This window comes from Peribacillus sp. S4 (genome assembly GCF_046715815.1).
GTDB classification, from domain to species: Bacteria; Bacillota; Bacilli; order Bacillales; family DSM-1321; genus Peribacillus; species Peribacillus frigoritolerans.
On the sequence record NZ_CP175708.1, the window covers coordinates 3817960 to 3875630 of the forward strand.

43 protein-coding genes and 1 riboswitch (1 of these 44 running past the window's edge) are annotated in these 57671 nt (G+C 34.1%); of the genes, 5 read left to right on the plus strand and 38 right to left on the minus strand.

Annotated elements, in window-relative coordinates; all coding sequences use genetic code 11:
* A protein-coding gene (locus ACJ9PY_RS18155) for an acyltransferase family protein (RefSeq protein WP_411738673.1) crosses the window boundary here: on the minus strand, positions 1 to 852 show its 5' portion. The gene continues 312 nt to the left of window position 1, outside the view; 852 of the gene's 1164 nt are visible here — the first part of the coding sequence; it begins with the start codon at positions 850 to 852; its stop codon lies off the left edge, out of view.
* A 1412-nt stretch (positions 853 to 2264) separates the two neighbouring features.
* On the opposite strand from ACJ9PY_RS18155, the gene ACJ9PY_RS18160 reads away from it, so the two are divergent.
* Positions 2265 to 3194: a LytR family transcriptional regulator gene (locus ACJ9PY_RS18160; protein WP_034308672.1), complete on the plus strand. Its 930-nt coding sequence runs from the start codon at positions 2265 to 2267 to the stop codon at positions 3192 to 3194.
* Here ACJ9PY_RS18160 and ACJ9PY_RS18165 read toward each other — a convergent pair.
* The 28 genes from ACJ9PY_RS18165 to ACJ9PY_RS18300 all read right to left on the minus strand — a co-directional run bounded on the left by ACJ9PY_RS18165 (position 3180) and on the right by ACJ9PY_RS18300 (position 35251).
* Positions 3180 to 3359 carry a hypothetical protein gene (locus tag ACJ9PY_RS18165; RefSeq protein WP_411738674.1) on the minus strand — a complete coding sequence of 60 codons (180 nt, stop codon included), beginning with the start codon at positions 3357 to 3359 and terminating at the stop codon, positions 3180 to 3182. The genes ACJ9PY_RS18160 and ACJ9PY_RS18165 overlap by 15 nt on opposite strands.
* Positions 3360 to 4064: 705 nt before the next feature.
* Entirely contained in the window at positions 4065 to 4199 is a 135-nt protein-coding gene (locus ACJ9PY_RS18170) for a hypothetical protein (RefSeq protein ID WP_411738675.1), read from the minus strand.
* A 68-nt stretch (positions 4200 to 4267) separates the two neighbouring features.
* Positions 4268 to 4399: a hypothetical protein gene (locus tag ACJ9PY_RS18175; RefSeq protein ID WP_255294649.1), complete on the minus strand. Its 132-nt coding sequence runs from the start codon at positions 4397 to 4399 to the stop codon at positions 4268 to 4270.
* 897 nt (positions 4400 to 5296) lie between these two features.
* On the minus strand, positions 5297 to 5422 hold the full coding sequence (locus ACJ9PY_RS18180; RefSeq protein WP_145504642.1) for an anti-repressor SinI family protein: 126 nt from the start codon (positions 5420 to 5422) through the stop codon (positions 5297 to 5299).
* Positions 5423 to 5440: 18 nt separating this feature from the next.
* A riboswitch (cyclic di-GMP riboswitch) is annotated at positions 5441 to 5524 on the minus strand.
* A 391-nt stretch (positions 5525 to 5915) separates the two neighbouring features.
* A complete protein-coding gene (locus ACJ9PY_RS18185; RefSeq protein ID WP_411738676.1) occupies positions 5916 to 7715 on the minus strand; it encodes an ABC transporter ATP-binding protein in 1800 nt (599 codons plus the stop codon).
* A gap of 204 nt (positions 7716 to 7919) precedes the next feature.
* Positions 7920 to 8402, minus strand: a complete 483-nt coding sequence (locus tag ACJ9PY_RS18190) for a lasso peptide biosynthesis B2 protein (protein ID WP_411738677.1) — start codon at positions 8400 to 8402, stop codon at positions 7920 to 7922.
* A 31-nt stretch (positions 8403 to 8433) separates the two neighbouring features.
* Positions 8434 to 8718, minus strand: a complete 285-nt coding sequence (locus ACJ9PY_RS18195) for a lasso peptide biosynthesis PqqD family chaperone (RefSeq protein WP_127778422.1) — start codon at positions 8716 to 8718, stop codon at positions 8434 to 8436.
* On the minus strand, positions 8708 to 9649 hold the full coding sequence (locus tag ACJ9PY_RS18200; RefSeq protein ID WP_411738678.1) for an HPr kinase/phosphorylase: 942 nt from the start codon (positions 9647 to 9649) through the stop codon (positions 8708 to 8710). The genes ACJ9PY_RS18195 and ACJ9PY_RS18200 overlap by 11 nt, the downstream gene beginning before the upstream one ends.
* Positions 9650 to 9774: 125 nt before the next feature.
* Complete coding sequence (locus ACJ9PY_RS18205) at positions 9775 to 9906, minus strand: paeninodin family lasso peptide (RefSeq protein ID WP_141489635.1); 132 nt, start codon at positions 9904 to 9906, stop codon at positions 9775 to 9777.
* Positions 9907 to 9921: 15 nt separating this feature from the next.
* Positions 9922 to 11862 carry a lasso peptide isopeptide bond-forming cyclase gene (locus ACJ9PY_RS18210; RefSeq protein ID WP_411738679.1) on the minus strand — a complete coding sequence of 647 codons (1941 nt, stop codon included), beginning with the start codon at positions 11860 to 11862 and terminating at the stop codon, positions 9922 to 9924.
* Between the two features lie 812 nt (positions 11863 to 12674).
* Positions 12675 to 13904 (minus strand): nucleotidyltransferase family protein, encoded by a 1230-nt coding sequence (locus ACJ9PY_RS18215; protein WP_411738680.1) that lies wholly within the window; start codon positions 13902 to 13904, stop codon positions 12675 to 12677.
* Between the two features lie 983 nt (positions 13905 to 14887).
* Positions 14888 to 15916, minus strand: coding sequence for a GDP-mannose 4,6-dehydratase (locus ACJ9PY_RS18220; RefSeq protein WP_411738682.1), 1029 nt, complete (start codon positions 15914 to 15916; stop codon positions 14888 to 14890).
* The gene (locus ACJ9PY_RS18225) at positions 15891 to 17267 is read right to left on the minus strand and encodes a UDP-glucose dehydrogenase family protein (RefSeq protein ID WP_411738683.1); all 1377 of its coding nucleotides are present in this window, start codon (positions 17265 to 17267) and stop codon (positions 15891 to 15893) included. Before ACJ9PY_RS18225 ends, ACJ9PY_RS18220 begins: the two co-directional genes overlap by 26 nt.
* 245 nt (positions 17268 to 17512) lie before the next feature.
* Complete coding sequence (locus ACJ9PY_RS18230) at positions 17513 to 18973, minus strand: lipopolysaccharide biosynthesis protein (protein ID WP_411738684.1); 1461 nt, start codon at positions 18971 to 18973, stop codon at positions 17513 to 17515.
* Between the two features lie 424 nt (positions 18974 to 19397).
* Positions 19398 to 20735 carry a hypothetical protein gene (locus ACJ9PY_RS18235; protein WP_411738685.1) on the minus strand — a complete coding sequence of 446 codons (1338 nt, stop codon included), beginning with the start codon at positions 20733 to 20735 and terminating at the stop codon, positions 19398 to 19400.
* Positions 20736 to 20821: 86 nt separating this feature from the next.
* On the minus strand, positions 20822 to 21982 hold the full coding sequence (locus tag ACJ9PY_RS18240) for a glycosyltransferase (RefSeq protein ID WP_411738686.1): 1161 nt from the start codon (positions 21980 to 21982) through the stop codon (positions 20822 to 20824).
* Positions 21983 to 22609: 627 nt separating this feature from the next.
* Entirely contained in the window at positions 22610 to 23740 is a 1131-nt protein-coding gene (locus ACJ9PY_RS18245; protein WP_411738687.1) for a glycosyltransferase family 4 protein, read from the minus strand.
* Between the two features lie 30 nt (positions 23741 to 23770).
* On the minus strand, positions 23771 to 25084 hold the full coding sequence (locus ACJ9PY_RS18250; RefSeq protein WP_411738688.1) for a nucleotide sugar dehydrogenase: 1314 nt from the start codon (positions 25082 to 25084) through the stop codon (positions 23771 to 23773).
* Positions 25085 to 25105: 21 nt separating this feature from the next.
* Positions 25106 to 26353: a glycosyltransferase family 4 protein gene (locus ACJ9PY_RS18255; RefSeq protein ID WP_411738689.1), complete on the minus strand. Its 1248-nt coding sequence runs from the start codon at positions 26351 to 26353 to the stop codon at positions 25106 to 25108.
* Positions 26354 to 26453: 100 nt separating this feature from the next.
* Complete coding sequence (locus ACJ9PY_RS18260; protein WP_411738690.1) at positions 26454 to 27512, minus strand: lipid II:glycine glycyltransferase FemX; 1059 nt, start codon at positions 27510 to 27512, stop codon at positions 26454 to 26456.
* 8 nt (positions 27513 to 27520) lie between these two features.
* Complete coding sequence (locus tag ACJ9PY_RS18265) at positions 27521 to 27979, minus strand: GNAT family N-acetyltransferase (RefSeq protein ID WP_411738691.1); 459 nt, start codon at positions 27977 to 27979, stop codon at positions 27521 to 27523.
* Complete coding sequence (locus ACJ9PY_RS18270; RefSeq protein WP_411738692.1) at positions 27969 to 28613, minus strand: sugar transferase; 645 nt, start codon at positions 28611 to 28613, stop codon at positions 27969 to 27971. Before ACJ9PY_RS18270 ends, ACJ9PY_RS18265 begins: the two co-directional genes overlap by 11 nt.
* A complete protein-coding gene (locus tag ACJ9PY_RS18275) occupies positions 28613 to 29728 on the minus strand; it encodes a DegT/DnrJ/EryC1/StrS family aminotransferase (RefSeq protein ID WP_411738693.1) in 1116 nt (371 codons plus the stop codon). The genes ACJ9PY_RS18270 and ACJ9PY_RS18275 overlap by 1 nt, the downstream gene beginning before the upstream one ends.
* A 200-nt stretch (positions 29729 to 29928) precedes the next feature.
* Positions 29929 to 30822 (minus strand): UTP--glucose-1-phosphate uridylyltransferase GalU, encoded by an 894-nt coding sequence (gene galU / locus ACJ9PY_RS18280; RefSeq protein WP_411738694.1) that lies wholly within the window; start codon positions 30820 to 30822, stop codon positions 29929 to 29931.
* 19 nt (positions 30823 to 30841) lie between these two features.
* Positions 30842 to 32662 carry a polysaccharide biosynthesis protein gene (locus ACJ9PY_RS18285; protein WP_411738695.1) on the minus strand — a complete coding sequence of 607 codons (1821 nt, stop codon included), beginning with the start codon at positions 32660 to 32662 and terminating at the stop codon, positions 30842 to 30844.
* A 288-nt stretch (positions 32663 to 32950) separates the two neighbouring features.
* Positions 32951 to 33715 carry a tyrosine-protein phosphatase gene (locus ACJ9PY_RS18290; protein ID WP_411738696.1) on the minus strand — a complete coding sequence of 255 codons (765 nt, stop codon included), beginning with the start codon at positions 33713 to 33715 and terminating at the stop codon, positions 32951 to 32953.
* Between the two features lie 139 nt (positions 33716 to 33854).
* Complete coding sequence (locus tag ACJ9PY_RS18295) at positions 33855 to 34532, minus strand: CpsD/CapB family tyrosine-protein kinase (protein ID WP_411738697.1); 678 nt, start codon at positions 34530 to 34532, stop codon at positions 33855 to 33857.
* Positions 34533 to 34570: 38 nt separating this feature from the next.
* Positions 34571 to 35251 carry a YveK family protein gene (locus ACJ9PY_RS18300; protein WP_411738698.1) on the minus strand — a complete coding sequence of 227 codons (681 nt, stop codon included), beginning with the start codon at positions 35249 to 35251 and terminating at the stop codon, positions 34571 to 34573.
* Positions 35252 to 35726: 475 nt separating this feature from the next.
* On the opposite strand from ACJ9PY_RS18300, the gene ACJ9PY_RS18305 reads away from it, so the two are divergent.
* A complete protein-coding gene (locus tag ACJ9PY_RS18305; RefSeq protein ID WP_411738699.1) occupies positions 35727 to 36047 on the plus strand; it encodes a helix-turn-helix domain-containing protein in 321 nt (106 codons plus the stop codon).
* Positions 36048 to 36263: 216 nt separating this feature from the next.
* Here the strand turns inward: ACJ9PY_RS18305 and ACJ9PY_RS18310 are convergent, their stop codons facing one another.
* Positions 36264 to 37103, minus strand: coding sequence for an SGNH/GDSL hydrolase family protein (locus ACJ9PY_RS18310; protein WP_411738700.1), 840 nt, complete (start codon positions 37101 to 37103; stop codon positions 36264 to 36266).
* 1867 nt (positions 37104 to 38970) lie between these two features.
* The gene (locus ACJ9PY_RS18315) at positions 38971 to 40815 is read right to left on the minus strand and encodes a hypothetical protein (protein ID WP_411738701.1); all 1845 of its coding nucleotides are present in this window, start codon (positions 40813 to 40815) and stop codon (positions 38971 to 38973) included.
* Positions 40816 to 41952: 1137 nt separating this feature from the next.
* On the opposite strand from ACJ9PY_RS18315, the gene ACJ9PY_RS18320 reads away from it, so the two are divergent.
* On the plus strand, positions 41953 to 42144 hold the full coding sequence (locus tag ACJ9PY_RS18320) for a hypothetical protein (protein ID WP_048681418.1): 192 nt from the start codon (positions 41953 to 41955) through the stop codon (positions 42142 to 42144).
* Positions 42145 to 42613: 469 nt separating this feature from the next.
* On the opposite strand, the gene ACJ9PY_RS18325 is transcribed toward ACJ9PY_RS18320, so the two are convergent.
* Genes ACJ9PY_RS18325 through ACJ9PY_RS18335 form a run of 3 tightly spaced genes read right to left on the minus strand, consistent with a single transcriptional unit; the run spans position 42614 to position 47318 of the window.
* Positions 42614 to 44542, minus strand: coding sequence for a fructose-specific PTS transporter subunit EIIC (locus ACJ9PY_RS18325; protein WP_411738702.1), 1929 nt, complete (start codon positions 44540 to 44542; stop codon positions 42614 to 42616).
* 14 nt (positions 44543 to 44556) lie between these two features.
* Entirely contained in the window at positions 44557 to 45435 is an 879-nt protein-coding gene (locus ACJ9PY_RS18330) for a ketose-bisphosphate aldolase (RefSeq protein WP_411738703.1), read from the minus strand.
* Positions 45436 to 45452: 17 nt separating this feature from the next.
* Positions 45453 to 47318 carry a BglG family transcription antiterminator gene (locus tag ACJ9PY_RS18335; protein ID WP_411738704.1) on the minus strand — a complete coding sequence of 622 codons (1866 nt, stop codon included), beginning with the start codon at positions 47316 to 47318 and terminating at the stop codon, positions 45453 to 45455.
* Positions 47319 to 47921: 603 nt separating this feature from the next.
* Here ACJ9PY_RS18335 and ACJ9PY_RS18340 point away from each other — a divergent pair.
* Positions 47922 to 49124 (plus strand): hypothetical protein, encoded by a 1203-nt coding sequence (locus ACJ9PY_RS18340; protein WP_411738705.1) that lies wholly within the window; start codon positions 47922 to 47924, stop codon positions 49122 to 49124.
* Positions 49125 to 49218: 94 nt separating this feature from the next.
* Here the strand turns inward: ACJ9PY_RS18340 and ACJ9PY_RS18345 are convergent, their stop codons facing one another.
* The 3 genes from ACJ9PY_RS18345 to galU (ACJ9PY_RS18355) all read right to left on the minus strand — a co-directional run bounded on the left by ACJ9PY_RS18345 (position 49219) and on the right by galU (ACJ9PY_RS18355) (position 53958).
* Complete coding sequence (locus ACJ9PY_RS18345; protein ID WP_411738706.1) at positions 49219 to 52185, minus strand: CDP-glycerol glycerophosphotransferase family protein; 2967 nt, start codon at positions 52183 to 52185, stop codon at positions 49219 to 49221.
* 149 nt (positions 52186 to 52334) lie between these two features.
* On the minus strand, positions 52335 to 52931 hold the full coding sequence (locus tag ACJ9PY_RS18350; protein ID WP_034308732.1) for a serine O-acetyltransferase: 597 nt from the start codon (positions 52929 to 52931) through the stop codon (positions 52335 to 52337).
* A 142-nt stretch (positions 52932 to 53073) separates the two neighbouring features.
* On the minus strand, positions 53074 to 53958 hold the full coding sequence (gene galU / locus ACJ9PY_RS18355; RefSeq protein ID WP_411738708.1) for a UTP--glucose-1-phosphate uridylyltransferase GalU: 885 nt from the start codon (positions 53956 to 53958) through the stop codon (positions 53074 to 53076).
* An 832-nt stretch (positions 53959 to 54790) separates the two neighbouring features.
* Here galU (ACJ9PY_RS18355) and ACJ9PY_RS18360 point away from each other — a divergent pair.
* Positions 54791 to 55171 carry a helix-turn-helix domain-containing protein gene (locus ACJ9PY_RS18360; protein WP_411740296.1) on the plus strand — a complete coding sequence of 127 codons (381 nt, stop codon included), beginning with the start codon at positions 54791 to 54793 and terminating at the stop codon, positions 55169 to 55171.
* Between the two features lie 289 nt (positions 55172 to 55460).
* Here the strand turns inward: ACJ9PY_RS18360 and ACJ9PY_RS18365 are convergent, their stop codons facing one another.
* On the minus strand, positions 55461 to 57344 hold the full coding sequence (locus ACJ9PY_RS18365) for a S8 family serine peptidase (RefSeq protein WP_411738709.1): 1884 nt from the start codon (positions 57342 to 57344) through the stop codon (positions 55461 to 55463).
* Between the last annotated feature and the right edge of the window lie 327 nt (positions 57345 to 57671).

A 57671-nucleotide genomic window follows, 5' to 3' on the forward strand; every position in this document is an offset into this window, starting at 1 on the left:
TAATAATGAGTAGTATTTTGCTATTGTTGTAAAAACCAGTCCTACAACAGTAACAAGTAAATTTTCACTATTTTGAGTTAAATACGTGGGTATAAAGGCTAATATTGCAACGATTATACTTGCAACTACTCTCTTTTTAGTGAAATTGAAGAACAGGTTACTGTATTTGTCCCAAAAGATATAAGTTAACGTCCCCATAATAAAATAAGGTAAAAACGTTCCGAAGTTACTAAATGGCAATAAATCATGACTTACAGGGGATACTTTTGTAATAACCATAAAAAATAAACTTGAACTAAACGAAAAAAGTATGAACAAAATGTCATTAGAGAGATATTTAAGGTTCGCCAGTCTTTCTTTCATACTTCTAAAACAGTCACTATTTTTTGTTATAAATTTATCGATAAAATACAACAGGAAACTATAAATCATAACTAAATATAAGAACCACAAATGAGCTAAGGAGAATGTATCGCTCCAAGGGGTTATTTTATGTACAACATCTACGAAGGTGGATGATCCTTTGAATAAGACATCTGTGTATAGGAACTGTATAAAAACAAAGGTGTATAATGTGGCCAGAAGTGGTACACCGAGCCTAAGTAGTTTATTTTTTGAAAAAGAATGAATGCTATATTTCTTAACTGAATAAATTGCAAAATATCCAGCAATAAACATAAACAAAGGCATTCTAAACAAACTTAAAATTTGGGTTAATAAATGAATACCGTCATTAAAATCCTCTGGATCTGAATTAATGTTCCAAGGTATTGAAAACACTAACCCAACATGATAGAAAAAACCAAGTATACTTGCTAACGCTTTGCCGTTATCAAAATAATGTAATCTCAAAAAAAGCCCTCCTGAATATTATCCTAAATGTTGCATTCCAATTATAACTTAGTAATGGGAGTTTTGTCGTTGAAAAATGGATAATAATTCTAATACAAATTATTTTATTTAGATATTACTACAACGTACTCCAACAGTGGCGGATTAATAAATAAATTCGAGGAAAAAGAAGATTAATTCATCGGAACATACTGCGAGGTACACACTCACGGACGGCCCCAGGCCGTCTATTTTTCTTATGCTGACAATGGTATAGTGGACAAATACTATAACTTACTTGCACAAAGGATGCTTGACTCATTAAAACGATCTGCAGATGTATTTTTTCTTTTTCATTATTATTTATTATCACCATGACTTTGTTATAACCATGCCTCCCTCTATAAGTTAAGTACCACTAGTAATACAGAAAGTAATTACAATCCTTTTGTAGTTATAATTAAATTATTAACAACACGTTCCTTTATTGAAAATATATACAATATTATTGGAACTAACGGAAAAGGCAGCTTTTCGCCGCCTTTTATCTCACTCCGTACAATTGAATAATAAATTCGATCAACAACCTGTAAAAAAATCGGTTTTGAAGCCTGAAAATCCTCTGGCATCCTTTACACCTTAATCTTTCGGTCCAGCAGCCAATATGAAGCGAGGAACAATATTATTAATCCAATAACATCCAACCCGCCTGTCAAAAAGTAAATATTCCCCACACCTTCTATCCTACTTGAGACAAGCTAAACGACGTATTGCTAAAAGTCGGTACAGCCCAAATTTTATCCAGTTTCTGATATACCATTGTATGTTCAACCCAATTTTTAAACAAAACCATTCCTATAAACAGTAGAGACACTAATAGCCATCGAATATTTTTGATAAGTTGATTCTCTGCAAGTGTATGGTAAACACCTCATAAAAACAACATCCCACCGTCATACCCCCGCTTATCTGTAACAAGCCTACTAATTCCAAAATAATTTCCACCTGAGAGTCTGGCTGAAAATAACTAGTCGGAACCTTAAGAGCCACAAAAACAAAAGAGAAGGCCAATAAAATGGAAATCACCTGAAACAGCACACTTGACAATAATTTCACTTCCAAAGCTACGTCGCTGCAGACTGGGATTGTGAATCCACAATTGCACCTTCCCGCCGTAAATCATAAAATCAAAGTGAACATAATAAATGGCGAAGTGACTGATCGGGAAATCTATACTTCTCTGGTTGTCGGTTGTGCAATTTGACCTATTAGTATGCGGATTTTTAGAGGTTACAAGTCTTGTAGATGGGTAATCACGATTTAAACACCAAAATATGTCAAAGGTATTATAAAATAGTAAAATATACTATTCTTTTACTATGAAATTAAATATAATAGATGAAGTGGTTACAAAAAGAGGAAGGAAGTAAACTATGAGACATGAAAAAAAGAAGAAAAAGAAACGGACATGGCTGAAGGTAGTCGGGATAATTGTCCTACTTTTTATACTAGCCGGGGGAGCCTTTGCCTACTCCGTATGGAATTCACTGACTAAAACCGTTGACACGATGCATACACCAATAGACCGTACCACGGATAAACGAACGAAAGACCTTGCACTGTCAGATCAGGAGCCATTCTCGATGCTCATGCTTGGTGTCGATGAACGTGATGGCGACAAAGGCCGTTCAGATACAATGATCGTCTTGACAGTCAATCCACAAAAGAAATCAGTCAAGATGCTAAGCATTCCGCGTGATACACGGACCGAGATCGTCGGTCATGGGACACAGGATAAAATCAACCATGCATTTGCCTTCGGCGGCGCGAAAATGTCCATGGATACCGTTGAAAACTTCCTGGATATCCCAATTGACTATTATATGAAGATCAATATGGAAGGCTTTAAGGATATCGTTGACGCAGTCGGCGGCGTGACCGTTCAAAACGATTTGGACTTCACATCCGATGGCATTCATTTTGCAAAAGGTACGCATACCCTTAACGGGAAAGAAGCCCTTGCCTATTCAAGAATGAGACATGATGATCCGAGTGGAGATTTCGGCCGTCAATCCAGACAACGTGCCATCATCGAGGCTGTCATCAAGGAAGGCGCTAGCCTTTCATCATTGACGAAATACGATGAAGTCTTCGCTGCACTCGGTAATAATATCCAGACTAATTTGACGTTTGATGACATGATGGACATCCAAAAGAACTACAGGGACGCTAGCAAAAGCATTACCCAATCCTCCATAAATGGAAACGGAACGAAAATCGACGGAATCTACTATTATATTGTGTCGGATGAAGAAAAAGAAAAGGTTCAATCCGAATTAAAAGAACAATTATCCATCAAATAAGAAAAAATGAGAAGAGCTGTCCGGACCGCATCCTGACAGCTTTTTCATTTTCCCCGTCCAATATTCTGACAAAAAACGAACACCAAATGTAGAGATTTGTTGGAATTTTTGTTGTTTATTAGGCATGAAAAGACGGTATAATCTAATATGAGCTGATAATTCCATCTTCCCCTTGCCCCTTTCATCACTTGACACAATTATTCTTTGGACCCGGAATTCCATCAATCATCATTCATCATTCATCAACTATAATAAATGACCCTAAACAAAAGGAGTGGATTTAAATGAAAATCAAAGCAGGCAGCTGGGCTATGCTAAGCAAACAGGACAAAATGTTTATTCTGAAAGCCATCAGTGACCGTTCAAGAATGAAATATGTTTCATGAGAAGTGGATCTTTTCGCCATTACATGAGAGCAGCGCCTCTCCCTTTTCAATAAAACGAACTTGAGCCTGAAAAAGGAGAGGAATCTATTTAAACTGGTAACCCATACAAACACCATTCGCCTTTTTCCTTTACAACATACCAATTTTGTTCCAAAATAAACACCCTATAGCGAGATTTGAAGACCAGTGTAGCTCTGGTATTTCATAGGCCAATTTATGCTGCCTCCCAACCTAATCCAGACACTAGTTTTTCACTTTCTTAAATATCGACCTACATTATCATACTGAAACATCTGCACAGCCATATTTGTAAAAATACATGCTCCCGCTATTGCACATAATCTGCACGATTAAATCGCAGCTTTGAAACGCTTTTTCAACCACTCGGCCAATGAAAAATGATACAAGCTCCTAACCAGAAGAATACTCATTAAAAAAGCCTATTAGAATCTTACATTTACTCCTCGCCTTCATAGGTTTACTTTCATAAACGACAAAAAAGAAGCATGTTATGGACATGCTCCTTCATAATATGTAGCCCTATGAGTTCTTCAGATTTATTAGCGGCTTCTTCATCTAGTAAACCGCCAATCGTGACCAGGATGACCATCCCTGCCATAAAGGGAACGACCACCGGTTAGTTTTCAATACCCAACACCAATAAGCCCAAGACCAATTATCTACAAATCATATACTATCAGGTTGTTCAATGATCCCGCTTAATTTCTCCTTAATCTCCTCCACAAGTTCATTCACAGTAACATCTTGTCCAGACTCGCCCTTGGCAAAAGTGTCTTTTAAAATATCAAAAAAATCCATTAGAAATTTCCACTCCAATATATAATTGAGCCACGATTCCATACTGTTGTCCTAATATTTTTTTCAAAAATAAGGAATCTAGCTCATTTATTTGATAATCACATATATAGTAGGAATTGGCAAGCGGAAACTAGTTTATCAATATATAATTCACAGAAAATTAACAATTACTAAACATTAGTAGAAAGGATTACTAGTAAAATTAAATTATTTATGTGTTAAAGGAAAACAAAAAAGGACCGATTGCTCAGCCCCTTCGACACCCCGCACTATACTTGTCCCATAAAATAAGTCATTAATGAAATCAAAACTAAAATAATTGTAATATAAGTCCCAATAAAAATTTTCTTGCTTCTTTGTTTCTTTTCATAAACTTCCTCGAACGTAATGAATTTGTTTTTTGTCATCAAATAGTCTCCTTATATCTTGATGGCAGCTATCTGACATCGCCTTTTGCGAAGTCCCTTTGCTTAATCTCTATAATCTAGTATCGGCACATAACCAAAAATCCTTAAGTATTATTGACTATTTTTTATAGGCTATATTTCTCAAAATTACAGCACGATAAGACTAAAGCATTATGTACACTAACTAATTTCTATGATCATCCTGTTAAATCCTGCCTAGATTTCATTTTAATAATCTAAATTTTAAGCGCTTACTTTACAAAATTCATGATTATTTTTATCCAACCGCAAAATGCCAACCATAAAGGAACACTGAATAAAGTTCCCCACATTAATCCCTTCAAAAAGGCAATAGGTACATTCATAATAAAAATCCCCCTCAATAAGGTTTCATTTTATTATTATCGCCATTTTCTTTATTCTGGATACCTTTTTCGTTAATGAAAACAAAAAAAGAAGACTGATTAACAGCCTTCCCTAAGTATTTTTATTATCCCCTGATGTCTGCTTTGTTCTTTCCTTTTATGAACTCTCGCACTTCTTCAATAGATAATCCTAGACTTTTGGCCTCCAAAATTAGATAAATCCATTCTTCCCGTTCATTGTTAACTTCCATGATAAATCCCACCCAACTTGTGGTAACACAGCCATCTTAGCATTAAGCCTTAGACCTGTAATTTTGCGTCCCTACTTTTCAATAGGTTTGCCTTTCTCAAGAATATTTCACATTAATTATTAACCAAGATTAATAAATCTCTTGAATCCCTGTTTCCATGGTGCTGATTAAAACTATATTAATGTTAATTATACTTAAAAACGTAATAATAGCTCTTAATACTATTCGTTTTTTTATGTCATTTTTCAACATCTTTCATCAAAAAATGACATCATAACCAGAAAACACTGCTATAATACGCTTTCTTTACAACTCTTTTATTAATAATAGAATTATAATAGCATAAATAAGCTCGAATTTACTATTCTACAAAAATATTTTTTTAAAAATACGAGGACTAAGTGATTTAGTTTTAATTTATTTTTCCCACGAAAAAAGCCAGCATTACAAACCTTAATATGGCTGTAACCTGACTTTAACTCCAGTAAAATATTTACACACTTGATTCCATTTGGATACCTAATAAATTGCTAAACATCCCTCTTTTTTCATTCGCTAACTGGTTATATTCACCGACCTGAATGATTTCCCCCTGATCCATGACCAGCACTTGATCGGCATTGCGAATCGTCGTTAATCGGTGAGCTATGACGATGATGGTCATTTTTCCTTTTAATCTTTCAATAGCGGATTGAATCTTTGCTTCGTTCTCCGTATCCAAAGCACTCGTCGCTTCATCCAATACCAGGATGGCCGGTTTGCGTAAAATCGCTCTGGCTAACACTAGACGCTGCCTTTCTCCTCCTGATAGTCGGACACCCCGATCGCCGATGAGTGTATCCAAACCTTGTGGAAGCTTACTGACAAAATCAGCAGCTGCCGCGAACTCCAAAGACTCCCATATGGATTCATCACTTGCCTCAGGATCAATGATCAGCAAATTTTCCCTTATTGTTGCATTAAAGAGAAATGGATCTTGCGGGATATAACTTATGGACCTCCGCAGCGATAATAGTCGGTCATTAGTAAGGGGAATATCATCTATTCTGACTTCCCCCCTATTTGGGTGATTCAATCCCATTAATATATCTATTAAGGTGCTTTTTCCGGCACCCGATCGGCCGACAATAGCCGTCATACGGTTAGAGGGGATGTGTATGCTTATATTTTTAAGGGCATAAGTGCTCTCATTTTGATCATAACTAAAATAAACATCACGGCAATCCAATCCTCTTTTAATTTCAATAGGCATGATATTTTTATAATCAGATTCATATAACTCTCTTGCTTCTCTACATTCGTTTTGTAAATCCGACAATGCTTTAAAAGATGGAAGCGTAGATCCTATTTGCTCTAAATTTGATTGAATGCTAGTAAACCTTGGCCACAACCTTGAAAAAATAACCATGATCAGCATTAGTTGGGCTGGCTGGGCCATGAACATCTTTATCGAAAAAAACACAAAAATGGCAATTAAGACTGAGGATACAATTTTGAAGATCATCTGTGACGTCGTATTTAAGGTCGTTAACTTGATTCTGTTTCTTTCCATTCTCTCACTCAAAGATAGAAACCAACTCAAATGAGAGTCCTCTAGTGAATTACTTTTGATATCTTTCATTCCGTTAAGATGATCAGTCATACCTGCTAAATATGTTTGTGTTAACTGGAAGGTTTCCTTTCCAATAGACTGAGACTTTTTCACAAATTTCCGTGACGAAAAAATAAGGATGCCCCCAAAGGCTATGATAAAACTCGTCATTGGAACAGATAAATAGAAAGCTATTCCGATTTGAATCAAAGTAAAAATAAGAGAAGATATAAACTGTAAAAATAAATTAATTCCTGCACTTACATTGAAGGTTTCGTTTGTCATGATGTTGATAATATCGGATTTCCTCTTTTTTAAGTAAAATCCCCAATTGACCTGCAGCAGACTGCCATACGCATCATCCCTTAACTTTCTAACAAAACCTTGTTGGATTTTGACTCCCAAGATTGTTTGATTCCGCTTAAATACACTTTGTCCAACCATTAATATCACATAAACACCAAGTATTAATAAAAGACTGACCGTTTCCGGAATTCCTGTGAATAATCCATTAACCCAGCTTAAGAAAGGAACGTCATCCGTTTTTATATTCATTACACCGGTCAACCCAATCAATGGGATCAATAAGAAAATTCCTACCCCTTCTAAAAAGCTTACTAAAATCATACAAATAAGATTGATATATAATATTTTCCCCGAATAATCATGTATTTGTTTCGTAAAAAGTAAAAGATGCTTCATAACCATATCCTCCATTTGCAGGCCATATTTGACCGTTTCCTCCATGATACTGATAATAAAGCGCGAAAATGGAAGGAAAGGTATTAGGTATCCACTTTTCTAAGACTATTATTCACATTGAAGATAGTATGGGTGGGGTGGTGACACGTGGACTCCTGGATAAACCTTGGAGGGTTTATTTGGTTGAAATAGAATGTTATCAGATTAACCAGACTCTTGTTCTTTCAGGACTCCATTTTCGTTCTTTTTAGAGAACTTAGAAACAACAGTGAACCTATCCATCACTTCAGCTCCCGTTATATAAAAAGGTCCACTGCGAAGCCAAGCATGTGCAATGAGCCCTCCATTCTCATCTTTGGCTGTACCTAAATAAAGAGTGCTATCAATCTTTCGTTTTTCCAGCATCTTCATAGCCGCCATTGCCTTTACAAGACACTGGCTTTCCCATATGGTGTAGCGGCTCATAATATTTATAGCCCGTGAAACATTTGCTAAAATCTCTTTATCCGCTGCAATCAATTCATATGATGACTCTTTCATCTGTTCACCAAGTGTTGGGGCAACTTTTGAAAAGGAAATGCTTTTAAGATAACGGGCCCTGCCTAAATGTAAAAAGGCCTCGATATACAGCAGCTTTGTCTTGAAATTTAATCGAAGAAAAGTCTGAGCTTTCTTTGCGATATTCATTGTTTAGCCTCCTAGACTAAGATTCATGATACTAGGAATGGATGCTAACTAAGCCTTGTTCTAACAATTGACTTAAAAAGTCAGTGACATGTGACTGACAATCGGTTTGGTCGACATTGTATTGTGACTGTAATGTTGTAACTAACTCTTGAATCGTGATAGGCTCCTTCATTAACTCCCATATTTCCCCGCCCAGTTCACCTAAATTATAATATTTACCGTTAGCAACGCTTAACATCACTTTTTCCCCATCCATGTCACTTACTATGTTTCCTGGACTTTGGCTATATTTCGTATCAAGTTGATTAGTAATCATGAACTCTTTCCTCCCTTTTTAATACCTTTAAAATAATTTCCGATAAGTCTGGCGCCGTGAAGCGATTCGTTGGTCTACGTAATTGAAAAAACTCAATTTTCTTAATCATTTTGGCTGAAGTATTAAAATGCCAGTCCATCAATCCAGATCTTTGGATAAAAAAATTACGGTATGTATGATGATACAATTTATAAAATCTTTGAAGAGATGGTATAGGATTAATATCTATCTCGTCATTCTCTCCCTTGATCAATTCAAATACACCAGCAAGCGGGAGTTGTTCGGTAATAAACTGATCTTGAACAGGAACAGCGAATTTATCTTCTCTAACAATGAGTGGCTGATAGTGATTTGAATCCATTTCAAAATGATTTAAGCTTTCCAGCCATAATTTTTGTTGTGGGTATGAGGGTGTTACAATTGGTATATTTTCATTATTTAGCGTTACTGGTATAACATCATCACTCATGAGCTTATAGCCCCTTTTTAAAAAAGCTGAAGCAAGAGTGGATTTCCCAGCGCCAGAATCACCAACGATTGCATATGCCTTTCCATCTATGGCTACCGCACTCCCGTGTATAGGAAGGATTTTTCTTTGCATCAAAATGGCTCCCATGCATGTTCCGAGGATATAAAGACGAATCTCATCCTCTTGTGCTGAATCAATTGGACAAAATTCTATTCTATTTCCGCTTTGAATCAAAAAAATGGCCGTCTTGGAAATATAAAACATGATCCAGTCTTTCTTAATGACAAAATCATCATCAGGAACTGAATGCTCAGACCATAAAGCATGGAGATCAGCTTTTTTGATAAAAATATCTGCTTTATCATCCTCTATATTTATAGGAAGCAATTCAGGTAAAGCTATATCACTTGTAACAGTTAAACCATACGCTTCATATACAGTTCTTGTTTTGATACCGATCATATAAATACCCCCGCACATAAATAACGTCTCTTAATTAGACTAGTTCTAATGTATAAGTCATACCCCTATTATCTGGATAAATAGGGGCTTAGGGGAATCCTAACAGACTTGGTAGCGTAAAAAGCTTAACTAAAAGTTATATCACCTTTAGGTGTGCCTGCTGGAAATGCAGCATCTGTGTAATCACCATCTGTTCCAAGCATTGTTTGATTAACATCAAGAACTTCCAATTCTGGTTTTTTCCATTCCTTTTTCATAGTATTCACCTCCTTTTAATTGAATCGTCTTAAAAATCGATACACGATTAAACTCCGCATTAGGAATTTATGGTCAGGATTTGTAGCAAGTTCGGGACTCGTTCCTTTTCTAATCGTTCCTAAAGCATTCTTGATTGCTTGACCATCCAGGAATTCCAGAGCATTATCATCTGTGCTCAGCTGCTCAATCTCCTCTATGAATTCACCCCATTTAGGCAGCATTCTGTGAACCCAATCAGCACCTTGGACACCTCTGTACCGTTGGTTTAGCCGTACCTTATCGGGTAAGACATTCACTGTTGCATTTCTAATCAGGGCACGATCCATCCCATTCTGTACATATTGATCTTCCGGGAGTGATAAACAAAAGCGAATGACACGGATATCATTGGTCGGATCTCGCTTCCACATCTTGTATCTTAAGGAGAGCTTTGTGGAAAGCGTATTCCCTGCATTCCACTGAAAGATATCCTCAAAGTGCTTTTTTCTTTCATTAAAAATATCAGAATTTGAATACCAGCCTGTTTCATCCATGCCGAATTCTTTAAATTTGTCATATACGCCTATTTCTTCTGCAAATCCTGGATTGATTAAGGAAGGGATTTTATATGGAGCACCTTCCGGAAAGAGCCGATCAATGATTGGAAAGCCGATTCTTGCAATAGTTTTCGCCCTTCTCAATCTAGATCCGCCAACATTTCTCCTATATTGTTCCAACTCTTGATAAAGGCGAACCCACTTTAATCTTTTTAATAGGAGGGAGTAATACTCTAAGGGGAATCCCCAGGAAATTGAAAAGTTCCCTCTATCTCCATTCAGCAAAACACCAATGTCATCCTCATGAGCTTCTTCAAACATTCCTTTCAACCAGAAAGAATTTTCAAAAAACTTATATGGCATTTCCATGATGTCAAGGAAGTCTTCCATTTCAGAATAGGAGTCTTTGCCCTTAAAGTCACAATAATTATCAATAATGCCGCCAACATGTCCCACCGTCGATTTGATGAAAGGGCGTTCGTCAGCCAATAAGTATTTAGGAGTAAAATCTTTAAAATCTTCGGGAGGAATATAACTATATGTATGTAATGCAGTGCTTTCCCGCTGCAATTGATTCACAGCAAAGCCAACAACAGCTCCGGAATCCAACCCACCACTCAACTGGGCGCCAACCTTCCGATGTGCCCTTAATCTAGATGTAACTGCTTCCTGGAAGACACTTTGGAATGCTTCGATGTAATCTTCATTAGATTTAAGTTTTAACTTATCACTCTGAGTTAAATAGGAATATCGTTTTAAAGTAACCCTATTATTCTCTATTGTTAAGCTATGGGATGGTGGTATTTGATTTATCGTTGTATACGGCGTTAATGATGAATCTACTGCATCAATCATTCCTGATACAGCCAAATACTCAGCAAGCCACTGCTCATTCAACTTTTTTTCAATAAAAGGTAATGATAAAAGCGGATCCATAGTCGTGCAAAAGGCAAATTTCTGAGAGTTTTGATGATAATAAAGGGTTCTGCTTCCTGAAAAATCCCTTGCACCAAACAGCTTATGTTTCTTTTCATCCCAAATGACAAAAGCAAAGTCCCCTACCAAGAACTTTGGGGCATCTTCACCCCACTTATAATAGGAAAGAAGAATCAGTTCACTATCTGTCATGCCCTTTTGATTGGATAGTTTAACTTGTAACCTCTGGAATAACTCATCACGATTATCAATAATGGCATCAGCATTAATGGTACATCGCCTTTCAAAATCATAAAGCGGAAGCTGCTCTCCAACAGATTCAGGCGTGATCCATTGAGCATGACAACCGAGAAAAACCTTTTCCGAATGCCACATTTGGATTGAATCAGCAGGGTACTTTTGTAAAGCCGTCATCATAATATGGCATTGTTGAAGATTTATAGGTTCTTCATTAAAATGATAAATACCGGCTATAGCACTCATCTTTTCCCCCTGTTGTTTTGTTATGTAATGAAAATTACATTAGCTTCCTTCGATGATGGTTAAAAACTTTGATGAAAACACTTCTATCATCTGATTTATAAAATTTCACCCCAACTAATTTTAAGGGTGTCCATATTTCTTTCATATGTAAAAGTGGCATTTATTTTCATCCTTTCTTAATAAACCATGTATTATCTGTATCTTCCTTTAATAAATTCCATTTTTAAATCCACGATTTAAAAAACTAAAGAATCAAATATTAATACTAGTTACTTTTATACTTATTAATTGTTTTTGTATTCATATTTCCCCTGGTTTGTCCTTTTTAAGAAATACACCTGTCATTTTAACCTTTTTTACGAACAATTTGTTCTTTATAACGAATTACATAAGCTAAAATTACCATCTATTTAAGCCTATGTCAATAATATTTTTCCATATTTAAATCTATAATAGTACGTAATAAGTAGGACGAAAACTTTCTAACTTAGCAAGGATTTTCCGGTCCTATACCAAATCATATCCTCATAATAATTGATGAGTCTACCTATAAACCAAAAGTAAACCAGTGTTGATAGCATTAATCTACTATTCCAACTATCAAACACTACAACATCATATTTTTGAAATCCCTCTTTTTCTCAAACACTTTTTATGATCATGCATTAATCAGGAAAAAATTTTATAATAACCTTATCTTTCCAAACCTCAGCCAACAACAGCCCGTATACATGTCTAGAAAAAATAACCCCATAATGCTAGAAAGCAGAATTCTTACCTTTTTGCAATCTAACACTATAGAGTTATCTTAATCAGGACTTCCTTGTCTTTCTCCAGAATATTAAAAAGGGGCGCAACGGAAAATATAAAAAATAAAGGGATTTAGGTAACCTCAATGTTTTTACATCCCCAGAAGTTGGATTTAATAATTTCATAACAAAAATAAGTTTGTGAATATTAGTCTTTACAGAATATTGATAAAAGTTAACAATGAACAACTTCTTGAGACTCGACTTTAGTGAAAATGGGTGATGCTTATTGTAATTAGCTAAAGCTTCCTTTGACGACTGGTTAATATACATATGACCCATTTCAACAATATAAAATCCAGCCAATTTTGCTAGTTTTCTTGAACGTTTTTCTTTTATTAATGGTAGGATTCCTTCATGAATTGGAGTTTCAAATAGTTGAGAAGATAATATAAGTGCTTGTCCTATTAAGTAAGAATGTTGGTATTTTTTTAGTAATGAGTAATCTCCTTTTGTAAAATTTCTTTTTCTAATGATTTGATCAACATCAGCTAGCCATCGAAGACGAAACCACCCATGTTTGGCACCATGAGTAACAAGATATAAAAACAAATCATCCTCACCAAAAAAATAAACGGGATAACTTGTTAGAAAACTAACCCTTTTCCTTTTCCACAATTCATCAAAGCTTGGCTCTTTTGCAGGGGGACGATAGAGTCTCCAATGAATTTCAATCTGGATTTTCTTTTGAGAATGATAATATGATACGTGGTGACTCCCCCATTTCCTTATTGTTGAAGTGGATGAAACTCCCTCTTTTTCATATCCACAATTAAATAAAAGCAATTCAGCCTTTTTTAAATCAGTTATAGGAATAAGAATATCTAAGTCTTTAGAAGTTCTCAAGGAAATATCCCCATAAATGTCAGCGGCAATTGCCGGACCTTTTAAAAAAAGGAGACGAATATTATTTTCAGTAAATAATTTACTTAATCGTTCCATTTCCCCACTTAAATGAAGCATTTGAAACGTATTTTCTTTGTACTCTTGAGACAAGGCTTGAATAACATATAAGGGAATTAATTCTACATCTATCTTATTTAACTTTGAATAAACTAGTGGATAAATTCGATGGTGCATTGCCAACTGCAAGAATAACTCCCAATCAATATCTATAAAATTTTTATTATTTATTGGATCTGTACCTTCTTTATTTTTCATATTAATAATTTGAAGTAATAACCTTAATTCCTTTGGTATATAAGACAAGTCAATATTCTGAATTTCCCCCATAACCCCATCCTCCTTACTTAGTTGTACCATCTTAAACATAATATATAAAAAGACTGCCACATAGCCTATATAAAGAACAACTCATCCTTTGTTTTTAAGATTGTCAAGAAATCCCTTGGCACAAAAAATAATCTGTCCTATATGATAGAGAATAATAAAAAAAATGAATTATCAAAAAATTAAATTGGCATTAAAGTTAGTGGTTTCCCAGTAAAGGGTAGGATTTGAAGCGTAAGAGTTTCAATATGTTGAATAATTTGCTAATAGTGTATAAAGCAATTTTGAATGGACGATATATATAACTTTTTTAAAAGATATAGATATAATAAACTAATTGGTCAATGGATAAAGTAAACTGATTTTAGGTATGACTAGAGATTTACAACAAATTATTAAGCTTAAGGATTCTGTACAAAAATAAAAAAAGAAATTACTAAATGAATTATAACTTCACTCTGCAATGTTTTTTGACCCTTTTTCAAAACCCATTTAGGCGTATTCAATGAGAGAAGTATTTAATATAAACAGCTTTAATGATTTTCTATACTGCTTTTTTCCATATTAAAACATATTATACACTTTTAGAATTATTATTGCACTAATAAATTAGGTAAATAGTAATGTTTTTGATAATCTAATTTTGCATCACTTTTAAGTGGTTTTATCATAGAGCTCTCCTGTCTGGCTTCAGATTCTCTTAAAACAAGAGTGTTTTAAAAATATCCCCCTTTCTACAGTAAGAATTTCCTTACTTTTAAATTAACAATCTACACTCTTACAATATAATATCCAGTTAAACACGGCTTCATATTATGAAAGCAAAATACAAAAAAGACAAAGAGCATTTTTTCAATGACTCTCTGTCTCTATTAATCTTTCGAGAAATTTCTAGTAGTGACAGGCAACAAAATTCAAAGATATTTTTCATTCAGTCCATACGCCACCTCACTCTAACAATACTAAGCTTCTTATAGTCGTTTTACTTATAACCTATAATACTCCACATACCAATTTGCGAAATTCTGTAAGCCTTCTGCTATCGAAGTCTCTGGTTTAAAACCCACAGCCTTCTGCAATAATTCAGTTGAGGCATAAGTGGCAGGTACATCTCCTGGCTTGATCGACTCGAAAACCTTTTCAAATTGTACTTCTCTACCTAGAGCATTACTCAAACATTTCTCCAAAGTTTCAATGAATACCATCAATTTTTCAGGATTGTTGTTTCCAATGTTAAATACTTTGTGAGGAACCTTATTATCTCCAACTGAAGGATTGGAAAGAAGACGCTCAATCCCTTCCACAATGTCATCAATGTAGGTGAAATCCCTATATAAGTCATTTTCAAAATCACCATTATTAAAAATCTTAATTGGCTCACTAGCAAAATACTTATCAGTAAATCCAAAATAGGCCATATCCGGTCGTCCCATAGGGCCATAAACAGTAAAGAAACGAAGACCTGTAGTAGGAATATTATATAAATGACTGTATGTATGAGCCATCAATTCATTGGATTTCTTAGTAGATGCATAAAGCGATACAGGGTTGTCTACAAAATCTGTTTCTTCAAATGGAACCTTTTTATTGGCTCCATAAACAGAGCTTGATGATGCATATACAAGGTGATCTACTGGATTGTGTCTGCATGCTTCGAGGATATTGTAAAAACCTATGATATTGCTTTGAATATATACATCTGGATTCTCTATTGAGTATCGCACTCCGGCTTGAGCAGCTAGATTTATCACAATATTAGGCTTGTGCTCTTCAAAGATACTTGTGATCATGTTCTTATCTGAAATATCCCCTTTAATAAAGGTAAATTTATCATAAGGTTCCAGTTGCCCCAAACGAGTATATTTAAGATTCACGTCATAATAATCATTTATATTATCAACACCGATTACTCTACAGCCCTGTTCCAGTAGTTTCCTAGATAAGAAAAATCCAATGAAACCTGCTGCCCCTGTGATAAGATATGTTTTATTAAGATCTTGGGATTTGTAATCCACGGTTTTCCGCCTCCTTTTTACCTTCTCTAGTTGTAGGTTTTCTTCCGATAGAATGATATTCTACCCCTGCTTCTTGCATCTCTTCAACACGATATATATTCCTTCCATCATATACCAAAGGTGTTCTCATTAACTTCTTATACATCTCAGGCGTTACTGCTTTCACTTCTCCCCATTCAGTAAAGATAAAGCAGACATTTGCCCCTTCTAAAGCATGTTTAATATTTGAAACATAAGTAATACTGCCTTTATCAGTCTTCCCTTCTGGATGCACTCTAGCAAAGTTCTCTGCACCAACAGGATCATACGCATAAATATCAGCACCTTGCTCTAATAATAAAGGAACATTCTCAAGAGATGCTGCTTCTCTTAAATCGTCAGTACCAGGTTTAAAAGTCAACCCTAGTACCGCTACTTTAAGACCGTTAAAAGTAATGAGTCTTTTACTAGCTTTTTTATATAGCATCGTCTTTTGGTTTTTGTTCACATCAATGGCAGCTTTAACTGTTTTAAGCTCATAACCGTTTTGTCTTGCCAGATACTCCAATGCTTTAGTATCCTTTGGAAAACATGAACCGCCATAACCAATTCCTGCATTTAAAAACTTGCTTCCAATACGATTATCGAAGCTCATTCCTCTAGCAACATCTTGAACATCCGCACCGACAAGTTCACAAAGATTGGCAATATCATTCATATAAGAGATTTTAAGGGCAAGAAAATCATTGGAGGCATACTTAATCATTTCTGCTGATCTTCTGTTAACTGAAACTACAGGTAAATGAAATGGCTCATAAATATTCTGCATCCGTTCTTCAGCCCATTTACTTTCTGTTCCGATAATAATCCGTTCGGCATGTAGCGTATCATGGACAGCAGAACCTTGTGCCAAGAATTCTGGGTTCGATACAACTTCTACTTTTACATCATTAACTAAAAAGTCTTGAATAAACTGCTCCACTTTATCATTCGTTCCAATTGGAACTGTTGATTTTACAACAACAAGACAGTCTTTTTCTACCGATTCAGCAATTTGCTTTGCAACAGTTGCGATATATGAAAGATTCGCAGAACCGTCCGGTTGCTCTGGAGTCCCCACACCTATAAAGATCGCATCAGCATCCTTGTAGGCAGATTTATAATCAGTTGTATAATCAATTCTTCCGGCAGCATAATTCTTCTGCATCAATTCTTCCAAATCGGCTTCATAGATAGGAGAAACACCAGACTTCATGATGTTCACTTTTTTTTCATCAATATCAACACAGGTCACTTGATGCCCAACTTCAGCAAAACCTACACCTGCTACTAAGCCAACATACCCTGTTCCTGCTACTGCTATTTTGTACATAGTTACGACTTCCTTTGCTTCTTGTATTTGTATAAATTAAACCAAAGTTATAAATTTAAAACTATCATTTAAAAACCGAACATTCCGACTTATATTATATGAAATAATATAGTTTAGCACTGAATGCAAGTAAAGGGCAGTTAAAATATAAATTTCTATTTCAATAAAACTCGACAATTCTTTAGAGTATAAACACCAAATGCGTATACTAGGATACGTAACACATCTATTTAATTACCTAATTTTCAAATATTACTTGATCTAATCCTATTCTTTAAATCTTTCATATCCCTCCGTATAATTGGGAAAAGACATAGAACGATAAAGTAAAAAAAGGCACATAAAATAATTGTAATAATACTCCAAATTATTCCATCATTTAATCTTTGAATTGTCACACCAAAAATACCCATTATCATAACTGAAATTGCTGTAGGAATTAGGTTCTTTAATGTTTTTACTATAGGAAATCCCATGGCAAATTTCATTAGTATAAAATGAATTAATACAAAATAAAACTGAATTAATGACCTAGCATATATTAATGTCAAAAATCCTATTTTAGCACTAACAATTATAGTTGGAACCAAGACAACTAAATATAAAATTTGAGCTAAAAATGATAATTTAGGTCTCCCCTTTGCTCTATATACTTCACTCGAAAAATTACAAAAAACTATCTTTACTGCACTTGTTAATGCCCAAATACCAATTAACACACTAGCTTCTTCCCACTGATTACCTAATAATATAGTTGTAACTAAATCACTATAGAGAAATATTCCAATCCCAAAAGGAAATATAAAAATCGAAGCTGTTCTCTGAAATTTATAAAACATCTGTTTAAAACTAATATTGTCATTTTGCAAGCGAGACAGTGTTACAAAAAAAACAGGTATAATAGATGCAGTTATAAGGCCCATAATTGAATTTACCATTGTTGTGGATGTCTTAAATAGTCCTAGAAAATATTGATTTAGATAAAATCCAATAATAAATGCATCAATCCAAACTGTAAACCAAATTGATATTGCCTCTATTAAAGACCAAATACTAAAATCTAGCATTTTTTTTAAAACACCAATATCAAAATAAAATTCGGGTTTCCATGTAGACTTAATTGTCAAGATAATTGCATTAGAAAGATACGTAAATATTGAACCAATTATTAGGGCCCAATAACTAAGACCTAATAAAGCTAAAGGGATTGTTAATACTAATGGAATTAAAATTGATATCATTCGAACAAAAAAAAGAGTTGCAAAGTCAAATTCTCTCTTATATAATGCCATTTGAATACTAGAAAATGCTGTAATTGGCAACTGAACACATGCTATCGTAATCAGATTTCCTAAACCTGGACTTCCAACTAATACTGAAATTGATTCAGAAAAGTAAGCTATAATTCCAAATAAAAAAATTGATATACTAAAGTTGGTCCAAAATGCTACATTAGCACTTTTATACTTTTCATCTTCATCCTTAAATTCATGCTGTACAAGATATTTCTGGAATCCTGCATCAGTAAACATCTCAACAAAACTAATAATCATTGTAACAGTTGCTACTACACCAAAAGCTTCAGGTGCAAGTATCCTAGCTAAAATCATATTAGAAACAGGAGCAACTAATTTAGCAGATATTTCTGTTATAGTTGACCATTTAGTTGCCTTTGCTACTTTTAGTTTAAATTCCTTTTCTTTCATACAATTTTCTCCCTTAAGAAATTTATACTAATAGTACTCAATTATGAGGTTGAAGTATCTTTTACTCTTGGAAATTATTAAGATAAACTTCCTTTTTAATTAATCATATATTAAAGAAAATCGTTCATATCTATCTTAAACTTCGTATTCCCTAATATATGTTATTTATAAAATCAATCAAATATGGTCACAAGATAAAATCCAGTTATGTCCTGCTTAGGATTATTAATCGTCTCTGATAGGCCATAGTCGCCGCTTAATTCTCCGAATTACCTGAATGATATAGATCTACAATAGTCTTCTTGAAATTACTATTAGATTTTTCACATGAATTCTTACGTTCCACGACGTACATATCTCTCAATAATTATTGTAAGGACTTTTGACCATTAAACTATACTAACTCCACTTTATCGATATTAATTCAAGAATTGTTTTTTTTTGAAACAAATTTTAATCTATCTTTAATATTTAAATTTGTATTTAAAATTACTGCTATAATAATAAAATAAAAAAACAGATTTTCTCTAAATATTAAATTTATAGCTGTTCCTCTTACCATTAGCATTATAACTGGTAAATAATTTACTAAACTTCGTTTAACTGATAAATTACGTTTAGGAAAAACATTAATAATACATATAAGATATATAATTGACCCTATAGCACCAAGATAATAAATAGTTTCAATAAAATAATTATGAGATGCTTTAGACGCATAGTACTCTGCGCCGATTCCCTCTCCAAACAAAAGAACCTTAATATCAGAAAATATATAACCTATATAGCTCATCCATATATCATAACGTCCAGTAGTAACACTAGATAGGGACGCATTAGAACTATTATCTTCTAACAATCTGCTTAAGAATGCGTTAATATATTCCTTATCCACAAAAATATATATCCCGACAATAACTATTGCGACAATAAATACTCCCTTAATTAAACCTCTAATGCTTTGCTTTGCAAATATTATTAACACCAATAACAACAATACTAAATAAATCACCAAGAACGACTTACTGAGAGACATTATTCCAAAGACAGATAACATAATAATTAATATATAATCAAATGGTTTTGCACGTCCGCTCACAACCAACCCAAACCACCCAGCTAAAGCTATACTTATGTCCATGGTGAAAAAATTGGGGTTTGATTGAATTCCACTGAATCTTATAACATATTCTCCTGGTTCGAGTTTTAATTTCGTTTGATTCATAAAAGATGAAAGCCCGGGAATATAATCGCTGAACAGACCGGTTACTGATGCCAGGATAATACCTACTGAAAAAAACAACAATATACTTCGCAATTCTATTATTTTATTTTGTTTGAAAACAAGTAGCATTAATACAAAATACATAACCAAATTTATCGCTCTCACCATTGCATCCATACCGCCAAAAGTAAGGGCATAACATGTAAATACAATTATTATTATTAATTCTTTGTATGAGAATTTTAGACTTCGGTTATTAAACAATAATTTAAGTATTGCTGCTAAAATTAAAAAATTAAAAAAAGTAATTCCTCCAGGTTGTAGTTTAAATATAGGAGAAAAAGACAATGTAAATAACAATATACCAAGGATTTCAGTTACTGATCCAAAAAAAATAAACAAACATGCTAATAGCAAGGCAACAACATTTAAATAAGGAATATTTATCCCCAAAAGGATTAATACTGCAATTGCTGAACACTTTATAATAATTGATCTATTTATTTTTTTTTCATTTGAGTGTTTAGCCTTTACCATGATAATACTCCTCTGCTGGTAATAAGAAACAATAGTAATAATTTATAAGAATTTTGAATACTTAATTTCATTACAAGTACTAACATTTATTTTGTAGATTCCATATATTCAATAATATTTTTTGCTCTTTGCTTAATATTTAAATCTGATGCTTTGACAAGAGAGGCCTCAGACATCTTTTTGCGTAATTCTTGATTATCTTTTAATGAAATAATTGCTTTTTTTATTGCTTCCTCATCTTTAACATCTAATCTAATTGAGTTTTCATTATTAAGGATATCATCATTAAATGGTTGGTCAGAAGAAATAATTGGCAACCCGCATGCCATAGCTTCAATTATCGCATTACAGCAACCTTCGGCCTGTGTAGGTAATACAAAAACATCTGCAGCATTCAAATAAAGATATAGATTTTCATTAGGGACTTTTCCTTTAAATAAAATATTTTTACAATTAGGTTCATTATGTCCATTACCAATAAATATAGAGTATATATCATCTAAATCATTTAAAGCTTTCGAAAGTAAATTAACTCCTTTTCTTTCTATAAAACTACCAACAAAAGCTATAATAAAAGCATCTTTGGGCATATTTAGCTTTTCCCTCGCGGCATTTCTATCTATTTGGTAAAACTTTTTATTATCAATTCCATTAGGAAAGACTGCTATGTCATCTGATTTTTTAATTAGATTTAAATCAAGCAATTCTCTCTTATTCTCACTAGATACGGAAATAACACCATTCAGCTTTGATAAATTTTTTTTAATAGTATTTTTTTTAACATACTTAAAATTCTCAGGAGAACTCTCACCATAAGCTAAAAATGAAGGAACACATAATTTTTCACCTATTTCGGCAGCACACATTCCTGATGGTAAAATAAAATGTCCATATATACCATCAGGTGTTATTTTTTGTTTTCTTATTTCTTTCATCACACATCTTTTAAAGTTTATATAAGTGAATAGTGCTGTATTTAGGTTAAGGAATTTATGTGAGAAAGACAAAAACCTAGGTCGATATACTCTTATTTTATTACCTTTTTTGGTTTCTCTTATACTTACTCTAGAGGTTTTGTTAAGGTTTCTCACTATACGTTTAGAAATACTTGAGGGAGAAATAACGACACAATCAATTTCATTATCTGCAAATTCACATACAAGTTGATCAACAAAGGTATACACAGGATTATCCTCTGAAGGATATCCAGCAGTTATTATACACAAACTCTTAATTTTTTTTTCCATAGCTCAATCTCCAAAAGTTTTTAATAAATTCTTGTATATTCTTCAATTATAATATTTCATAATCTTTCTCCATATAACTATATACAATTGCTGACAATAATTCTCTCACATTAAGAACTGGATAAAAGTAATCTATATGAAGCTCTACTTCATCTTTAAACAGCTTTCATTTTGTATAGATATCTCGAAATCATTGACACAATATAGGAAATTCACACTCCATTCAAACCACTACAGCAACTGGAATCAAAGTCGATTTTTTTGGTGAAAAATTACAATGACAAGAGTCAATGGTTGAAAGTTCTCCGCGCATTATACACTTACTAAACAAATGCTAGAAGAAATCTATGGAGTGTGTTGGAACATCAAGGTCTTCTATAAAACATATAATCTCAATTACTCTTACATAAAATTTTCAAGGTATATCATCTTTACTCATTAATTACATACATACTTAAAATGTTAGTTTTGTTGTAACTCAGGTCAATTTTACCTTAATCCGGTCTAAAAAAGTCTAAAACTTGAATTGGTTACTGCTTCTTAAAAACACCTTAAATAGGACAAATAAGTAAATCCTTAAACTTATTTACTTCAGCAAATTAATAATAAGGAATAATTCACAAAATGCTAGTATGTGTAAAAGTCCAGATACTTCTTTGAAATATCATCCCAGTTAAATTCACGTGAATTTTTATAACAATTAACTGATATTTCATTATATCGCATCATTATCTTTTCTATGGATTCTACTATCGATTCATGATTATTAGGGTCAACAGAAAAACCAACTTCACCTTCATTAAAAAAACCATCTATACCTTGACCTTTTGAATATATTACAGGTAACCCACTAGACATTGCCTCAATATAAACCAACCCAAATGTTTCTATAAATGATGGCATTACAAAAATATCACATTTATCCATTATTGATGAGATATGTTCTTTACTCTGTAAATAGCCATGAAATATTATATCTTTTTCTATTCCTAATTTTTTATTTAGTTGTCTGCACTCATCTTCAAGCGGCCCGCTACCAATCACATTTAAGGAAACTTTATATCCTTCTTTTTGAAGTTTACTGCAAGCAGAAATAACTGTTGACAAATTTTTATTTTTATCAATTGAACCAATAAACAATAAATTTATATCATTTAAATTTCCCTTTTTACTTTTTGTAACTGCATTTTCATGCCAATGATCATCTATTCCATTAGGAATTACATAACATTTACTCTGGATTTTTGAAACAACATTAGATGGCAATAAAGTAAGCATTTTTTCTTTATATGCATGTGAAATAAAAACAACAGCACGAGCATTTAATAATACTTTTTGTATAAAAGGTCTTAAATGTAAACCGTATTTATAAAAAACATTAATATCAGTGTTTCTTACGTTTACAATATAGTTAATTCCATACTTTTTATAAAGTTTATATGCTGTTCCTCCATCACTAAATAGAGTATGTGCGTGAACAAAATCAATTTCTCGATTAATTAATAGAGATTTTTCTATTTCTTTCATTTGCTTATTAACTTTATTGTATAAAAGAAACCTATCATACTTTTTTAAGATATTTCTATAACAATAATTAACTGTATTATATCCCTGAGGTAACTGATTTTTCCCAATGTAATTTTTATCTTTTACAGGAATAAACACTTCCTGGTTTATTCCCTTAAATGATAACTGTTTTATTAAATTCATATATAACTTATTACCTATATAATAACTACAAATGTGTAATATTCTCATCCAACCATCTTCCTAAAACAAAGTTACTATCTATAAACTCCAATAAACATACCCTCTTAATTCACATTCTTTTCTATTCATCAATCCTTTAATATCAACCAAAACCTTTTTATTTTCTACATAAACATTATCTAAGAAATCTAAGCCATAGTTTTCTTTAAATTCATCATGATTAACAGCTAGTGCTACACAGTTTAAATTCTTTAATTCTTCTTTTTCTGCTAAATTTATTCTATAAGCTCTCCATACATCTTCTTTATCTGCTATTGGATCATGTACTATAACCTCTACTCCAAACTCTTCAAGTTCTTTAATAATATCAATTATCTTTGTATTTCTAACATCAGAACAATTCTCTTTAAATGTTATTCCTAATAGTGCCACCTTTGATCCTTTTATAGGTTGTTCAGCTTTAATTAGATTTTTAATGATATTTTGTGCAACATATATCCCCATATCATCATTAATTTTTCTACCTGAAAGAATGATCTGAGAATGATATCCTAGTTGCTCTGCTTTATAAGTAAAATAATATGGGTCTACCCCAATACAGTGTCCACCAACTAAACCTGGCGTAAATTTAAGAAAGTTCCACTTTGTCCCTGCAGCTTCTAAAACAGCATTCGTATCTATCCCCATCCTATTAAACACCATTGATAGTTCATTCATAAATGCAATATTAATATCTCTTTGAGAGTTTTCAATAACCTTTGATGCCTCTGCAACCTTTATTGATTCCGCTTTATGGACCCCAGCTTCAATAACTGACTCATAAACTTTAGATATAATTTCAAGAGCATCTTCGTCAGATCCAGATACTACTTTAATGATTTTTGTTAATGTGTTAATTTTATCTCCCGGATTAATCCGTTCAGGGGAATAACCTACTTTAAAATCTATGCCAAATTTCAAACCCGATTCTTCTTCAAGTATAGGGATACAAACTTCTTCAGTAGTTCCAGGGTATACTGTAGATTCATATACAACTATCGATCCTTTGGTAAGGTTTCTTCCTACAGTCTTACTTGCACCAATTATTGGAGACAAATCAGGTGTTTTATCACTATTAATTGGAGTAGGTACTGCCACTATATGGAGTTTACAATCTCTTAATTTAACCTCTCCATTTGTAAATACCATAGTGGTATTTTTTACAGCTTCGTCCCCAACTTCATCGGTTACATCAATACCTGATAAATATTTATCTAGTTTTCTCATACTCACATCAAACCCTACAACATCAAACTTTTTTGCAAACTCTATGGCTAACGGAAGACCAACGTATCCTAAACCAATTACGGATATTTTTTCTTCTCTATTTACTATTCTTTCGTATAGACTCATTAGATAAACTCGCTCCTTCAATTATACATTCTCGATTACATCAATCAATTTTTCTGTCAATTTCCCAAAATCAAATTCATAAGCAGCTAAGCGAGCATTTTCGCCCATTATTTGGTGTTTTTTATCATCACTACTAGCTTCAATAACAACTCTAGCAATTTCTTCTGCATTTTGTATATGAGCACTAATTCCACATTCATATCTTTCACAAATGCTATATCCAGTTTTATAAGTTTGTACAATACATTTCCCTGCAGCTAAATACTCAAAAAACTTATTCTGGCTTTGACCATATTTATCAAGAGAAGTACTTGAGTTATGAAGTATATTTATATAAGCCTTTTTAAGAATTGAGGGTACATATTTCTTTTCAACACTACCTTTAAAAATTACATTAATGATATTTTCTTCTTCGCACCTCTTTTTTAATTTTTCCCTTTCATCACCTGCTCCATAAATTAAAAACCTTATATCCTCTCTTCCTTTAGTTTGAACAATCTTTGCTGCATCTAACAGCATTCCTAGATTGTTAACCTTCCGTATAGAACCAGCATAAACAACATTTTTATATTTTTTATTATCTAAGTCTGAATCAGGTATCTGATATTCTTCACTGTTTTTATCAAATGAATCAATAACTACTCCATTACTTATATGTTTGACCTTTTCTAAATCAATTTGATGATCCCATCCTTGGTCGATAATATAATCTTTGCCTCCTTCCCAAGTCATAATAATAGAATCAGCTTTTTTATAAATCCATTTTTCACCTAGATATAATATTTTTGCTAAAATACTATTTCTTTTTAAAACACCGTATGCCACGATACTTTCTGGCCATAAATCTCTTACCTCACAGATGCAAGGTATGCCAAATTTCTTAGCTATTTTAATTCCAGCGACTAAGGTCAGAGGGTGAACACTCGATGCTAAAATCACGTCAGGTTTACCACTAATTTGACCGTATTGTTTTGCTGTGGGAAATAAATTTTTATAGAAAGTTAACATATTTAAGATTCTCTGTTTACCATTGCCTTTGTAACTTGATGCTTTGACAAATACAAATGGCATCTTTTGATTTGCCTCTATAACAAATTTTTCATCCCCTGTATGTATATTTTCTGTTGTATTATGACTGGTTGTCGCTGCAAAAATAGTAACTTCATAGCCCTTTAAAATCAAATTTTCTGCAAGCCAGTAATGCCTGCCACCTTTATCTTTTTGCATATTTTTTGCGTAATGATTCAATATCCAAATATTCTTTTTCATTCGTCTGCTCCTAATCGGGTTTCCCTAAAAAATTTCATCTATTGAGTTTTATATTAACCCTTCACTGATTGATGAGAAAGAGAACCCCTTAACGGATATATTAGCCTCTATACATCGGAAAAAATAATTCATCCTTATCAAAATCACTTTCATTTTCTCGGATCGACACCAATTTGTCATATTTTTCTTGATTGAAAATTTTTCTACCAATAGTAAATTCAGTATCAGAATTCTCATTAAATGCCTTTTTAAATTTATATAAACTATCCTCTTTACTTCCCAGTCCTCCACCTAAATGAAAAGTTTTATAACCATTTACACTGCCCCAACACGCAGCTTCAAATAACAATAAGTTTGTGGGTGCAAACTTTTGGTACTCTCTGTCTGATGCTGACAAGTGATAATGCATTTGCAGATTAGAATATAGAATCATAGACATTGCAATTATCTTCTTTTGATACACTGCATAAAACATCAATGAATTATATTTCAAATCAAAAAGGACACTATTATAAAAATCTTTCTTAAAGTAGTAATACTCTTTTGCATTGTCCTTGTCCATTGTTTTATTATATAAACTTATAAATTCATCAAACAATTTAGGATTCCGACCCCAGTAGATTTCAATTCCTGACTTCTTAGCTTTTCTAATCACATTTCTATTTTTACTAGTTATGTTGCTCCAGATCTGGTCTTTTGAATATAAATTCATTGTAATAGTTTTTCCAAGTGTAGATATTTCATAAATATCTTTTAAATCTTCTCCATTATTAAGATACGGATGAAAACGAACAAATTCACTTATAATACCCTCACTTTTACATATGGAACTATATTCATAATCAAGAGCCCTCATGCTATCTTCTGTTACATTACCTTCTATTAAAAATCCTCCATATCCATAGGGTGTAGCTATATCGTAAAAAGTATTTGGAGGTATCTTCAAAGTGAATCTTTTATCTATTGATATATCCCTTTTCATTACAACATTCATGGCTTTAATATCTTGATTTTCATAATAGAAAAGCATCGGCTCACCATCTCCGTGAATACTGAATGCTTTGGTATAATCGGAAAGATAATACACATCATAACCTTTAAAGCCTTTTACAATACTATCCCACTTTTCAGGTTGGTCTATAGTAATAACCGTTAACATTTTACCACCTACAATTTCTTTTTCATGTATCTTCTCTCGGTCTCAAATCCCAATTTTTCATATAAATCCAAAGCCCTTGAATTACTCTCAGAAACAATTAGATCAATAGTTTTTATACCTTCTTTCAAAGCTTTTTTTTCAGACTCCTGAAATAATTGTTTCCCTATTCCTTTTCCTCTTAGTTTTGTGTTTACCGCTATCTGATTAACATGTAATCTCTGTTCATCAAAGAAATCATGTTTATATAGCCACGTAAATCCTATTAACTCGTTTTCATCGATTGCAGCAATAACTATTGCACTACCCTGATTAATATAATCCATTAATAACTCGATCTTATTTAAACAGATTGGTTTAGCCTGTTCTGATGTAAGTTGAAAATTTATCGTATAAGTATCTACCAATAGTTCTAATACATTTGTATAATATGTTAGTAAATCTTCACAACATAATTCTTTAATTATCAAAGGATTGTCCCCTTTCGATATTTAAATCCTTTAATGATGACTCATCTACTACAGTTACTCCCTCTCTTTTAAACGCTTTTAGAAGTGTTTGTAATATAATTTTCACATCTAATATGAAGCTTATTTTTTTTACATACTCTACATCAGTAGCCAATCTACTATCCCAATCCAAAGTATTTCTTCCATTTACCTGTGCTAGGCCTGAAAGACCAGGCCTTACGCTATGCCTTATTCTCTCTTCTTCTGTATAATATTTTAAGTACTTAACCAACAAAGGCCGTGGTCCTATAATCGACATATCACCCTTAAGAATATTAAAAAGTTCGGGAAGTTCATCAAGGGATGTTGATCGTAAGAACCTTCCAAACTTCGTCAACCTAACACTATCAGGAAGTAGCTCACCATTTTCATCTCTCTCATCCGTCATTGTTCTAAACTTAGTCATCAAAAAAATCTTCTCATTCATCCCTGGTCTTTTTTGTTTAAATAACACTGGGCTACCCAACTTTACTCTTACAAGAAAAGCAACTATCAATAAGATAGGACTAAGGATTAAAATAGCTAGCAAAGATAGCATGAAATCCATCGCTCTTTTTACAAATCTTCTATAAATACTATGCTTAGAAGGTTTCATTACCTTTCCCACAACCCTTTAATAATTTCAACAACTCTTGCTAAATCCTCATCAGTTAACTTTGTATCAGAAGGCAAGCAAATACCATCCTCAAACAATTTCTCTGATACACCCGTTCCAACGAAGTCATACTTCTCAAAAAACGGTTGCAGATGCATTGGTTTCCAAACCGGTCTTGACTCTATATTTTCTTTTTCAAGAGCCTCCATAATATCAATCGGTCTAACATTACCATTCAAAGTCATAGAACTTAACCAATAATTCGGTTTATCCCACTCATTACTAGGCATGAACTCTACACCGTCAAGTGCACTCAGTTCTCTTTTATAAAAATCAAGGATATAATTCTTCTTCTCAACTCTCTGATCTAATACTTTAAGCTGCCCTCTGCCAATCCCAGCAACTACATTGCTCATCCGGTAATTAAATCCTAATTCACTATGTTGATAGTGCTTTGCTTGGTCTCTACTCTGAGTGGCCCAAAACCTTGCCTTTGCAATACGTTCTTTATTATCAGAAACTAGCATCCCACCACCAGAAGTTGTAATAATCTTATTCCCATTAAAAGAGAAAATGCCATAATCACCAAAGGTTCCAGTGTGTCTTCCTTTATAATAAGTACCTAAGCTTTCAGCAGCATCTTCTATTACTGCTACCTTACGCTTATTGCAAATCTCCATAATCTTATCCATATTTGCAGAAAGTCCATAAAGATGCACTACAATTACGGCTTTCACATTAGGATATTTATCAAAAGCTTGTTCCAAAGCTTTAGGACACATATTCCAAGTCTCGTTATCACTATCTATAAAAACAGGAATCGCATTTTGATAGATTATCGGGTTGGCAGTTGCCGAGAATGTCAGTGTCGGACAAAACACAATATCCCCTTCTCCAACTCCTGCTGCTTTTAGAGCTAGATGGATTGCGGCTGTACCTGAAGATAGTGCTGCAGCATCTTTACTTCCTACCTTATGTGCCAATTCTATTTCAAATTGATCCACGTTTTCCCCAAGAGGAGCAATCCAGTTCGTATCAAAAGCTTCCTTTATATATTCTATTTCATATCCTTCATCACTCATATGTGGTGATGATAGGAATAATCGATCCTTCATTCTCTAAAACTTCCTTCCTACAATAAGTCACTTTTTATGTAGATATTTTCCAACAAGTTCTTTCTTCATCTAGCCACTATTCATATAGGTTTTAAGAGTATCCAAGGAAGATGGGTATAGATATCACTTGATGTTTCACCTGTTAAATCTTCCTTGGGTAAAACTATATGAATCATATTTCACGAAAAACATGAATATTCCTATGCATTAATCTTTTCCGAGGACATATCCTTAACCGTTTGTTCTAAAAACTCAACTAAATCATCCTTGATTTCTTCATTCTGAAGTGCAAACTCTATCGTCGTTTTCACAAACCCTAACTTCTCCCCAACATCATATCGTTTTCCTTCAAAATCATAAGCAAAAACTTGCTGAGTCTGGTTTAATTGTTGAATCGCATCTGTTAACTGAATTTCCCCGCCTGCACCAGCTTCTTGCTGATCAAGCATACTGAAGATTTCAGGAGTAAGAATATATCTTCCCATTATTGCCAAATTGGAAGGAGCTGTGCCTAAGGCTGGTTTTTCTACAAAGTTTTCAACTTGATATAGTCGACCCTCTTGAAAAGCAGGGTCTATTATCCCATAACGGTTTGTTTCTTCCTTAGGTACAGTTTGAACTCCGATAATTGAATTGTTTGTTTCCTCAAACTGATTAATTAACTGCTTTAGGCAAGGAGTTTCACTCTGAATAATATCATCACCTAAAAGTACGGCAAATGGCTCGTCCCCAATGAATTTACGTGCACACCATACAGCGTGACCTAATCCTTTTGGTTCCTTTTGTCTAATGTAATGGATATTAGCAAGTTTAGAAGAATATTGTACCTTATTGAGCAACTCTACTTTTCCTTTTTCCATTAGATTTTGTTCAAGTTCAGGCGCGTAATCAAAATGATCTTCAATTGCACGTTTCCCTTTTCCCGTTACGATTATTATATCCTCTATTCCTGATGCAACAGCTTCCTCCACTATGTACTGAATCGTTGGTTTATCAACGATTGGCAGCATCTCTTTTGGCATTGCTTTTGTTGCAGGCAAAAAACGAGTGCCCAATCCTGCTGCAGGAATGATTGCTTTTGTGATTTTTTTCACTTTTTAGTCCTCCTAATGGTTATTTAACTACCGAGAAAGCTTTATTCTTTCTTCGATTTGCTAAATTCATTACAAATTCTTTAAGTTCTGTCGAGGATAGAGTATCGTGTGCGCTAAGAAGGTACTGTATTTCCTCTTCCTGTTCCAATACAGCTTTTCCTATAAAGATTTTAGGAAACACAGCTTCACTATGAACCTCTTTCTCCCCTAATAGCTCTTCATACATTTTCTCACCAGGACGGATTCCAGAAAATTCGATTCCAATTTCATCTATGGAGTAACCTGATAACTGGATAAGGTTTGTTGCTAATTCAACAATCTTAACAGGTTCACCCATATCAAGAACGAATATTTCTCCGCCTCGAGCCAAAGAACTTGCCTGAATGACTAATCTAGACGCTTCAGGTATGGTCATAAAATACCTGGTCATATCTGGATGGGTGACCGTTACTGGTCCACCGGCTTGAATTTGTTTTTTAAATAAAGGAATGACACTTCCTCTGCTGCCTAAAACATTTCCGAAGCGAACCGCAACAAATTTGGTTGAGCTATTTTTTGCTAACTGCTGGATGATCATTTCAGCAATCCGCTTGGTCGAACCCATGACGTTTGTTGGGTTAACGGCTTTATCAGAAGAAATCATTACAAAGGCACCCACACCAAAAGTATCTGCCGCCTCTGCAACATTTTTTGTACCAAAAACGTTATTCTTAATTGCCTCTCGAGGATTATATTCCATTAGTGGAACATGTTTGTGTGCAGCCGCATGGTAAACAACATCAGGTCGGTAGGTTTCCATCACTTCAAAAATTCTCTCTCGATCTTGAATATCTGCGATGACAGGTATGATTTCAATTTGATTGGCATATAGCTTTTTCAGTTCCATGTCAATTTGATAAATACTATTCTCACCATGCCCTAGTATTATAAGAGTTCCCGGAGAGAATCTGCATATCTGACGGCAAATCTCCGAACCAATAGATCCTCCAGCTCCAGTTACTAATATGGTCTTACCAGTTACATATTCAGAAATACTATTAATATCTAATTCAACAGGTTCTCTTCCTAAAAGATCTTCCACTTCCACTTCTTTAAACTGATTAACAGCTACTTTCCCTAACATAATATCTTCAAGCATCGGCATGATTTGTGTTTTTGCATTTGTTTTCACACATTCATCAAAAATGACCTTCAATTCTTTCTTACTTAATGACGGGATCGCAATGACAATATTATCTATATGATATTTTTCAACCATTTCGGGGATATGTTTTGAGTTGCCGACAACGGGTATTCCTAATATGTCTAGCTTATCTTTTTTTGGATCATCATCTATGAATGCTACTGGTTTAAGTTCCGTATCATGATTATTAAGAAGTTGACGTACAACCATAGTTCCTGCAGATCCCGCACCGATTACCAATGTGTTTCTGGTTTCCTTTTGATTATTTATCAAACGGTCACGCAGCATTCTCCACGAAAAGCGGGAACCGCCAATTAGGATGACATGCATCATCCAGGTCAATGCCATGGCTCTTACGTAAACATCTTGAAAAACGATTAACTGGATGGCGATAACTGTGATAACCGATAGGCTTACGGCTTTAACGATGGACAATAACTCTCCAATACTCGCATATTCCCAGGCCTTTTTATACAGTTTATAAATAGAAGCAAAAAAATGATGGCTGATTAATAGAGAGACTGATGTGACTAAGAGCGTTGGTAATTTAAATATTTCCAAATAGGGATACAAGAATAAATAACTTACATAAATGGCCGATAATACTATTAATGAGTCTAATAGGGCCAGAAGTGTTAATCGTTTTCGGTAGGCCAACCACATTTCCCCCTTTAATATTGTTTGATCTACTCTTTTTTTATATAAAGTTTTAATGCTGTATTCTATTTCACATATTTTCATTTTTTATATAAAATGAAATATGCTGTTAGTTCTTTTTTGCTTTTTTTATGGCCTTATAAAGGCTATGTGTCGTTTGAACAGACACTAACCAAAATGGAGGTAATTTATCAATCTATAATGTTCATACCAATAACTATATAACGTAGAACTTAACATGAAGACAAAATTTTTTAATGTTTGTAAACACCCTAATTATCAATCTTTTTAAAAAATTCCTAAAATTTTCTTTTTGAATGGTACTGGTTTTTCAATAGCAGGGCATTGGTCCTTTAATAACTGTTCAGCGTTTTCTTTAAAATAAAATGTACGTTGTATTCCGTATGTTTTTGTGATTGCTTCATAGGCTTGTTGTAACGTGAACCCTCTAGATCCTATATTATGAGCATCTGTCGCAATAAAATGAGCCAGATTATGTTCGATTATTTTTTTTGAAAATGATCTAACATTTTTTCCAAATTGACCGATAATACTACCAGAGGTCAGTTGAGTTAAGGCACCCTCTTGAACCAACTCAAATAATAGTTTATGATTCTCGATCAATTCCTTATTTCTTTCCGGGTGTACGATAATAGGTTTTATTCCTTTTAGCTGCAGCTCGTAAATCACTTCTTGGGTGTATGTAGGGACGCTTCCCGACGGAAGCTCTAGTAGCAAATACCTTCCGTTATCGTCTAAGGTTAGGATTTCTTCCTTTTCAAGTGAAATAAATATGTCACGGTGTATTCTTACTTCTTGCCCGAGATGAATGGTAAGTGGAATATTTTCTAGTTGAAAACTCTCATTTAACCTAACTGCACGGTCAATGATGTCACTTTTAATATTTACATATTTCTCATTTAAGTGATGTGGCGTGGCAAAAATATGGGTGATTCCTGCTTCTGCCGCTTTTCTTGCCATATTCAAGCTTTCCTTTATGTCCGCAGATCCATCATCTACCCCTGGGAGAATGTGACAATGTATGTCGATCAAATTTCATACACTTCCTTTAAAAAACAAATAGGTAAAAAGACCTAAAATTTCAAAAATAGGAACTATTACCCTGATTAATAGTAGCATATAAAACTACCATCAAACAGGGTGTTATTTTGTCGAAAAATGTTTTAATTTTTTAAGATTGATAATAATAATAATTGCTGTTATCCTCTTCAACACCATTTAAAACGACTCCAAGCAAGGATGTATTAGCTTTTTCTAAAAGCTCCTTTGCTTTTACTGCACTTTGTTTATTTGTCTTGCCGCTCGCCACTACCATAATCACGCCATCACATTTATTGGCTACAATCTGTGAATCCGGCACTACCAGAACCGGTGGTGTATCAAAAATGATATAATCATACATTTCTTTTAATTCATCAATCGCTGTTTCTATCGCTTTGGAATTTAATAATTCCGAAGGGTTAGGTGGTATCGGCCCACTTGTTAAAATGTCTAAGTTTGAAACATTTGAATTCAAGATAGTTTTTCTTAAGTCCATTTTCTTTGTCAATACGCTAGTAAGTCCATGTATATTACTAAGGTTAAAAGCATAATGTATCGATGGTTTCCTTAAGTCTGCATCCACAAGTAATACTTTTTTCTCTTCTTGAGCAAGCACAATCGCTAGGTTGGCAGCTGTAGTCGATTTCCCATCATTAGGCTCCGATGAAGTAACCACAATCGTTTTGATTTCTTTATCTACTGAAGAGAATTGTATGTTTGTTCTAATTAATCGATATTGTTCAGTAATAGGCGATTTAGGATTAGTCTGCGCAATTAAATTCACTTGTTTTTCATCTTTACTTCTCAAAAATCCCACTTCCTTTCTTAATGTCACTGAATTGTTCTTTATTTATGTTGCGATATTTTTTGAATAGATCCAAGGATGGGTAATTCTAGGAGTCTCTCAATATCATCCTCGTCCTTGATTGTATTGTCCATATACTCCAGTAGAAATGCCAAGCCTATTCCAGCCATCAATCCAACTACGATCGCAATTGCGATATTCAATAGTGGATTAGGTTTTACAGGTGTAGGGTTCTCCTTAACTTCTGCCTTGGCAAGTACGGTAACATTATCAACGTTCATGATATCCTTGATTTCCTTCTGAAAAATTGAAGAAACCGTGTTGGCAATCTTAACTGCTTTGGCCGGATTACTATCTTGAACTGTTAATGAGAAGACTTGCGAATTTTCTTGACTGTTGATCGTAATTTTTTGACTAAGTTGATCTACACTTTGATCTAGTTCTAGCTCATCAATTACCTTCTCCAAAATGGCGGGGCTTTTTATGATCACACTATATGTATTGATCATGTCAATATTAGACTTTATTTGAGTCGAGTCCAATTGGTTCTCCGATTGTTTTTGGTTAACCAGGATCTGTGTTGAAGATTGATAAACGGGTGTTAATAAAAAATAAGAAATCGTTCCACTAATCAAAGCGGCAATTAATGTCAGCAGCATGATTAGCTTCCAACGTTTCTTTAATGTTTTAAAAATATCATTAATACTAATAGTTTCTTCCATTTTATCCTCCTGTTATGTTAAAAATGACCTATTGCATTATACCATAATATTACCTATTATTATGTATTTTCAAGGAAATTTTCATAAAACTTACAATGAATGAATAGTTTTCAAATACCAAAGTAATTTTATAAAAAAGAAAACGGTAATACAAATGAAATAATTGTCATTTTTGAAATATTGCATTTATCACACCTAAACAACTCATTTTCCAGAATATTTTCACCTGAAATTTTATTAAACCTAATTATTCACTCATTCCCATAATTTGTTTCTTTATTTGTTTTTTAACAATATTTTCTAGAAACGTGCCTAACTAAATGCCTACCAAAACAGAAAAATCCGTTTATACATATAATTATGTCAAGTATTTTAGTGCCTAGTTATCATTAAAAACAAAAGGAATATGTGTAAACTGAAAGTATAGTTTAAACATCATTTATAATTTTTATTTTAATGGTTAGGTGTGGTCACAATGATAGGTTACCGAGTTAAGTCGCTTAGGGAAGAAAGGAAAATGTCAATTAGTGAACTCTCCTCAAAATCCGGCGTTGCCAAATCCTATATAAGCTCACTGGAAAGAAACCTTCAAACAAACCCTACTATTTTAGTTTTGGAAAAAATCGCTAGAATTCTTTGTATTAAAGTGGATGCTCTGTTGTTGAATGAACAAGCAGACAATGTCATGGATGAAGAGTGGGTGGAAATCATGCAGGATGTTATGAAGGCAGGTATATCGAAAGAGGAAATGCGGGAATTTATCAAAGAAAGGAAATGTACTGCTCTTGAGAATTAATGATAACATATCCCTTTTTCTTGTTTCATTAATTAACATATAATAACCCACTATGCATTCATCATTTAAACTAATTCCAGAGAGGGAAAAGTGATTATAACCACTTTTCTCCCACTTCTTCGTTTTTTGTTTACTAATGGAATATGAGTTATTAGCTTATTCTCCTAAATCCGTATTTCTTAATTTTATAATGGATATACAATCATATTTGTGACACTAATCCCCCTTTAAATATTCGTACAACACATCGAACCATATGTAATGCCCTTGATCATTGGGATGGAGATTATCATTTGTTAATATATCAGCCAATCTCATATTATCTTCTTTTAGTTTTTTTTCAATCCCATTCATGCTATTAATATAAGTCCATTTATTTTTTTTAATAACCCTTTCAGAAGCTTTTATATAATCCAAATAATTTAAATCTAAGCTATTCTCTGTTTTACTATTAGCCACTGGATTCGGTGATATGATTAGAATCTTTGCATTCGGTAGCTCTTTTTGCAACTTTGACATAATGTTTTTTAAATCTTTTTCCGTCTGTTCCACACTAATCGATTGATATTGATTGTTAATCAGGGGGTTTTCAAAAATAATCAGATCAGGATTATCATTAATGACCGCATCAATTTTATTACCTTCTAACAAATCTTTTGTAGAATACCCCTCTTGGCCATGATTGATAAAACCTAATTTTTCTAATTCATCCCTTTCAGAACGTAGACTCTTCTCTAAGCGTCCTGCCCAACTATTAGAAGAATTACTAGCACCGGTTCCTGTAGTACCATTACTTCCCACTAGGGATACAATAACCTTATCTTGTGTAAGCGACTTATAATGTAGGTAATCTATTAGTGACTGCTGTTTATTATTTTCTGGTTTTAAACTCTGTATTAAAGCTTCCCTCTTTTCTTTTTCCTTTTCTTTTAATCTTTCTTCAGCTTTTTTCCCCTCTATACCTGCTGCCTGACTCATGTTTTTCCAATGAAGATGACCAAAAACCAATACTACTAAACAAATTCCAGCAATGAAAAATAAACCATATTTCTTCATCTTTACCTCCAATTTTTGAACTTTATGGACTGACATAGAAGTCTTAAATAGAATGTGCTAACAAGTACTATTACTATTATCTAACATTAATATTTTTTACTATTTCTGTTCGTTATCTCTTATTAATTATAACTATTGTAAATGCAGCAATAAAGGATAATTTTCCATTTTTTTCCGACATCGCTCGACTTTGATAATCAACTAATCTCATTAATATTCCTATATTCAGAATCAAAAAAATCGAGTATTTCTGCTGGATACTCCAACCAATCACTTAACCAAATTCATACTTCTAGAACTCTCCATCCGAATTATAATTAAAGGTGACCATCTAATCATCATGAATGTGATAGGTTTAACTAAAATACTCTCAGGTATCTATGTTTTAATAAAATCATCTAGTTGTTCAGAATTTAGTTTAACTACCATAGGTTTCTTCCTACTATTTAGAGAATCATATTCTTCCTTCTCCATTACAGTCACTGTATATCTACCATCTTTAATCTCTCATTTCCCCATATAATATACTTTTATAAATGGTAAATAAAAGGTACTTAATAAAAATTCCACATTAAAGATATGAACTCTTACATTTCTCCCTAACATCCGACATTTTACCATAAAGAGCTTGGCGGAAATAAACAGTATATTGCGTAATTAGCTGTCATGTTTCTATTTTCCGCTCTTATTGTCCCCCTTTGCTGGACAGGATTTAGAAACAAAAGGAAGATGTTTTGTTTTGCCTTTTTGGCTGTAACGATTGGATCGTTTGGATATATGATGAGCGTTTTCCTTCTATGTGCAATGCGAGTTGTCCAATGGATTGGCTGGGGATATGCGACCACCGCACCAGGTAACGATTGCCTACGATCTTATCCCAGCAAAGCGCCGTGGTGAGGGAATGGGATACCTCACTATATCGAGAAATTTGGTGATGGCTTTAATTTGGACTTTTCCTAGAAGATGTTTTAACGTTTCAACAATTGTTATTTTGCGGTGTATTAAGTATAGTGGCTTGGATCATGACTTCGACTATTTTTATAAGATAGTAGATAACCTTCTGCTCCCGCTAAAACAAATAGGTTTGATGCTTTTTTTTGATGTTCGCTGGCAAAATCTATGATCAAAGAGGACATTAAGCCGTCTTCATTCCTTCTACCCTTTTCAAGAAGCGGCGATGTTACTGCTAGTATGGTAGTTAAACTAAATTTTATTATAAGATTTCCAGATAACGGAGAGTTTTTTTTGTTTAACCTATCACATTCATGAAGATATAACGGTTACCTTTAACTATAATTCAGATAGTAGATTTCTTGACGTATTGAATTTGGTAATGTGATTGGAACTTTGAATAATCCAGCAGTAATGCTGGATTATTTTGAGCAAAAATAATCTTAATGAGATTTAGTACGTATCAAAGTCGAGTGATGTATAAGATAAAACAGCACCTACGAAACCAATTATACATACAGTCGGTGACAATACAACAAAGTAACTGGCAAAGCAGAGGCAAGCTCTACATTACAAAGTGGGCAGCATTTTGCTTGGTAAAGTAAAGTCCAATATCTCAGGAAGTTCACCGTTACGATGACGAAAAAAAAGGCCGGAAAAGTCCACCTGATCATACCATTTAATAGCAGCTTCTATATCAGTTACAGATAAACTAATTGAGTTATGGGTATCATTTGTACCCCCTAAAAAGAAATTACCCCTTACAGATGAATGACAAACAATCATTTAAAGGGGCGAGAGGATTTTTCATGTTTGAGTTTGTTTTTAAATGTTCTCTTTTTTCTTGAGTTAATATATATCAGAACCGGGAATCGGTGTTAGTGAAGTAGTGTTAACGAGCAGTTTGTTCCGACTATTACACGAACGCAGTCAATATTTGTGTTCCAGTCGTATCAATTGTACGTTTGTATTTTTTTCCGTCTGTCGCAGTCAAAATATCCATAATTTCTGTAGTCCCTACATCGATCATGTCATAGGCGGTAAATCTCGTTACACCTTTTATTGTGTTGTCACGGTTTAAAGTTGTGCTGAATTTCATTTTACTGCTATAAACCGTAATATTTCCGACATTGACGATTCCTGAATTTGCGTACTGGATTCCGTATTCCGCTTTTGACATATCGCAATCTCTAAAAATTACGTCACTTATATTTTGTAGAGAAAGTCTGCCGTTATTATTACCTGTTCTTACATCGTTATAAGAGATGGAATTAAGAATAAGTTTCCCTACGTTACGTAACGATAATTCGTCGTATCTATTGCCTAGTTTTGTTTTTTCAATGTTTATCTCGTCTATTCTTTCATAGGTTGTTAAATAGTCAATTTGCTGAATAGATGGACTATCCAGACCATATGGTTCACTATTTATCACATTTAGCCTGTTTATCCTGTCGTAGGTGTGACATCTAAATCCTTTGCACCGATTGAATTCAACTAACTCATAGTGCCCTATCTTCCCTAAAGCCCCGCTATCCACTTTCACTCTAGGGTAAAACCAAATTTTAGGGCAATCATTAAAAATGATGTTACCTATTTTATATTTCGCAGGTGCATAAACCTGATATCTTTCCCTTACTTCTACCCACTCTGTCATTGCGCAACGATTGAATGTGTAATTAGCATATCGAGAATCTTCAACAACATCTAAGGAGTTTTTATGTCCAATAACTTCACTTGAAGGTACTGTGCAGTTATTCATTTCGATATTTCCTGAAATTGCAAATCCGAATATAACAGAATCATTCACTTTTAAATTATACGTATTTCCATGTACTCCTAAACCTACATTCCAAACTTCAGCTTTGAGTGTTGAGTTGTTTATCGTAATATTATATAAAACTTCACGCCCACCTGTGGTTAGACCATGTTGTCCACTATTAGTTGTAATATAATTGCAAGTTATATTCGTAGAACTTTCCAAACACACACCGTACCCATCATAACTTTTACCTTCATCTTCGGCGTGACCAGTCGTAATATAATTAAGTACACTATCGACACAACGGTATATATCAATATTAATTTTAAAATTATCGGTTTTCACGTTAGATATCTTGCAACCAACACCATACTCAATCCTCAACCCGTAAAGAGTGTTATCAAGTACGTTTGTATTCCGTAACATACCAATGTTTTTAACTTGAACTTTAATCGGATTATATATTTTCACTGTTATAGAATCAGCTGCCATATCGAATGGGAACACAAGGTTAAAATATACCGTATTCCCTGTTATCTTTGTAACAATTGCATTTCCGCCTTTATAGTAGTAAGTTCGTGAATTATTATATAATTCAGTGGAAATCACGTTAATTAAATCACCAACCACGATATTGGTTACATCATTTAATATTAAAGAATTTTTACTCTTAGTTTCCACATAGTTATCTGTAACGGTTTTTGTAGTTTTAAGTGTCCCTTTAAAAATAAATCCATCCTGACCGGAAACGTCAATCGTAGAATGGCTAAAGTCAATTTCAACATCTTTGTCAATAATTACTGGATTCTGGAATTTATAATACCCTTTAGGAAAAATGATTTTATCCCCATCTTGTAATCTTGTATTTATCAAGGTGATGGCGTTATCACTGTAATCAAGTCCTAATTTATTTGCTCCAAATTGGACGGGGTTATATTGCGCAATATGTTCCATAGATTCTGAGCGTTCCCTACCTAATTCTTGATTTATTTTCTCACTCAAAATAAACCCTACTTTCATACTTAGTTATCAATAAACTATGCTAGTAATAAAGAAGGGGAGTGGACAATTTTCCTAATAAGTGAAAATTAAAATAAAAAGAGGACTGATCTTATCAGCCCTCAATATCTAATAATAGAATGATCTTGGTAATTTGCTGCTTATCGTACATCATCTAGCCATTTCTTAATTGCCTAGTCTAATAGATTCTTTACTGCGGTGGCTGGATTTCCAGCCACAACTGTATATGGAGGCATGCTTTTTGAAACCACAGCACTAGCATCAATGACACAACCCTCTCCTATTTCTACTCCGGGTAAAACCTTCTGAGACAATTAAACCATTAATAAACACAATTTTGGTCGCGCGTTCTTATTAAGAATAAAATCCTATTAATGTCGAGTGTTTTAGGGAGTGTGATAATCTGGTTCTAGAGAGAATTATAAACAAGTAAGATTATAGGCTTTTTAATATATCGGATAAGTGAATGCTAGGTGTCTATTTTGATGACTGGTTTGATCGGTAACAACATGACCATAAAAAACCAAACAAGCATTAGGTGGAGCTTTGTCTAAAACAGTCTTGTGTTTTTCTATATTGCCAGTATCGTGGTCGATTATACAATATCGAGATAGCTCAGAAGTTGGTAGGGGGCATTTGATTAAACTTACTGTAACCGCCAATGTCCAAAATCAAGTGCTTTCTCGTCACCTTTAATGTCCTTTTACTATTACTTCCGTAAGGGTAAACAAGTATATCACCATCAAAGCTTAAACCGTTAAGTATCCTCTTTGATGTCCCAATCTTCGTACTCTAAATCTGATAAATTGGTTAAATTCCCAAGATAAGCATGTGTCCAACCTTATTAAATGGCAGCAGTCTCTGTGGGGATTTCAATAGTGGCTTACCTATGGATTTTAAGAAGAATGAAGTAATTACACATTAAAGGACACCTTTATGGATGTTCTTTTTTCCTGAAAACAGAAGTGTTTGTAGAACAGTTTATCGCATTAGCATCAGTATATTTTTTAACCCCATGTAAACTATGTTATGGTTTTATTTGTTTTAAGTAATGTTATTGTATTCCTTGTTTCCTTCTCTCTTTTTCGTTGTATGATAGAAAAAAAAGGAGTTTTGGGAATGATTATTCTGCAGTATATTGGAAAAGTTTTTTCATTCATGCATAAGGATATACCGGAAACTCATGTTAAATGCCATGTTTGTGCAGGTACAGGTGCCTACGATATTTATACAGATTGTCTTACCTGTAATGCAAAGGGATTGATCAGTAAAGTTGAGTATAATAGGAGGCTTGAAGAGGGTGAGATTTAATGAATTTCATGAAGTCGATATATGTAATCAAAGAAGCAATATTGGCTATTGCTTCTTTTTTTATGTCCAAAAAGGTGCCGTTTGCCCCTCGCCTAAAAGGATATTTTAATTATCAAGGGAGATACTAATACATGTTTTATATTCTGCTAAATCTTAATAGTTCCAAAAAGACTTTCCATCGACGCATTATCCAAACAGTTTTCCTTGCTGGTCATGGATTGCTTAGCCCAAGTTCCTTCACTTTGTTTTGAAATAGCGGAAGGGTGTATGGGAAGCCTTGGTCAAAATGCAAGATTGCACTCGGGTGAACTCGTGATTCAGAGCCAGCCTTAGCTTATTTAATTACATAAACGATATTCATATCTAATGAAAGAATCCCTTGGGAATTTTCAAGGGATTCTTTCATTAGTTTTGTGCAAAGACTCTTCCTTAGCTTGTACAGTACCAATGTCATTTTCACTCGTATAAATTATACTGCTTTAATTTCAATTGCTACTGTTTTATTTCCTGACTCCTTACTAGTATTATCTTGTATTCTGTAAACAGGTTTTTTTAATACTCCAATTATACAAGCTGTAATAATTGAACCAATTAAAATACATACAATGTATAACAAAGGACTGTTTGCAGCGATAGGAATTACAAAGATTCCGCCATGAGGAGCCTGTAAAGAAATTCCTAATGCCATACAAATCCCTCCCCCAATTGCTGAACCAACAATATTTGCTGGAATTATTCTTAATGGATCACTTGCAGCAAACGGAATGGCTGCCTCAGTAATAAAAGATGCCCCCATAATATAAGCGGCTTTTCCTGCGTTGCGTTCTTCAAGTGAGAATTTATTTTTAAATAGTGTTGTTGCTAATGCAATCCCTAATGGAGGGACCATCCCTCCAACCATTAGTGCAGCAGATGGTTCGTAAATATGATTTGCAAACATAGCTAAGCCAAATGCTGATGCTGTTTTATTGATAGGGCCGCCCATATCAGATGCCATCATTCCTGCCAAAAGCGCTCCTAATAAAACTGCATTCGAACCAGTTAAACCATTTAACCAACCTTGTAACGACTCATTAATCCACGCCATCGGATTATTTATTACAAAGTGCATAATAAAGGCTGTTACAAACGTAGCCAATAAAGGAAGTATAAGTACCGGTGAAAGACTTTGTAATGAATCTGGAATGCCCTTTAATAATTTTTTCAATCCTAAGATTGTATAGCCAGCAATAAAACCGGCAATCATACCACCTAAAAATCCTGAACCACCAAGTGTTGCCATCATACCACCAATCATACCTGGTGCTAAACCTGGACGATCTGCAATACTATACGCAATATATCCTGCTAGTACTGGAACCATTAGTGCAAAGGCTGCACTGCCACCTGCTGTACCTAGAAAAGCAGCGAATGCATTATATTCTGAACTAGTCGGGTCTGAAGCATGAATGCCAAACATAAAGGAGATTGCGATTAATATACCGCCAGCAACAACAAATGGAATCATAAAAGATACCCCATTCATTATATGGCTGTATATTTTAGGTTGTTTTAATCGTGTTTTTTCTTTTGCTTCCTTTAACTTATTGTTCCCCTGATTTAAAACCGTACCTTTTCCAGAAATAGCATCTTCAATTAAATCCTTAGCATGATGTATCCCATTTTTAACAGACGTTTTAATGACCTTACAATCACCGAAGACATCCATGTCCACTTTAACATCTGCAGCAACAATTATGCCATCTGCTTCATCAATATCTTCTTGAGTTAATCTGTTCTGTATTCCCGTCGATCCATTGGTTTGAACTTTTATTTGAACGCCAAGCTCCTCAGCTGCATTTTTTAATGCTTCTGCAGCCATAAATGTATGTGCTATTCCAGTAGGGCATCCAGTTACCCCGACCAATTTCTTACCAAAATACTTCTTATCATTCGCATCTACTTGTACCATTTTTTCTTCAGCATTAGCAAATAGCTGGACAACTTCATGACTATCTTTGGCAAGAATGAGCTTAGCTCTAAAGGTTTCATCCATTAGAAAAGTGGAGATTTTAGATAAAGTCTTTAAGTGCTCAGTTGAAGAATCCTTGCTGGCTGCTATCATGAAAAATAAATTGCATTTCTCAGAACTATACTTAATTCCACTTAAAGATCTTCCCATAATAATAGCGGGCGATTTAACTCCAGCAGATTTTGCATGTGGAATAGCAATACCAAACCCCACTTCTGTTGGAACCTGATCTTCTCGTGCCCAGATATCCTGTTTAAATTGTTCAAGATCATGTAAGTGGCCGTTTGTATTTAATTTTTCTGCAAGCTCATTAATTAAGTCCTCTTTCGTTTCAGCAACTAAATCTAATATTATGTTTTCTGGCCTTAGGACACTAGAAGTTATCATATTTATCCCTCCTCTTAAATTTCTCCTAATTTATAGAGTGATGCTTTTCCAGTTGAACCAAATAGATCCATTTTCTTCTTTACTAATTCAATAGCTGCCTTGGTTGCTTCAGGCATTAATATATCTGGTTCGTAAGCATTTGGATTTTCATCAAGCGTAGCTCTTAATTGGTTATAAAACGCTCTCTTCATATCTGTTGATAAATTGATTTTGGCAATACCATGTTTCACTGCTTGTCTTATTTCTTCATCTGGGTTGTCTGATCCACCGTGGAGAACTAAAGGAATGTTTACTTTTTCATGAATCTTCTTTAATCGATCAATTTTAATAGAGTGATCTTTCGTTTCTGGGTATAAGCCATGTGAAGTTCCTACAGCAACAGCAAGCGTATCAATTCCTGTTGTTTCAACAAAGATGGCCGCTTCATCGGGATTCGTATATAAAATCTCATCTGCTCCGCCTTCTGAACTACCCTCATTACTTCCAATAGTACCTAGTTCCCCCTCTACAGACACACCTACCATATGAGCAAGTTCTACTGCTTTTTTTGTTAATGCCATATTTTCTTCAAATGGTAAATGTGACGCATCCATCATTACTGACGTATAGCCATTTCTAATAGATCGAGTAATATCTTCGATTGTTGCCCCGTGGTCTAAATGAATAACAAAAGGAACTTTAGACTTTGACGCAGCTTCTCGTACATAGGCCACAAATTCATCAGTCACCAAATTTAATTCATTCGGGTGAATTTGAAGTATGGCAGGAGATTTTTGCTCCTCTGCAGCACTTATTACAACTTTGACAAATTCGCTATTTGCTACATTAAATGATCCAACTGCAAATTTATTCTCATAAGCTACTAAAAGTAAATCTTTCATATTCATTAACATTTCTATTCCTCCTAATATTATTTGGAAGACCAAACTTCCAAAAACTCATCATAATTGGTTACATTTAATAATTTTTCTGTCATGTTTGTTTGCTTAAACACATCATGAATCTCTTCAAAAAACTTTGTATTATTTACCTTTTGATTTTTTGGAGGGATAAATAGAAAGATAATTTGAGCCATTTTATCTCCCCACAAAATTTTTTGTTTATTTATTGCTACTAACACTCGTAATTTTTTGTTATTTCCACAATCAAATGGATGAGGCATGGCCACTAAGTTACCAATATTAGTACTCGACATCTTTTCTCTCTCATTAATGCTTGTAAACAGATGTTGAATATCTCCAAACTGCGTAAGGGTTTTTAATAAATCTAGTTGATTCTCTTCATCTAAGAAATAAATATCATTCGGAGATAAATAGTACTTTAGTAAGCCACGATTTAATTGACTAGAAATAGTCTTCATATCTTCATTTGTAATCATTTCACTAACACGAATACAATTTTTCAAATTTTTGTGTTGCTCCTCAAGGATTACACTAGTAGTTACTATAGTTTCTATCTCTTCAGGAATTAAATGGATTTCATGATTTGCAAATAAACCATCAATTTTAATATTTGGGAAGTATAAATTTATTTTTCTTTCTATTAGCTTACCTACTAACGGATTTTTCCCATAAATAATTGCAATTCTTTTCCTTGTTTCTTGGGAATTTTCAATAATATTCATAATATGAAGTGTCAAGTAACCGATTTCATTTTCTGGTATCTTTATATTTAAGCAAAATTGTAATTCTTTCGCTAAAACCACTGCAATATTATAAGCATTCATATATTCCGTCTTAATTTGAGAAATAAATGGATTCTCTAAAGGAAAGTAATATTTTAATGGATATAATGACTTTGTAATATGTACCAATAGGCGATTAAATAACTTTTCATTCTTTCGACTTGAAAAGCCATATCGATCTCCAACATTTTTTATAACCGCTTTTACTTTTTCCTCTATTTCATCTGGGTGTTCATGCACAGTTACTTCATTTTCCTTTGGTAATATTTGCAAAGAAATTAAAAGGTAGCATAAATACTGATATTCATATTCGTCAAACGGTACATTCATTTCCTTAGCTAAACGACTAAGGATTAACTTTGCTATTTTTAATTCTTCAAAGCACGTATTATCTAACCTCATGTCTTTTTCAGCAATTTTTTGATGAAGGCCTACTCGTTTTAAACTAATCATTATGTTCACACATATTGCGAATAGTTCTTCAGAGCTTAGTAACAAATTATACTTAGTGACTTCTTCTTCAATACAAGAATATACTAAATGAATGGAGGACTGACTAAACCAATCACCAAAATAGTATTGCAGCGCTTCATCAAGCGACATTCTCTTTAAACAATTTGTTGTTACTAATTTTTTTAGTAATAGTCGTTTTTCTACTTCACTTCCCTTAAGCCTTACTCCTTGGAAGATAATTGCTTCAACCTCAATGTTCCATTTTTCGGCTTGGATTATTTGAAATAATCTTTGTACGTCTTTCCTAATTGTTTGAGTAGAAAAATAAAGTTTTTTTGCCAGATCATCATAAGTTATAAAACCAGTTTCAGATAAAAGTGTTTTTATAATATGAAAAGCTCGCTCTTCGTAATCATCTTCATTTTGCTGAATATTTGATAAATCCCCAACTAATTTATATCCTTTTTGAGTACTACCAGTAATTATTACTTTATCTAAAAATGTTTCATTTATTTCCCTAATGTCATTTCTAATTGTTCTTGTCGTTACATTAAATAGATTAGCAAGTTCGCTTCCACTTACAAAGTCATCGTTAGATTGTTCTAAATATTCCAATAACTTAGTGTAACGTTTTTTCATTAGTATTTCCTCCTCACACTTATATTAATGTAAGCGTTTCACTTTCACCAAGCCTATACATTTTCCTAATAGTTAGGAAGTGTTTAATACTAGGATGATGTTATAATAGACCAACGAAGGAAAGATGGTCGAAGAACTCTATCCAATTTGGAAATAAAACGATACCGTATACACTCACGAGAAGCCAACGTCTCAAAACTTTATATATTTCTGTTGATTAGCATGGCGTGTCTGTCATATCTCCTTCTAATATAGAAAAAATTTTTACATAAAAAAGCTGGTTGGACCGTAAAACACCTATTGGATTCCAATGATATTCAATTTACTATATCCTGATCGCTTTCTGCCATGGCAACTCAATACACACAAAAAGAGTTCTTCTCTAATGAGGAAAAATGAATTCACGTGGTTTACATATAGAAAGAGATGAATTACGCCTAACTTCAGCGTCATAAGAAATTTTCGTAAGGATCGTAAAGCTGGTGTAAGCAAATTACTCAATAAATTTTATTCCATTAGTGAAAGCCAATAAACCATACCTCTCCAAGACTGCATGATGCAAGGAATTTCCGGTGCAAACCCAAAGAATGAAGGTTGAAAAAATTGAAGAAAATATCAGTCATCTTAGTTATTATTGTAGGCTCCGTAATGCTGTTCAAATTATGGAATCCTTTTTCACCTCCCACCCCGGATAGGTCTTCAGGAAAGACAATCGAGCAATCTACAATTCAGAAACCTTTTACGGAGGAGATATTGCACCTTTTGCAAAAAGATTATAAAACAATCCCAGTATCAATCCCACACGGAAGTGATGCAAGTAACCAGATTCAAAAAGCATTGAACACTGCAAGAGATTCGGATACACCTATTAAAGTAATATTGCCTAAAGGAAAATACACACTGAAAAAATCATTACACATTTATAGTAATACATGGCTTAAAACCCCAACTAAAACAATTCTGCAAAAAGCTGACTCAAATAATGACATTATGTTGTTGAATGGAGATTTTAAAGCTACCTACCATGGTTATAATGGAAATTCCAACATTATTATAGATGGCGGGATTTGGGACGCCGGGGGAGCGGATATAAAACTACGAACTCCTTCTGTGTTTGGTTTTGCCCATGGTCATAATATCCTTATCCGGGATACCGTGTTAAAGAACATAGTAGGTGGCCATGCAATAGATTTAGCAGGTAATAAAAATGTTCTCATACGAAATAGTAAGTTTTTAGGATCTCGTTCGAGTAATGATGATTACACAGAAGCCATTCAGATTGATGGGATGATATCTGATAAAGCATTTCGACGATTTGGGAGTGTAGACTTTACTGTAACTAAAAACGTTAGGATAGAACATAACTATTTTGGGAATTCGCACGTAAGAAATATGAATCCGTGGGGGGTTGGCGTAGGCAGTCATTCAGCGTCCCACAATAGACCATACACAAACATTCAAATTATAGACAATACCTTTGAAAAAATGACATATGCAGCTATACGGGGACATAATTGGAAAGACATTCTTATAAAAGAAAATCAATTCATAGAATGTGCACAAGGAATTCAGATTGATAGTCTAGGTAACTATTACTATTCGAAGAATGGAAAGGATAAAAGCTCAAAAGGGGCATTAGTGATTGCTAAGTTTGAAATACACAATAATGAATTCGTAGATACATTAGGTTCCCCAATAGTTCTTTATGGGAAAACTATAGAATTTAGAAAGAATGTGAATGCTTCTTCAAATTCCTTTATTAAATCACCCTCAAAATCATTAGAAACAAATACTGCAGCTGATTAGCCGATGCCTAATCCATAGATAAAAGCCCCTAGTTCAACTCCTAGGGGCTTTTATTTTTACCGTTAAAATTTAAAACTAACGGCATTTCAAGTTTTCACCTTAATATATTTAACATGCTCATGCCAATCCGGCCAACAATTGGATTTTGCTTGTACTTTCTCCAAACATATTTAAGAAGGTAACTTCTTTTCAAGACTTTTAGAATTCCATCCGATTTAACAAGTGATTTTTCACGTTCACTGATATACTTATAAATCCTTGAGCTGTTATCGTGATCAACATGTTTAAAATAATTGTTTCTAATTGAACTGAATTCTTCTTTTTCTTTAAACCCATTGTTTATATAAACTCTTAATTTATCAACTAACTCTGAAGAGTTATAAGCAACCTCTCCAAAAACATCATTTCTTAAATCCATGTAGCTACCCTGATTCTCTATATACTTATCCAAATCAAAATGAAAGAATAGAACGGGTTTCTTTTGATAATATGTCTCCCAAGCTACGCTAGAGTAATCTGTAATCAATAAACTTGAGCGCATAATTAAATCATTAATTTTTGCCTCGCCAAATTGTATAACATTAATATGCTCATGAGAACTAGTGAAATTTGCAACGTACGGCATAAATTTTGGATGGACATAGAAGTTTAATGTGATATCATTTTCCTTTAATAATTGGGAGAGCTTTTCTGATTGTATTAAACTGTTATATTCATGATAATAATCAGATAAAACAAATTTATCATCCTCTACCTCTTCAAGCCAATTTCTCCATGTAGGCATTAAGAAAATCTCTTTTTTTGTATTTTGAAGCGATTTATCCTCTAATGCATCCCATCTTGACAGGCCTGTAACAATGACGTTTTCTTCATTGTATCCAAAATAGCTTTTTACGATTTCTTTTTCAAAATCAGAGGATACTACAAATAGGTCTGCACCGTTGGATGAATTTGCTTTAAATGTATTATCGACTCTTTTCAAACCTAGTACTCCATGTTGTAAAAACACATATTTCTTCTCATTTAAAAATTCCCGGATAGCTCCTTGGGAAACCCTCCATGCATACCCGTGACCTTTTGTCTCCGAAGATACAATTAGCTTTGATCCAAGTAATAGGAGGAGGTGTTTGACACTCATAAAATAAACGATGCGCTTTTTATAGGGGGCTAAATTTTTTTCATCTGCTGATCCCTTTTTAATCACATAGTATATCTTTTTATTATAATGATTTTCATAACAATATTTGAAGAAATAGAAACTATTATCTTGAGCCGTTTCGGAATATTTTTCATGAATAAGCCAAATTGGCTTCCATGCAAAGTACCAACCCAAAAGAATGTATAGGAAATAGGCCATATACTCATTAATCTTATGCTTGAAAGACTCAAATTCACCTATTTGTCGATAGGTTAAACTCAGACAATCATTCATAGTAATATAGGGATAAATCATATATTCATCCGGGGTATTTATCGTATATCGAAACATACCATGTTTCAATTTTTTACTAATTAAATAATTATCATTGTTAAGACGTACATGGCGTTTATCACCATTACCTAGAGTAATTGTAATGAAAAAATCCCAATAAAATTGCTCTAATTCTAACTGACTAATATTTAATTCTGCTTTGACCTTTCTACTATTCTTGTCCTGTGACACCTCTTTAGCACATGGGACCTCAATTACCTGGCTCTTATCCTGTCGTAACCTTAGTGTTACATGGTCTACTACAAAATCATTTGTTTCTTTTACATGAATAGAGGCAGTAAGTTGTAGTAATCCTTCCTTATTCATAGATACTTCATGAAGTTTTGTTTTTGCAGGATACTTTGAATTCATATACTGTTCTTCAGTACAAAAATATAATGAGAACTCGTTATCTTTTGTCAGATATGGTGATATACCTACGGCTTCATTTAGCATTAAATACCCTGCACGCTTATCTTTCTCTGACAAAGGCATAACGTTGTAGTTTCCTATCCGTCTGTTTACTTTCACGTGATCATGGGAGAGTTCCATATACAAATCCCAACGGCTTATAACAGCAATCTTTTCTTTCAACTGTGAAGCCGGAATGATGATTTGTTCTTTCCCCCCGGATACGGTCCTTTTTACATCAAGTGTTATTATTTCAGGCTCTTGTCTTTTCTTTAGATAAAATTCAACCTTATTTGCATGCTTCAATTCTTTTGACGATATATCAAATGTTATATATCCATCCTCAACCCTTAGATTTTCTGCATCCACTTGCCCTTTAATATGTTGAATAATCGTGGACATTTGTTTTACTTGTTTTCTTACAAGAAACTTCATTTCATCATCTTGGTATTTCACTTGAACATTTATACCATAGCGTTCTAGTATATGGCCTTTGGTCATTTGTAAATATAAGTTCCATTTTCCTTTTAGTGAAACCGAATGAAGGTCTTTTTTACTGACTATAAGAGTTTTTCCATCAGTATCTATATTCATGGGAAGAACAAAAACACTGTCCCCGCTTTTCATAACAAGTCTCGTATCGTTTATGTTATTATTTAAAGTCTCAGAAAAGTTGAGGAATACTTTTGTATCTGTTTCTTTTACACTCAATACTTGTTTAGAAAGACGTATAACATTATAACTAATGTCTTCCAGTTGCAGCATATTAGCGCTGTGGATAGATAAACCATTTTTTTCTGTTAGATAAGGAATAAAAGCCTGTGTTCCATTATTAATAATGGGCTTTAAATAGCGTATTAATTCAGATGCTGCACGTGCAGCATATAGGCCTATTCTCTTCTTACGAACATCTTTATTGCTTTCAACTTCAGCAAAGAAGTCCCAACGTCCCTTGTCTAACCCTTCAAGTTCCTTTAAAGGAATTATAATTATGTGCTCCTTTAATAACGCTTTACGCTTGTAAGATACAATTCTTTTCTTATTACTATACCGACTTTGAATTTGAAGTTGAAATGTATCTATTTTATCTAAAATTTCTTTAGCAAAAGTAATTTGTAGATTTACCCCATCCCAGGTGACATTATTAAATGCCAGTTCATTTTCTTTTCTCTCACGCATTTTGATACTCCTACTCCTCCTTATTTTCCCCATAGCCATACACTTATTATCTTTTGTAAGATTAGCTCTAATTGTAAAGGGAAGCACTGATGTTGATTGAATTTTCTGATTTGATTAACATTGGCTCATATGAAGAGACAGCAAAAATTTTATTTTTTATTCATGTATTTCTTTTTCACTTTGTCATATGCTTTTAAAACTTGAGTTTCTGTATTTCTAGAAATTATTTTAGCTGGAATACCTACAACGGTGACATTATCAGGTACGTCTTTGGTTACTACTGAATTAGCACCAATTGCAACATTGTTGCCGATTTTGATACCCCCAAATATCTTGGCGCCAGGTCCTATGTACACATTATTTCCGATTTTAGGAACCTGACCTTTATGAGCTCCAATGTTAACTCCAGAATGAATTTCACAATTCTTACCGATTCGAGCCTTCTTATTAACAATTACAGAACCACTGTGAGGTATCTTTAACCCTGGACCGAAGGACACTGGATGTATTGATATCCCTAGCATAGATCCTACCTTTTTAAGTTTTCTCAATGACCTGTTATATCTCCACATGGAAAATGAACTGTTTAATTTCTTAGTCTTTAAATACTCTGATTTCCTAAGCAGACGTTGGAAATAAAGTTCTGGATGCATTACTTTATAGCTGTACTTCCACTTTTTCAACTTTCTTGCTACTAAATCAGATTCTAGATAAATGTTATAATCGTCGCGATTCTTAATTGCCAAAATGCTCTCTCCTTGATGATAGGTTACTGTTTCACTTTACTCTTTACGTTTTTTCTCTAATTCCCACACGAAGAAAAAGCCAGTAGTAACTAGCCTGATACCTCTAGAAAGTCTCCGTGCGGACAGAGAAATATAAATTAAATTAGTTAACCTGTAACAGCTCTTCTTTTTCTAAAACGCCTTTTATATATCCAAGAAGTTCTTTCTTTAACTCTTCATTTTGCAATGCAAATTCTATGGTAGTTTGAATAAATCCTAATTTCTCTCCAACATCATATCTTGTACCTTCGAAATCGTAAGCGAAAACACTTTGGATTTGGTTTAATTGTTGTATTGCATCGGTTAACTGGATTTCTCCACCAGCTCCAACCTCTTGTTGTTCTAATAACATGAAGATTTCAGGTGTTAATATATATCGTCCCATGATTGCTAAGTTAGATGGTGCTGTACCTGGAGAAGGCTTTTCTACAAAGTTAAGAACTTGGTAACAATTACCTTCTTTCATTAGAGGGTCAACAATTCCATAACGATGTGTCTGATTTTCAGGTACTGTTTGTACACCAATTACAGATGAAGAAGTTCTTTCATACTCATTTATGAGTTGTTCCAAACAAGGTGTTTCAGCCTGGACAATGTCATCTCCTAGTAGGACTGCAAATGGTTCATTTCCAATAAATTTACGAGCACACCATACTGCATGACCAAGACCACGTGGTTCTTTTTGTCTTATATAATGAATATTTACCTTGGAAGACGCTTGTACCTTTTCAAGCAAGTCATTTTTCCCTTTTTCTAAAAGATTCTGTTCCAATTCGACAGCGTAATCAAAATGATCTTCTATAGACCGCTTTCCTTTACCAGTTACAATAATGATATCTTCAATTCCAGATGCTATTGCCTCTTCCACTACATATTGAATGGTAGGCTTATCTACAATTGGCAACATCTCTTTTGGAATGGCTTTGGTTGCAGGTAAAAATCTTGTTCCGAGACCTGCAGCTGGAATAATAGCTTTTTTAACTCTCATCTTTTGGTTCTCCCTCTCTTGTCTATAAGTAAAATCGTAATGTTTTTTTATCTTTTGCTTGGAAAAGAACCATATGTTGTTCAACCGTTATATAAACTCGAATATGGTTGTATATGAATCTTGTTTTAGATTTCAAAATATCCTCAGTATTTTATACAAGAGTTTTTTCTAAAAAAATGGAAAAATATCTCGAATTTGAGATAGGTAACTCAACTTTTCATTAGTTTCAGTGTTTATTTATTCGTACTTCAAGGCATCTTAAAGTAGCTCGAACAACTGCTCCAATGAACAGCAAAATCGAGTTCGTTTACTTCGTCACAAATGTTACCCTATAGCTAGAGCCTTGATAAAGTTCTGTAGAGTTTAAGTTTTCAATGTGAGAAATTTGAGTAGATAATATAAACGGCAAAATTTTTAGAGTATTTAACTATCATGATAATGCGATTTTTTACCGTTCCTTATTAAGCATCATCAGCCTCTAGTACGATGTACTTATTGTTACAACTTTATAAAAAAACAAGGGTCTTTTTAAACATAAAATATATTTTAACACACTTTTTACAATTAGTAACATTGTTTTAATAATTGGACATAAATGTGATTTTAATTCCCTTGGAATATGAGTGAAAATATGATTATTATTAATTGCATGTGTGCACTTTACATTAAAGCAAGGATTAGCCCGTTTATCTTCCAATGATTCAAGCATTTCTCCGTGATATTATATAGGGAATATAGACCAAGCGTTTAAGCCTACCACATATCATACTTAGCTCCTTATAAAATTTGTTAGTTTAACAAATGATAAGTCTAAGGAGTGATACATTTGAAAGTGGAAGGTGTATATACTTATTTATGTGAAAGTTGTTCAACACTATTTGGCGTAGTATCTCGTTTTTCTGTAATGGAAGATAGAATTGATACGCTGACGTGTCCCAAGTGTTCTAAGAAAGTAGCAGTTTGCGTGGGAGAAGGGCATATAAATTACGCAAATCATGAAAGAAGGGAAGAAATAATAACGAACGAAACGGATGAGACTTCACAACTGCCAGAATTATTAACTGTAGAGCATTTGGCAGCTTATTTAAATGTTAGTGAAAGAACAGCTGATGAATACATGGGAAATCCCGATTTTCCTTTGATTCGTTTAAAAAGGTCCAAAAGGGTTTTCAGGGATGACTTTTTAGCCTGGTTACAATCAAAGAAAGAATAAATGGTTTGGAATTTGTATAGCTAATATAATATTTTTAAAAGCAGAGGTGCTACGTAATGGCAGCACCTTATTTGTATTTTTCTTTTTAAATGATGATGGCAATTTAGATGAGATCTGATTTATTGAATTTCTGCGAAGCTGGAACGTCACCTTCATTACATTCATTTTCCTCGACTGCTTATCTTGTTTTGGCTATCGCTTATTTTTTGCCCAAAACGGTTTCGTTTCCCCCCTTCAAAACAAGAACAGCCCCCAATCAGATTATTGGGGGCTAATTCCTGTTTTTCTATCACTTTTTAACTGTTACTTTTCTTGATTCGCTTACGTTTTTCGCTTTGTCTTTGGCATGAATATATAGGTTCTTTCCGGCTTTTTGCTTAGGGATTCTAACCGAGAATGTACCTTTGGTCGTTGCTGTTGCAGAGCCGATCACTTTTTTTGATGCTCTGATGTACACTGTGGAGTTGGCTTCTGCCTTTCCGGTTACTATGGTCGTTTTTGTCGTGACTGTGTTGACCGTCGGTTTACTTGGTGCTGTTTTGTCTGCGACGGTCACGGTTTTGATCGAGCTTATATTGCCTGCTTTATCGGTTGCTGTAACGGATAGGACTTTTCCGGCTTTTTGTTTTTTTGATATCGTTACGGTGAAATTCCCTGCGCTGTTGGAATTTGCTTTGCCTAGAACCGTTTTGCCGGTTTTGACGGTGACGGAAGAGCTAGCTTCCGCTTTGCCGGTTACTTTTACAGTATTGTCACCTACCGTATTTACGGACGGTCTTGCAGGAGCCGTTTTATCTGCCACTTTAAATGAAACGGGTATACTTTTATTTCCCGTTTTATCGATGAGCCTAGTAGAGATGGTCATGCCGGCTGTTTGTTTTGCGATGGTCGCTGTAAACGTTTTTTCGCCGTTGATTTTCACTGTGGCGAGTTGTTTTTTATCGGTATAAATGGAGACTGTCCCCGTTTTGAAATCAGCCGGGATTTTCCCATTGATCTTGGTGTCCTTATCGGATATCGCAGTCACGGACGGTTTGGTCAGCGTCTTCATTTCCAATGCTTTTTTGGCATTGACCCGCCCGTTTCCATAGTAAATGTCTTTCCCTTTTGTACCTAGGTCCACGGCTGAATCATAGAGACGGTATTCAACCTCCGTTTTGTTGAGCTTGGGCTCGTGGGACCAAATCAATGCCGCTACACCCGCCACCATTGGCGTCGCCATCGATGTTCCGCTCATCCAGCCGTATTTACCATTTGGCAAGGTTGAAAGGATGTCATCTCCAGGGGCCGCAATATCGACTGTTGAATGGTAGTTGGAATAACTGGGACGCTTGTCACTTGAGTTAGTGGCAGCAACGGAAATGACGTGGCTGAATGCAGCTGGGTACACACGCTGTACATTTTTGCCCATATCCCCTTCATTCCCGGCAGCCGCGACGATCAGTACGCCTTTTTTATAGGCTTCCTGGACGGCCTTGTTCAAGGACTCCGAATAACTGGTGTCGCCTAAACTCATATTGATGATATTTGCCTTTTGCTGAACGGCATAATGTATCGCGTCAATGATATCGGCCGTATCGGCATACTCTCCATCAAAGACGTTGATCGGCATTAGTTTAACGTTCGGGGCAACACCCGTTCCGCCTATGCCGTTGTTCGCAGAACCGGCAATGATGCCAGCGATATGCGTTCCATGCGCCCCTTTTGGGACGATATGCTTCCGATTCCGTATCGTATCATATGCATTGACGATCCTCCCTTTTAAATCTTCGTGGTTGCGATCGATGCCGTCGTCAATGATGGCCACGATCAGTTCCTTCGATCCCATTGATTTTGTCCACGCTGCACCCGTACCAAGCTTTTTATGGTGCCACTGGTCTATGTAGGCTGGATCGTTCGGACTTTCCATCTTCTTGAACAGATAGTTTGGTTCTGCATATTCCACATCCTTCTGTTCTTCAAGTTCCTCGATCAGGTTATCGGTTGATTCCCCTTTAGGAACCTCCACCTTTTCTATCAACTCGTTGATCGGCTCATCGCTCGTCTCTTTATACTTAACGATGACACCATCAGATTGCGGCGTCTCTTCCGCAGATGCAGCATCTGGCTGGTAGATTGGCAGAATCATAAATAGTAATAATACCGGCAATATGGCCTGAATAAGCTTGTGCATACAATCACTCCAAAAAATATGATTAAGAATAGCTATCGATGAGGTTAGATCATGAACCAATTCTACTATTATTCCTAACTAGATTGTATACCGTCCGATTCGGTTTTACTAACCTTTTTATCTAGTTGAATTAACTTATTTGCACAACAAAAAAAACGCTATAAAGCAGTATAATTCAAGCATACACAAACCCGGAAGAAGCATGCTTGCCTCCAAGTGTGCCACCAGCAAGAGTAGAAAACCTTGGAACGCCGCCTGTGTGTCCCCACCCTTGTTACTGGTTTGTTTTTCATAAATAGGTCATACCTGTTTCCCCTTTCACGCCTC

Coding starts and splice junctions, on each gene's coding strand:
- ACJ9PY_RS18245 (WP_411738687.1), bottom strand. CDS start 23,740: ATGAGAATATTACACATTTGTAGTTATTATATAGGTAATAAGTTATAT.
- ACJ9PY_RS18225 (WP_411738683.1), bottom strand. CDS start 17,267: ATGTACAAAATAGCAGTAGCAGGAACAGGGTATGTTGGCTTAGTAGCA.
- ACJ9PY_RS18305 (WP_411738699.1), top strand. CDS start 35,727: ATGATAGGTTACCGAGTTAAGTCGCTTAGGGAAGAAAGGAAAATGTCA.
- ACJ9PY_RS18165 (WP_411738674.1), bottom strand. CDS start 3,359: ATGGAATTATCAGCTCATATTAGATTATACCGTCTTTTCATGCCTAAT.
- ACJ9PY_RS18175 (WP_255294649.1), bottom strand. CDS start 4,399: ATGGATTTTTTTGATATTTTAAAAGACACTTTTGCCAAGGGCGAGTCT.
- ACJ9PY_RS18270 (WP_411738692.1), bottom strand. CDS start 28,613: ATGAAACCTTCTAAGCATAGTATTTATAGAAGATTTGTAAAAAGAGCG.
- ACJ9PY_RS18185 (WP_411738676.1), bottom strand. CDS start 7,715: ATGAAGCATCTTTTACTTTTTACGAAACAAATACATGATTATTCGGGG.
- ACJ9PY_RS18210 (WP_411738679.1), bottom strand. CDS start 11,862: ATGAGTGCTATAGCCGGTATTTATCATTTTAATGAAGAACCTATAAAT.
- ACJ9PY_RS18160 (WP_034308672.1), top strand. CDS start 2,265: ATGAGACATGAAAAAAAGAAGAAAAAGAAACGGACATGGCTGAAGGTA.
- ACJ9PY_RS18260 (WP_411738690.1), bottom strand. CDS start 27,512: ATGTTAACGGTTATTACTATAGACCAACCTGAAAAGTGGGATAGTATT.
- ACJ9PY_RS18330 (WP_411738703.1), bottom strand. CDS start 45,435: ATGTTAATGAATATGAAAGATTTACTTTTAGTAGCTTATGAGAATAAA.
- ACJ9PY_RS18335 (WP_411738704.1), bottom strand. CDS start 47,318: ATGAAAAAACGTTACACTAAGTTATTGGAATATTTAGAACAATCTAAC.
- ACJ9PY_RS18215 (WP_411738680.1), bottom strand. CDS start 13,904: ATGGGGGAAATTCAGAATATTGACTTGTCTTATATACCAAAGGAATTA.
- ACJ9PY_RS18200 (WP_411738678.1), bottom strand. CDS start 9,649: ATGATCGGTATCAAAACAAGAACTGTATATGAAGCGTATGGTTTAACT.
- ACJ9PY_RS18205 (WP_141489635.1), bottom strand. CDS start 9,906: ATGAAAAAGGAATGGAAAAAACCAGAATTGGAAGTTCTTGATGTTAAT.
- ACJ9PY_RS18310 (WP_411738700.1), bottom strand. CDS start 37,103: ATGAAGAAATATGGTTTATTTTTCATTGCTGGAATTTGTTTAGTAGTA.
- ACJ9PY_RS18365 (WP_411738709.1), bottom strand. CDS start 57,344: ATGCACAAGCTTATTCAGGCCATATTGCCGGTATTATTACTATTTATG.
- ACJ9PY_RS18255 (WP_411738689.1), bottom strand. CDS start 26,353: ATGAAAAAGAATATTTGGATATTGAATCATTACGCAAAAAATATGCAA.
- ACJ9PY_RS18320 (WP_048681418.1), top strand. CDS start 41,953: ATGATTATTCTGCAGTATATTGGAAAAGTTTTTTCATTCATGCATAAG.
- ACJ9PY_RS18230 (WP_411738684.1), bottom strand. CDS start 18,973: ATGAAAGAAAAGGAATTTAAACTAAAAGTAGCAAAGGCAACTAAATGG.
- ACJ9PY_RS18180 (WP_145504642.1), bottom strand. CDS start 5,422: ATGGAAGTTAACAATGAACGGGAAGAATGGATTTATCTAATTTTGGAG.
- ACJ9PY_RS18235 (WP_411738685.1), bottom strand. CDS start 20,735: ATGGTAAAGGCTAAACACTCAAATGAAAAAAAAATAAATAGATCAATT.
- ACJ9PY_RS18240 (WP_411738686.1), bottom strand. CDS start 21,982: ATGGAAAAAAAAATTAAGAGTTTGTGTATAATAACTGCTGGATATCCT.
- galU (WP_411738708.1), bottom strand. CDS start 53,958: ATGAGAGTTAAAAAAGCTATTATTCCAGCTGCAGGTCTCGGAACAAGA.
- ACJ9PY_RS18345 (WP_411738706.1), bottom strand. CDS start 52,185: ATGCGTGAGAGAAAAGAAAATGAACTGGCATTTAATAATGTCACCTGG.
- ACJ9PY_RS18300 (WP_411738698.1), bottom strand. CDS start 35,251: ATGGAAGAAACTATTAGTATTAATGATATTTTTAAAACATTAAAGAAA.
- ACJ9PY_RS18190 (WP_411738677.1), bottom strand. CDS start 8,402: ATGAATATCGCAAAGAAAGCTCAGACTTTTCTTCGATTAAATTTCAAG.
- ACJ9PY_RS18170 (WP_411738675.1), bottom strand. CDS start 4,199: ATGGCAGGGATGGTCATCCTGGTCACGATTGGCGGTTTACTAGATGAA.
- ACJ9PY_RS18195 (WP_127778422.1), bottom strand. CDS start 8,718: ATGATTACTAATCAACTTGATACGAAATATAGCCAAAGTCCAGGAAAC.
- ACJ9PY_RS18275 (WP_411738693.1), bottom strand. CDS start 29,728: ATGAAGGATCGATTATTCCTATCATCACCACATATGAGTGATGAAGGA.
- ACJ9PY_RS18250 (WP_411738688.1), bottom strand. CDS start 25,084: ATGAGTCTATACGAAAGAATAGTAAATAGAGAAGAAAAAATATCCGTA.
- ACJ9PY_RS18325 (WP_411738702.1), bottom strand. CDS start 44,542: ATGATAACTTCTAGTGTCCTAAGGCCAGAAAACATAATATTAGATTTA.